Source organism: Cellulomonas sp. NPDC058312 (assembly GCF_042880135.1).
Lineage (GTDB): Bacteria > Actinomycetota > Actinomycetes > Actinomycetales > Cellulomonadaceae > Cellulomonas.
This window is the reverse complement of the sequence record NZ_JBHVZE010000002.1, coordinates 581,904-638,609: the sequence shown is the minus strand read 5'-3', so window position 1 is coordinate 638,609 and position 56,706 is coordinate 581,904. Positions and strand designations below refer to the sequence as shown.

The window sequence follows — 56,706 nt, the reverse complement described above, 5'->3', positions numbered from 1 at the left end:
CGCAGGACGAGGTCGTGCGTCGCGTCGAACACGGCCGGGTCCTCGACGCGGATCGCGGCGAGGGTGCCCACGTCGAAGAACCGGCGGTAGTTGAGCTCCTCGTCCGCGACCCGCCAGTACGCCAGCCGGTAGTGCTGGCGCTCCAGCAGCTCGGCGAGCGGCAGCTGCTCGGTCCCGGGCCGCACGGGGAACGCGTGGTCGTGGTACCGCAGCAAGGCGACGGGCTGGTCGCCCTGGCCGGGGACGACCTCGTGCTCGAGGTGCAGCTGGCCCGAGGCGAGCACCGCCCCGATCCGGTCGCCGAGCACGGGCATGAGCACGTCGCCCTGCCCCGCGGACCAGTCGACGTCGAACCAGCTGGCGTAGGGGGAGTCCGGGCCCTCGGCGAGCACGGACCACAGGGCCTTGTTGTGCCACGCCGGGGTGGGCACGGCCATGTGGTTCGGCACGATGTCGAGCACCAGGCCGAGGCCGGCGGCGTGCGCGCGGTCGGCGAGGCGCCGCAGGGCGGGCTCGCCACCGAGCACCGGCGAGATCTCGTCGTGGTCGACCACGTCGTACCCGTGCGTGGAGCCGGGCGCGGCGGTCAGCACGGGGGACAGGTACACGTGCGTGACGCCGAGGTCGGCGAGGTACGGCACCCGCTCCGCGACGTCGTCGAGGGTCAGGTCGGCGCCGAGCTGCACCCGGTAGGTGGACGTCGGGACGGGCCGGCCGGGCGCCGGGAGCCGCCGCGTGGGGGTGCGGGCCTCGCCGCCGCGGTCGACGCTCACGCGCCGGATCCCGTGCTGCCGGACGCCGTGGCGTCGGGGCGCGGCGGCGCGACCTTGAGGTGCGAGGGCACGTCGGTGGACGCGGTGGACGGCGCGCCGGTCGCGAGCGACGTGGTCGCCGGGGCCTGCGTCACCGGGTCGATCGCCTGCACCGGCGGCCGGGTCAGCACGACCGTGGACCGGTGCTCGATGCTCAGCTCGGCCCGCGCGGCGAGCTCGTCGCCGACCTCGAGCTGGTGGTCGGTGTCGAGCGCGACGGTCCACGTCGCGCCGTACTCCTCGTCGGGCAGCACGAACGTGACGGCCTCGGGCTGGGCGTTGAACAGGATGAGGAACGAGTCGTCGACGATCTCCTCGCCGCGCAGGTCGGGCTCGGCGATCGCGTCGCCGTTGAGGAAGACCATGACGGCGCGGGCGAACTCCTCCTGCCACTGCGCGTCGGACATGTGCTGCCCGGCCGGGGTGAGCCACGCGATGTCGCGCAGGTCGGACTCGCCGCCGCGCTCGGGTGCGCCGGCGAAGAACCGGCGCCGACGGAACACGGGGTGGTCGCGGCGCAGGTGCACGACGCGCCGGGCGAAGTCGAGCAGCGACGTGCGCGGCTCGTCCAGGTCCCAGTCCACCCACGACAGCTTGTCGTCCTGGCAGTACACGTTGTTGTTGCCCTGCTGGGTGCGACCGAGCTCGTCGCCGTGGGCGATCATCGGGACGCCCTGGGACAGCAGCAGCGTGGTGAGGAAGTTGCGCTGCTGCCGACCGCGCAGGTCGTTGATCGCCGGGTCGTCGGTCGGGCCCTCGGCGCCGGAGTTCCAGGACCGGTTGTGGCTCTCGCCGTCGCGGTTGTCCTCGCCGTTGGCCTCGTTGTGCTTCTCGTTGTACGACACGAGGTCCGCGAGCGTGAACCCGTCGTGCGCGGTCACGAAGTTGACGCTGGCGATCGGGCGCCGGCCCGAGTGCTCGTAGAGGTCCGAGGACCCGGACAGCCGGCTCGCGAACTCCGCGAGCGTCGACGGCTCGCCGCGCCAGAAGTCGCGGACGGTGTCCCGGTACTGCCCGTTCCACTCCGACCACAGGGGCGGGAACCCGCCGACCTGGTAGCCCCCGTCGCCGAGGTCCCACGGCTCCGCGATGAGCTTGACCTGGGAGATGATCGGGTCCTGCTGGACGATGTCGAAGAACGCCGACAGCCGGTCCACCTCGTGGAACTGGCGCGCGAGGGTCGCGGCGAGGTCGAACCGGAAGCCGTCGACGTGCATGTCCTGCACCCAGTAGCGCAGCGAGTCCATGATCATCTGCAGCACGTGCGGCGAGCGCATGAGCAGCGAGTTGCCGGTACCGGTCGTGTCGAAGTAGTGCGCCTGGTCCTCGTCCACGAGCCGGTAGTACGACGCGTTGTCGATGCCGCGGAACGACAGCGTCGGGCCCATGTGGTTGCCCTCGGCGGTGTGGTTGTAGACGACGTCGAGGATGACCTCGATGTCGGCGGCGTGCAGGGCCTTGACCATCGCCTTGAACTCCTGCACCTGCTGGCCGGTGCTGCCGAACGCGGCGTAGGCGTTGTGCGGCGCGAAGAAGCCGATGGTGTTGTAGCCCCAGTAGTTCGACAGCCCCTTCTCCTGCAAGGAGGGGTCGTTGACGAACTGGTGCACGGGCATGAGCTCGACCGCCGTCACGCCGAGGTTCGACAGGTGCTCGATCACCGCGGGGTGCGCCAGGGCCGAGTAGGTCCCGCGCATCTCCTCCGGGACGGCCGGGTGCAGCCGGGTCAGGCCGCGCACGTGCGCCTCGTAGATCACCGAGTCGTGGTACTCGTGCTGCGGCGGGCGGTCGTGGCCCCAGTCGAAGTACGGGTTCACGACCACGGACGTCATCGTGTGCGCCGCGGAGTCGTCGGTGTTGCGCTCGTCCTCGGCGCCGAACCGGTACGAGTACAGCGACGGGTCGCCGTCGACCTGCCCGTCGATCGCCTTCGCGTACGGGTCGAGCAGCAGCTTGGACGGGTCGCACCGGTGCCCCTGCTCGGGGTCGTACGGGCCGTGCACCCGGTAGCCGTACCGCTGGCCCGGCTGCAGCGCCGGGAGGTAGCCGTGCCAGACGAACGCGTCGACCTCGGGCAGGTCGACGCGGGTCTCGTTGCCCGCCTCGTCGAACAGGCAGAGCTCGACGCGCTCGGCCACGCCGGAGAACAGCGCGAAGTTCGTGCCGCTCCCGTCGTACGTCGCGCCGAGCGGGTAGGGGCGTCCGGGCCAGATCCTCATGCGGGGCAGTCCTTCGGGGTGTCGCGAGCACGGGGGGTGCGTGAGCACGGGGTGCGTGAGCAGGGGGTGCTCCTGGGCACAGAGTGCCAGGGGTCACCCACACTCCGCAGGACGAACGCCGCCCCCGGGTGACGGCGGGCGGGGGTGGCGCGGCGCTCGCGGTCCCTGTGCCGGCGCCCGTCCTGCGGTCCGGGGGGTCGCGGACGCCTCGCGTTCACCCGTCCCAGGCCCCTCGTTCACTCCGACGGACTATCGCATATCGGGCAAATCGGACGCATAGTTCGGGGTATGGCCGATGAGGACGACGCGCACGTGGTGATCACCAACGCCGACATCGCGGCCGCCAAGCGCGACTGGCAGCTCGCCCGGAGCCGCGGGGACGCCCCGGACCGCGTCGACGCCGCGCTCGACCTCTACCGCCGGCTCATCTCCGCGCAGGCCCAGCAGATCGCCGACACCTACCGCCGGACCGGGGCGCTGCGCTCCGACCAGGGCTGACCGGACGCGGCCGACCCGCCGGTCAGCGAGCCGCGTCGGACGTGGTCAGCACCACGCCGCGACCGGCGAGCCGGGTCAGCGCGTCGATGGTCGTCCGCACGCCCACCCCGGCGGTGAGGTCGGTGAGCACCCGGACCCCGAACCCGGCGTCCAGCGCGTCGAGCGCGGTCGCGGTGACGCAGTGGTCCGTGGCCAGCCCGACGACGTCCACCTCGGCCACCCCGGCTCCGCGCAGCGCGTCGGCGAGCGCGCCCGCGCCGCCGGTCACGACGACACCCTCGAACCCGGAGTAGTCCTGCCGGCCCTGCCCCTTGCGCACGTGCAGGGTGCGCGCGGGCAGCCGAAGCGCGGGGTGGTACGCGGCGCCGTCGGTGTCCCGCACGCAGTGCTCGGGCCACGTCGCGACGTAGTCGGGGTCGGCGCCCACCGCGAAGTGGCCGGCGTTGCTGTCCGGCAGCGGCTCGTGCCAGTCGGCGGTCGCGACGACCACGTCGTACCCGTCGCCGGCGCCGTCGAGGTACGCGGACACGTGCTCGGCCACCGCGGAGCCGCCCGCGACGGCGAGCGCCCCGCCCTCGCAGAAGTCGTTCTGCACGTCCACCACGACCAGTGCCCGGACCACCGCGACCTCCCGACCCGGACCCGCACCGTGCGGGACCGACCCGCCCACTCTACGAACCGGCGCGCCGGGCCACGACGACGGTGCCGTCGCGCTCGTCGTCGTGCACCACGTGGGCCGTGAGCCCGTGCGCCGCGCAGGCCGCGACGGTGGCGGGGGCCTGCCGCCCGCTCGTCTCGATGAGCAGGTGACCGCCGGGGGCCAGCCAGCGCGGGGCCGCGGCGGCGACGCGCCGGTGCAGGTCGACGCCGTCCGCGCCGCCGTCCAGCGCCACGTGCGGCTCGTGCTCCCGCGCCTCGACGGGCATGTGCGCGATCTCGGCGGTCGGCACGTACGGGGCGTTGGCGACGAGGACGTCCACCCGGCCGAGCAGCCGGGTCGGCAGCGGCGCGTCGAGGTCGCCGAGCAGCACCTCGCCGCGGCCGGGCAGGAACGCCGCGACGTTGCGGGCCGCGCACGTGGTGGCCGCGGGGTCGACGTCGGCGGCCCACAGCCGTGCGTCCGGCCGTGCCACCGCGACCGCGACGCCGACCGCCCCGCTGCCGCAGCACAGGTCGACGACCGTCGCGCCGTCCGGCAGCACCCTCAGCGCCTGCTCCACGAGCGTCCCCGTCCGGGCGCGCGGCACGAAGACCCCGGGCGCGACGGCGATCCGCAGCCCCTCGAAGAGCGCCCACCCGACGACCTGCTCCAGCGGCTCTCCGGCGACCCGCCGCACGGTCATCGCCTCGAGCGCCGCCTCGTCGACGGCCTCGGCGACCAGCAGCGCCGCCTCGTCCTCGGCGAACACGCACCCGGCGGCCCGCAGCCGCCCCACGAGCCGCTCGACCCCGACGATCCCCAGCCCGCTCACCACGCCGCGCACTCTACGACCCGCCACCCCCGCAGAGGTCGCCTCGACGCGAGGGCGCACGCCCTCGGTGTTGGTGCCGGTGTGGGTGCCGGGGCCGGTGGCCCGGCACCGCTCAGCTCCGCCAGCGGGTGGTCGATGGGGGCGGGTGCAGGGGAAACCGCTACCCCGCAGGGAGGTCCGCCGTGCCGGAACGGGTCGTGCGTCTGGCCGAGGAGGTCGGCCGCGTCACCGACGAGAAGCTGCAGGGCATCGAGCAGGTCGCGCGCAGCACGAAGATGCTCGCGCTGAACGCCCTGATCGAGTCCGCGCGCGTCGGGGACGCCGGTGCGGGGTTCGCCGTCGTCGCCCGGGAGGTCGGGGAGGTCGCCGACCGCGCCCGCACGCTCTCGGAGGAGCTGTCCGGTGAGCTCCGCCCGCGCCTGGACGAGCTGGTCGAGCTCGGGCACCAGCTCGTGGGCCGGGTCCGCGGCCAGCGGCTGGCCGACCTCGCGCTGAACGTGATCGAGCTGATGGACCGCAACCTCTACGAGCGGTCCTGCGACGTGCGGTGGTGGGCCACCGACGGCGCCCTCGTGGACGCCCTGACGACGCGGGACCCCGCGGCGGCCCGGCACGCGGGCGACCGGCTCGCGACGATCCTGCGCAGCTACACCGTCTACCTGGACCTGTGGCTCGCCGACGCGGACGGCCGGGTCGTGGCCCGCGCCGGGTCGGACCGCGGTGGCGTGGTCGGCAGCGACGTGCGCGACCAGGAGTGGTTCCGCGCGGCGATGGCGACCCGGGACGGCGACGCGTACGCCGCGCTCGACGTGGCGCGGGTCCCCGAGCTCGGGGGCCTCGCGGCGACGTACGCCACGGCGGTGCGCGCGGGCGGCGCCACGACCGGGGCGCCGGTGGGCGCGCTCGGGGTCTTCTTCGACTGGGAGCGGCAGTCCCGGGCGATCGTGGACGGCGTCCGGCTCGCGCCGGGGGAGCGGGACCGTACGCGGGTGCTGCTCCTCGACCGGACGGGCCTGGTGCTCGCCGCGTCCGACGGCGTCGGCGTGCTCACCGAGCGGGTGCCGCTGCGCACGGCGGACGGCGCCAGCGGGTCCTACGTCGACGGCGGCGTGACCGTCGGGTTCGCCGCGACGCCCGGGTACGAGACGTACGAGGGGCTGGGTTGGTACGGGGCGCTGGTCCAGCACGGGTGAGGGTGCGGCGACCAGCACGTCCGCGCCGGTAGCCTGGTCGCGCGCCCCGGTAGCCCAACGGCAGAGGCAATCGGCTCAAACCCGATCCAGTGTGGGTTCGAATCCCACCCGGGGCACGTGCGTGCCGCGCGGACGGTGGCGCTGCCCGACCGGTGTGGGTGGTCGACGGCATGGTGGCCGCATGGACGACGACACCTTCATCCGCGCCCACCTCGCCCGCACCGAGCAGATCATCGAGGAGCGCGGCTGGGCCCAGCAGCACGTCCTCGGCGGCGGGGGCGAACCCGCGTCCACGTACACCGTGGGGCTGCACCGGGCGGGGCTGCCCGAGCTGATCGTGTTCGGCCCGCCCGACGACGTCGCGGCCCCGATGCTCGACTCCGTGGCCCGGCAGCTGCGGCAGGGGCGTGCCTACGTGGACGGCGACGTGGTCGACGGCCGCAAGGGCGACCAGCCGGTCCGCGTCATGGAGGTCCTGGACTCGCGGACGCACCTGCTGCACGCGAACGCGCTGTCGCCGTCGCCGCTGCCGGTCCCGGCGCTGCAGCTGATCTACCCGGACCGGGACGGCCGGTGGCCCTGGCAGCCCGGGTCGCGGATCGCGAGCGTCCCGCTGCTCGGCATCGTGCCCGACCTGGGTCCCGCTTCTCCCGGCCGGCGGTAGCCGGACGGGTCAGGCGACCGCGTCGTCCACCACGGGGAGCTCGTCCCACCACCCGCCCACGGTGACGAGCAGCTCGTTCGCCCCCTCGGGCTTCGTCACCACGGCGACCCGGGCGGGCCGCCCGGTCTGCACCTGCAGGTACAGGTCCTCGCGCACGCTCCCGTCGGGCATGACGACGGGGCCCAGGTGGTCCTGGTCCACGATCCCGCCCGAGTGCCGGCCGCGGGGCCAGGGGAGGGTCCGCTCGGTGTCCTCGGCGGAGAGCCGCACGCCGTACCGGGCCTCCACCCGCGCCCACGTCGCGTCGTAGTCGTAGTGCTCCCGCCACGCGTCCAGGCGCGGCGGGAGGACCACGCCACCGGCGACGACCACGGCGACGAGCACGACCCCGCTGACCACCCCCTGCCGCCAGGACGAGCGCATGAACGCCCCGATCAGGAGCAGCAGGGCGAACACCCCGACGACGAGGAGTCCGACCACCACCGGGGTCAGCCAGGCGAAGGTCTGGACGGCGGCGACACCTGGCTGCATGGTTCCTCCGCGCGCCGCGCCGGGACCCTGCCGGCCCGGACCGGGAACACCCGGCGCGGGGCGACCGTACCGGACCTGAATCACGACCGACCGGTCAGCGTGCCGAGGTTCACAGGTGGACGAGCAGCCGCAACGGCGCTCGTGGTCCTAGAATCACTCCTCGTGAGCACCCAGGACGAGACGCCGAGCACGCCGTCGAGCAGCGAGCCGCAGGCCGGCGACGCCACCCTCGACCTCGACATCCCTCAGGCCCGCGCGGCCGAGGAGACCCCGGAGGTCGCCGCGAAGCCGGCGCGCCGCGCGGTCGTCGCCGAGGACGAGGCGCTGATCCGGATGGACGTCGTCGAGACGCTCCGCGAGGCGGGCTTCGACGTCGTGGGCGAGGCCGGCGACGGCGAGCAGGCGGTGGCCCTGGCCACCGAGCTCAAGCCGGACGTCGTCGTCATGGACGTGAAGATGCCGGTGCTCGACGGCATCTCCGCGGCGGAGCGCATCGCCAAGGCGCACCTCGCCCCGGTCGTGCTGCTCACCGCGTTCTCGCAGACCGAGCTCGTCGAGCGGGCGCGCGACGCCGGCGCGATGGCGTACGTCGTGAAGCCGTTCAGCCCGTCCGACCTGCTGCCGGCGGTGGAGATCGCGATCTCCCGCTACGCGCAGATCACGGCGCTCGAGTCCGAGGTCGCGGACCTCGCCGAGCGGTTCGAGACCCGCAAGCGCGTGGACCGGGCCAAGGGCCTGCTCATGACGAAGATGGGCCTGACGGAGCCGGAGTCGTTCCGCTGGATCCAGAAGACGTCGATGGACCGTCGCCTGACGATGCGCGAGGTCGCCGACGCCGTGATCGACCAGGTCGGCAGCGCGTCCTGACCCCAGCAGCACCCCCGACCGGCCACGAGGCCCGGTCCGCCCGCCCGGGTGGACCGGGCCTCGTGCCGTCTCACGGCGGGCGCGCGACCGTTGCGGGTCCGCGCGTCATCGGCGATAGTCACGATCCGGCAACAAGTGTGTTCTGAGACACAAACGACACATGCTGGACACACAGGACGCATACGGTCTCGGCCAATCGCCGGTGGTCGCGTACGACCCCGGCATCCGGCCGGGGCTCCCGGCCGGCAGTACTCATCGACAGGGGTACCACGCATGATTCGTACGAAGCAGGCCGTCCAGGCGGCCGCCCTCGCGGGTGCCGTCGCGCTCGTCCTCACCGCGTGCTCCAGCGGGGACGACGCGTCGGGAGGCGACGAGACCTCCGGTGGTGGCGACAGCGCCAGCCCGCTGATCATCGGCACGCTGCTCCCGCAGACGGGCACGCTGGCCTACCTCGGCCCGCCCGAGATCGCCGGTGTGGACCTCGCGGTCGAGGAGATCAACGAGGCCGGCGGCGTGCTCGGCTCGGACGTGCAGGTCGTGCACGCGGACTCATCCGACGCCGACCACGCCGAGGTCGCCACCCAGTCGGTGACCGACCTGCTGTCGCAGGACGTCCAGGTGATCGTCGGCGCCGCGTCGTCCTCGGTGACGCTCAACGTCATCGACGACATCACCGGCGCCGAGGTCGTGCAGATCTCCCCGGCGAACACGGCGACGTCGCTGTCCGGCTACTCGGACTTCTACTTCCGCACCGCCCCGCCGGACACGGTCCAGGGTGCGGCGCTCGGCAACCTCATCACGGGTGACGGGCACGCCAACATCGGCATCCTCGTGTTCAACGACGACTACGGCACCTCGCTGCGCGACGTCGTCAAGAGCACGGTCGAGGAGGCCGGCGCCACGGTCGTCTACGGCAACGAGGGCGAGGAGTTCGACCCCGCCGCGTCGTCGTTCGCCACGGACGTCACGGCCCTCCAGGCGACCAGCCCCGACGCGGTCGTGGTGCTGGCGTTCGAGCAGACCAAGCAGATCATCCCCGAGCTCGTCGCGGCGGGCGTCGACCCGTCGACCATCTACATGGTCGACGGCAACACGGCCGACTACTCCGAGGACTTCCAGCCCGGCACGCTGGAGAACGCCCAGGGCACCATCCCGGGCGCGTTCCCCAGCGACGAGTTCCAGGCCCGCCTCAAGGAGGTCAACGACTCGCTGACCGACTACGCGTACGGACCCGAGTCGTACGACGCGACGATCCTCGCCGCCCTCGCGGCGGTCAAGGGTGGCGCGACCGACGGCCCGACGATCCAGGCCAACATGGCGGCGGTCTCGGGCGCGGACGGCGGCGAGGAGTGCACCACGTTCGCCGACTGCGTCGAGCTGCTCGACGCCGGTGAGGACATCCAGTACGTCGGGCAGGCCGGCATCGGCCCGTTCAACGAGGACAACGACCCGTCGTCGGCGTTCATCGGTGTCTACAAGTACGGGGCCGACAACAAGAACGTCTGGGTCAAGGCCGTGGAGGGCGAGGTCGGCTGACCTCGACCCACCGGTCACCCGAGGGACCCCGAGGGCCCGGGACGCGCACCGCGTCCCGGGCCCTCGGGCGTCCGCGCCCCTTCCGGGGTGTCGGACCCGGGGCGTAGCGTCCCGGCATGGACTACCGACTGGAGCTCGTGCAGGTGCCCGTCTCCGACGTGGACCGGGCCAAGGACTTCTACACCCGACGGGCGGGCTTCGTGCTCGACCACGACCAGGAGGTCGGCGGGGGCCTCCGCTTCGTGCAGCTCACGCCGCCCGGGTCGGGCGCGTCGATCGCGATCGGGACCGGGCTGACGACGATGCCGCCCGGTTCGGTCGAGGGGCTGCAGCTCGTCGTCGCGGACATCGAGGCGGCGCACGCCGACCTCACGGGCCGGGGGCTCGACGTCGGCGAGGTGCAGGACTTCCCCTGGGGGCGGTTCCTGTTCTTCGCCGACCCGGACGGGAACCGGTGGGCGGTCCAGCAGCTGGTGCCGAGCGGGGGGACGGACTGATGTGCCGGAACATCACGACGCTGCGGGGCCTCGAGCCCGCGGCCACGGAGGACGAGATCGAGGCGGCAGCGCGCCAGTTCGTGCGCAAGGTCAGCGGCGTGCAGCAGCTCAGCGCGACGACCGAGGAGCCCGTCGAGCGCGCGGTCGCGGAGGTCGCGGCGATCGTCACGCGCCTGCTCGCCGAGCTGCCCGAGCGGCGTCGACCGCCGGCGACGGTCCCGCCGCTGCGCCGCCCCGAGGTGCGGGCGCGGCTCGGTCTCGACGCCGCCGACGGCCCGGGTCACGACCACGAGCACCCCCACGAGCACGACCACCCGCACGAGCACGTCCACGACCACCCGCACGAGCACGTCGCGGCGTCGGCCCGGGGTGCGCGATGAGCCGCGAGGTGCAGGTGACGTTCGACGCCCACGACCCCAGGACCCTGTCGACGTTCTGGCGCGACGTCCTGGGCTACGTGCACCCGGCCCCGCCCGGGGTCGAGCTGCCCGCGGGAGCGGACCCGCTCGCCGCCTGGGACGACTTCCTCGAGCGCGTCGGCGTCCCCGAGGACCAGCGGAACAGCAGCTCCGCGGTCGAGGACCCGGACGGCGACGGTCCCCGGCTGTTCTTCCAGCAGGTCCCGGAGGGCAAGTCCGCGAAGAACCGGGTGCACCTCGACGTGCGGGCCGCTCCCGGCCTCCAGGGCGCCGACCGGATGGCCGCGCTCGAGGCCGAGTGCGACCGCCTGGTGGCGCTGGGCGCGACCCGCCTGCAGCGCCACGAGCCGGCGCCGCCGATGACCAGCGGCCACATCGTCATGGCCGACCCGGAGGGCAACGAGTTCTGCCTCGACTGACCCGCGAAGCCGGGCACCGGACGCGCCCCGGAGCAGCGAGCGCGCCCTCGCCAGGAGGTGCGGTCGCCACGCCTGGGCGCGGTCGCGGTGCGTGCCGGACTCAGGCCGGCGGTGCCGCCGGGTCGGCGTGCTTGCCGTGCGCCGCCTCGACGTCGGTGGCGAGCGTGCCGAGGTAGAGCTCGATCACCTTGGGGTCGTTCATCAGCTCGCGTCCCGGGCCGGAGTACGCGTTGGACCCCTGGTCGAGCACGTACGCCCGGTCGCAGATCTGCAGGCAGCGGCGGGCGTTCTGCTCGACGATGACGATCGAGACCCCGGCCTTGTTGATCTTCCGGGTGCGGATGAACGTCTCGTCCTGCCGGACGGGGGACAGGCCCGCGGACGGCTCGTCGAGCAGCAGCACCGACGGGTCCATCATCAGCGCCCGGGCCATCGCGACCATCTGCCGCTCGCCGCCGGACAGCGACCCGGCGCGCTGCTTGCGCCGCTCACCGAGCACCGGGAACAGGTCGACGATGAAGTCGAACCGCTCGGTGAACCGCTTCGGGGCCTGGAACAGGCCCATCTCGAGGTTCTCCTGGATGGACAGCGACGGGAACACGTTGTTCGTCTGCGGGACGAACCCCACGCCGCGCCGCACGAGCGAGTCGGCGCGGTGGTTCGTGATCTCCTCGCCCTTCAGCACCACGGACCCGGAGCGGATCGTCACCAGCCCGAACAGGGCCTTGAGCAGCGTGGACTTCCCGGCGCCGTTCGGGCCGATGATCCCGACGAGCTCGCCCGGGTGCACGACCAGGTTGCAGTCGTTGAGGATGTTGACGCCCGGCACGTACCCGGCGACCAGGTCGGTCGCGGCGAGCAGCGGCTCGCCCGCGGGTGCGCCCCGGTGGACGGTCGAGGGGTCGGACCCCTGCACGGCGGTGCTGCTCATCGGGTGCCCTCCTTCTTCTCGGCGGCGGCGGCGAGGTTCGCGGCCTCCTCGGCCTCGAGCTGCTGGATGCCGTCCTCGAGCAGCGCGTCGTCGCCCAGGTCGGTGTCGTGGTGCGCCCCGAGGTAGGCGTCGATGACGGCCTGGTCGGCCATCACGTCCTCGGGCGGGCCCTCGGCGACGATCTTCCCCTCGGCCATGACCACGACCCAGTCGGAGATGTGCCGGACCATGTGCATGTCGTGCTCGACGAACAGCACCGTGGTGCCGTCCTCGCGCAGCGCCTGGATGTGGCCGAGCAGCGACTGGGTGAGCGCCGGGTTCACGCCGGCCATCGGCTCGTCGAGCATGACCATCGTGGGCTTGCTCATCAGCGCCCGGGCCATCTCGAGGAGCTTGCGCTGCCCGCCGGACAGGCTGCCGGCGTACTCGTCGCGCTTGGTGTCGAGCTTGAACCGGGCCAGCAGCTCCTCGGCCTGCGCGGTGATCTCCTTCTCCCGCGCCCGCCACAGCGGCGGGACGAGGGCCGTGAGGAGGTTCTCGCCGGACTGCTGGGAGGCGCCGAGCAGCATGTTCTCGATCACCGTCATGCGCGAGAGCGCCTTGGTGAGCTGGAACGTGCGGACCATGCCGGACCGCGCGACCTTCGCCGCGGACACCCCGGACAGCGACCGGCCCTCGAACGACCAGGTCCCGGTGCTGGGCCGGTCGAACCCGGTGAGCAGGTTGAACAGGGTGGTCTTGCCGGCGCCGTTCGGGCCGATCAGCGCGGTGATCGCGCCGCGCTGCACCTCGAGGTGGTCGACGTCGACGGCGGTCATGCCGCCGAAGTGCCGGGTGACCTGGTCGGCGACGACGATCGCGTCGGGCTTCGGCACGCCCGGCGTGCGGGCGACGTGCGCGAGGTCGGCGACGACGCGGTCCCGGCCGCTGGCGGTCGTGGCGTGCGGGACGTGCGGGGGCACGTGGCCCCGGGGGGTCTCAGCGGACATCGATCGCCAGCTCCTTCTTGTCGCCGAGGATGCCTTGAGGTCGGAAGATCACCAGCAGCATCAGCGTGACGCCGACGATGATCCAGCCGAACTGCTCGATCTGCTCGGTGCGCATGACCGACGAGGGGACGCCCACGCGCATCACCGACTTGATCAGCATGAGCGAGACCCAGAAGATGATCGACCCCAGGACGGGTCCGAACACCGTGGCGGCGCCGCCGAGCAGCAGGATCGTCCAGACGAAGAACGTCATGGGGCGGCCCATCGAGTCGGGCTGCACCGCCCGGGGGAGCACGTAGATGATGCCGGCCATCGCGCCGATCACCCCGCCGAGGACGAGCGACTGCATCTTGTACGAGTACACGTTCTTGCCGAGCGAGCGGACGGCGTCCTCGTCCTCCCGGATGCCCTTGAGCACGCGCCCCCAGGGGCTGCGGATCAGGAGCCAGACCAGCAGGCACGCGAGGGCGACCAGCGCCCAGCCGACGATGCGGATCCACCAGGAGTTGGACGCGTTCATCGAGTACTCGAACGGGCCGAGGGCCAGGTTGCCGTCCGCGAACGGCGACGCGCCCTGGAACGTGTCCTTGTAGGAGTTGCCGCGCAGACCGGACGACGCACCGGTCAGGTCGGTCAGGGCGGTCGACCGGCCGATGAGGCGGACGATCTCGGCGGCGGCGATCGTGACGATCGCCAGGTAGTCGCCGCGCAGCTTCAGGGTCGGGATGCCGAGCAGCAGGCCGAACACGGCGGCGCAGGCGAGCGCGACGAGCACGGCCGCCCACAGCGGCCAGCCGGCGATCGTCGAGATCGCGAAGCCGTACGCGCCGAGCAGCATGAAGCCGGCCTGACCCATGTTGAGCAGTCCGGTGAGACCGAAGTGCACGTTGAGGCCGATGGCGGCCAGGGCGTACGCGGCGGTCGTCGGGGCGAAGATCTCGCCCGCCACGTTGACGAGGATGCGGGACCAGTCCATGTCAGCTCCTTAGCCGATCCGCTCGGCGCGACCGAGGATGCCCTGGGGCCGCAGCAGCAGGACGAGGATGAGGATGAGCAGGGCGCCGGCGTAGCGCATGTCGCTCGGGATGACGAGGTTCGACATCTCGACGACCAGGCCGATGACGATCGAGCCGGCCAGGGCGCCGAACGCCTGGCCGAGCCCGCCGAGGGTCACCGCGGCGAACATCAGCAGGAGCAGCGCGCCGCCCATGTTCCACGAGGTGGCGTTGAGGTAGAGGCCCATCAGCACGCCGCCGAGCGCGGCCAGCGCCGCGCCCAGGACCCACACGAGCCGCACGATCCGGTCGACGGAGATGCCGGACGCCGCGGCGAGCGCCGGGTTGTCCGACACGGCGCGGGTGGCGCGGCCGACGCGGGTGCCGAGCAGGAAGTACGCGACGGCGGCGAGCACCGCGACCGCGATCAGCAGCGACCACAGCGAGGTGGTGCTGATCCGGACCGGGCCGAGCGTGACCATCGTCGGGTTGGTCGTGACGATCCGCAGCGCACCGCCGCCGAAGAAGAACTGGTACGTGTACTGCAGCGCCATCGACAGGCCGATCGTGACGATCATCTGCTGGGTCGTGCCCACGCGGCGCTTGCGCAGCGGGTGCCAGATGCCGGCGTCCTGCAGCCAGCCGGACGCGGCGCCGACGACGACGGCGAGCACACCCGCGACGATCAGCGGCAGGTCGAGCGACTGCGCGGCGACGTACGCGACGATCGCGCCGAGCGTGACCTGCTCGCCGTGCGCGAAGTTCGACAGGCCGGTGGTGCCGTAGATGAGCGACAGGCCGACGGCGGCGAGCGCGAGCAGCACGCCGAACACGAGGCCGCTGCTGGCCTGCTGCGCGAGCCGTCCCCAGGAGAACGACCCCGTGTCGGAGCTGCCGACCGGCGCGCCCACCTCGGCGTCGCCCGCGGGTGCGGTGCCCGCGTCGTCGGGGTCGGTGGTCGCCGAGCCCCCGGACCCGCCCGAGCCGCCGGCGGGCTCGCCGAGCGGGAACAGGGCGCCGGCCGACGACCCGAGGGCCACGGACACGGTGCGCGGGTTCCCCGCGGGGTCGCGGAGCGTCTCCCCGGCGGGCAGCGTGGTGGTGTCCAGCGTGACCGTGTACTCACCGGCCTCGGTGACCGGGGCCGTCCAACGGCCCTCGGCGTCGGTGGTCGCCTGCGTGGCGCCACCGGGGCCGTCGACGTCGAGGACGACACCGACGGCGGGTTGCTGGTCGGCGGTGCGGATCGTCCCGTTGATGCAGCCGGTGGCGGCGTCGGCGACGCACCCGGCGGCTGCGGCCGCCCGGGCGGTGCCCGGGACGGCGAGGGTCAGCAGGAGCGAGAGGAGGAGCACGCCGAGCGCGAGAGGCGCTGCGGCGGTGGAACGGTCCCTGGTAGCGGCTCGGCGCACCTGGTCCTCCGTCCGGTCGTGGTCGGCAGTTGACGGCAGCACGGCTCGCGGCGGTTCTGCCACCGGCGAGTGGGCGAGACAGTAGGGGCGGCGTGTTTCCGGCTCATGACGAGCGTGTTCGAGGCATTCGCGTCGTTGCGGGCGGCCTGTCCTGCGCCATGGGGGAGGGTCGCACGGGTCGGCGCCCCGCGCCCCCCGGACGGAGCAACGTTCACCCGGAGGGGTGACGCCCGCCACGCCACGGGCCCCTGACCTCGGCCGCCGTGGCCCGGATCGCCGCCGCCACTAGGCAGGAGCACCGCCCGTAGGTCATGATCGGGCGATGCCGCGGGGGGCGCAGCAGGCAGGTGACGACGCCGGCGTCGTCGCTCTCGTCCGAGATCGTCTGGAGGTCGTCGAACCGTGCGCTCGCCCGTCGCCGTCCGTCCCGCCCGTCCGGAGGACCTCGACGTCCTCGTCTCGCTCAGCCTCGCCGCCCGCGCGGAGTCGCTGGTGGGGTCGCAGCTCTGCACGGACGACGCCGACCGTCTCCGGCACCAGATCGGCGCGCTCGTGGCGGAGCCCGGCGCCCTCGGGCTCGTGGGCCTGCTCGACGACGAGCTGTGCGGCCTGGTCCTCGCGCGGATCGTCGGCCCCAGCCTGTTCACGGACGAGGTGACCGTCTCCATCGAGGCCGTCTACGTCGCGGACGGCGCCCGCCGCCGCGGGGTCGGCCACGCCCTCCTCGGCGGTGTGGTCGAGGAGGCGAAGCGGGTGGGTGCCTCCGACGTGCTGGCCGTCCCGCTGCCGGGGGCCCGGGGGATGCTGCGGTTCCTCGCGCGCCTGGGCTTCGCGCCGGCCGCGGCGCACCGCGTGGTGAGCACGGAGGCGCTGCAGCGCAAGCTCGTCGCGGACGCCCCGGGCCAGGGGTCCGGCGGCCGCCGTCCGGCGCGCGCCGGGCTCGACGACCTGATCGCCCGCCGCCGGCGCGCCCGCGCGGGGCGCACCGCGGCGGCGGCGTCCACCGTCGAGGCGGCTCAGCCCTCGCGGGCCTCGATCAGCATGCAGGTCAATCGCGCCGAGCAGATCCGGCGACCGCGCGGGTCCTCGACCACCACGTCGTAGGTCGCGACCCGGCCGCCGAGGTGCACGGCCGTCGCGGTCCCGGTGACCAGGCCCGCGGTCGCGGAGCGGTGGTGCGTGCAGCTCAGCTCGATGCCGACCGCCTGGCGGCCCGGCCCGGCGTGCAGGTTCGCGGCGTAGGAGCCGAGCGTCTCGGCGAGTACCGCGGAGGCGCCGCCGTGCAGCAGCCCGTACGGCTGCACGTTGCCCTCGACGGGCATGGTGCCCACGGCGCGGTCGGCGGACACCTCCTGGAGCGTGATGCCCATGCGTGCCATCAGCGTGCCGGGGGCGGGGGTCAGCGCGAGCGCGTCGGTGTCGGTCATGCCCGATAGGTTGGCACCCGTGACTGACGTGACGCGACACCTGCCTGCCGACGCACCCGCCGAGGGGGCTCTCGCCGCACCGGCCGCAGCGCCGGAGACCGCACAGCAGCCCGCGCCGGTCGCGGGCGGGCGGCTCCTCCTGGTCGACGGCCACTCGATGGCCTACCGGGCGTTCTTCGCCCTCCCGGTCGACAAGTTCGCCACCTCGACGGGTCAGCCCACCAACGCGGTGTTCGGCTTCGTGTCGATGCTCGCGAACCTGCTGCGGGACGAGACGCCCACGCACGTCGCCGTCGCGTTCGACGCCGGCCGCACCACGTTCCGCACCGAGCAGTACACGGAGTACAAGGCGAACCGCGAGGCCTCGCCCGAGCCGTTCCGCGGGCAGGTCGACGTGATCAAGCGGGTGCTGGCGACCATGCACCTGCCGGTGCTCGACAAGCCGCACTACGAGGCCGACGACATCCTCGCGACGCTGGCGCGCCAGGGCGCGGCGGCGGGGATGGACGTCCTGGTCTGCTCCGGCGACCGCGACTCCCTGCAGCTGGTGAACGAGCGCGTCACCGTGCTCTACCCGGTCAAGGGCGTCTCCGAGCTCGCGCGGATGACCCCCGAGGCGGTCCAGGCCAAGTACGGCGTGCCGCCGGCCCGCTACCCCGACATCGCGGCCCTGGTCGGGGAGAGCTCCGACAACCTGCCCGGCGTGCCCGGCGTCGGCCCGAAGACGGCCGCCAAGTGGGTCAACGCCTACGACGGCCTCGAGGGCGTCGTCGCCGCGGTCGACCAGATCCCGGGCAAGGCGGGGGAGTCGCTGCGCGCGCACCTCGACCAGGTGCTGCTGAACCGGCAGCTCAACCGGCTGCTGGACGACCTCGAGCTGCCGCTCGGCCCGGCGGACCTGGCCGCGCGCCCGTGGGACCGCGAGGCGCTGCACACCATCCTCGACGAGCTGGAGTTCCGCACCCTGCGCGACCGGCTGTTCGCGATGCTGCCCGACGAGGACGGCGGCGCGGGCGACGTGGCCGAGGCGGCCGAGGGCCCCGTGGTCGTGACGCCGGTCGACGGCGGCCTGGCGGACTGGCTGGGCCGGCACGCGGGCGTCCGCACCGGCGTCGACGTCCAGGGCTCCGCCGCACCGGGTACCGGTGACGCCTGGGGGATCGCGCTGGTCGCCGCGGGCGAGGCCGTCGCGTACGACCTCGCGCAGATCCACCCGGCCGACGAGGCCGCGCTCGCGGCCTGGCTCGCCGACCCCGCCCAGCCGAAGGTGCTGCACGCCGCGAAGGAGGCCTGGCACGCCCTCACCGGACGCGGCCTGGAGCTCGCCGGCGTGGAGTTCGACACCGAGCTCGGGGCGTACCTGCTCCAGCCCGACCGGCGCGGCTACGACCTGGCCGACCTGGCGATCGGGTACCTGCGGCGCGAGCTCGGCGCCGTCGAGGACACCAGCGGGCAGGGCGCGCTCGACCTCGACCTCGAGGGCTCCGGCGAGGGCACCCGCGCCGCCGTGCGCGCCGCGGCCGTCGTCGACCTGGTGGACGTGCTCGAGGGGCAGCTCGTCGAGCGCGGCGCCGACCACCTGCTGCGCGACGTCGAGCTGCCGCTCGAGGGCGTCCTGGAGCGGGTCGAGCACACCGGCATCGCCGCCGACGTCGAGTACCTCGCGGCGCTCGAGAAGGAGTACGACACCGCGGTGCAGCAGGCGGCCGCGCAGGCGTACGAGGTGATCGGGCGGGAGGTGAACCTCGGCTCGCCGAAGCAGCTCCAGGAGGTGCTGTTCGACCAGCTCGAGATGCCGAAGACCAAGAAGATCAAGACCGGGTACACGACCGACGCCAACGCGCTGGCGGACCTGTTCGCCCGCACCGGGCACCCGTTCCTCGAGCACCTGCTCGCCCACCGCGACGCGATCCGGCTCCGGCAGACCGTCGAGGGCCTGCTGCGCTCGGTCGGGGCCGACGGCCGGATCCACACGACGTTCCAGCAGACCATCGCCGCGACGGGCCGGCTGTCGTCCACCGACCCGAACCTGCAGAACATCCCGATCCGCACCGAGGCCGGGCGGCAGATCCGCCGGGCGTTCGTGGTCGGCCCGGGCTTCGAGACGCTGCTCACGGCCGACTACTCGCAGATCGAGATGCGGATCATGGCCCACCTGTCGGGCGACGCCGGTCTGATCGAGGCGTTCACGGCCGGGGAGGACCTGCACTCGTACGTCGGGTCGCGCGTGTTCGGCGTCGCGACCGACGAGGTCACCAGCGCGCAGCGGTCCAAGATCAAGGCGATGAGCTACGGCCTGGCGTACGGGCTGTCCTCGTACGGCCTGTCGCAGCAGCTGAAGATCGCCGTGGGCGAGGCCGACACCCTGATGCGCGACTACTTCTCGCGGTTCGGCGGCGTGCGGGACTACCTGACGGGCGTGGCCGACGAGGCTCGCGCGACCGGGTACACCGCCACGATCCTCGGTCGTCGGCGCTACCTGCCGGACCTCACCAGCGACAACCGGATCCGCCGGGAGGCGGCCGAGCGGATGGCCCTGAACGCCCCGATCCAGGGCAGCGCGGCGGACATCATCAAGCTCGCCATGCTCGGCGTGCAGCGCGAGCTCGACGCCCAGGGGCTGGACTCGCGGCTGCTGCTCCAGGTGCACGACGAGCTCGTGCTCGAGGTCGCCCCGGGCGAGCGGGACGCGGTCGAGGCGCTGGTGCGGGACCAGATGGGCAGCGCGTACGAGCTGTCGGTGCCGCTGGACGTCTCGGTCGGTGTCGGCGAGAGCTGGCACGCCGCCGGCCACTGACCCGCCCCGGCGCTCCGCCGACCCCGCGGGCCCCGGGCTACGCGGGCCGGTGGGCGACGAAGATCGCCGTCCCCGGGATGTGCCGTCCTCGCAGGGGGCTCCAACCGCCCCAGGTGCGGTCGTGGTCGTCGGGCCAGGCGGGCTCGACGACCGCGTCGAGGACGAGCCCGGCCCCGACGACGTCCGCGACGTGGTCGCCCAGGGTGCGGTGGTACTCCGCGTACAGCACCTGACCGTGCTCGTCGGTCTCGACGTACGGGCGCCGGTCGAAGTAGGACCGGTCGGCGGTCAGCCCGCGCTCGCCGGGGTCGTCGGGGAACGCCCAGCGCACCGGGTGGGTGACGGAGCAGACCCACCGGCCGCCGGGCCGCAGCACCCGTGCGGCCTCGGCGTGGACCCGCCGGGCGTCGGGCACGAACGGGATCGCCCCGTACGCCGTGAACGCGAGGTCGAACGACGCGTCGGGGAACGGCAGCGCCCGCGCGTCGGCCTGGACGAGCGGGACGGGAGCGCGGCGGCCGGCGACGGGTCCGCCGTCGGGCGCCCGCCGGTCCACGGCCGCGGCGGCGTCGAGCATGCCGGCCGACACGTCGGTCGCGACGGCCAGCGCACCCTGCGCGGCGAGCCAGCGCGAGCACTGCGCGGCGCCCGACCCGACCTCCAGCACCCGGCGGCCCGCGACGTCGCCGAGCAGGTGCGCGTCCGACTCGCGCAGCCCCTCCGGGCACCAGAGGAAGTCGTCGTCCCCGAGGAACGCGCCGTGCTCGTCCAGGTACTCGGCGGCGTTGGCGTCCCACCAGCGCCGCCCGGCGCCGTCGGTGGCGGCGGCGGGGACGTCGAGGTAGCCGGCCGCGGCCAGGCGCGCGCTGTCGTCGGAGGTCACGGTCACGACGGTATCCGGCGACCGCCGCAGGTCCCGCCTGACCGCCGGGACGAATCGCCCGGGACCTCGGGCTCACCGACCCGGCGCCACGCACGGATAGCCTGGTCGCACGCCACGCGGTGCCGCGGGCGGACCCCCTGATGCGAAGGAGACCCCAGCGTGCGAGTCGGACTGCTGACCGGTGGAGGCGACGTCCCCGGTCTGAACGCGGCGATCCGGGCCGTGGTCAAGCGCGGTGAGGGGGAGTACGGGCACTCGATCATCGGGTTCCGCAACGGCTGGCGGGGCGTGGTGGACGGCGACATCGTCCCGCTGAGCCGCAGCCACATCCGCAACGTGCTGCCGGTCGGCGGCACGCTGCTCGGCACCGCCCGCTTCCACCCGCACGCGGCCGACGGCGGCCTGGACGCGGTGCTGGCGACCCTGGAGGCGGAGCGCATCGAGGCGCTGATCTGCATCGGCGGCGACGGCACGCTGCACGCTGCGTCGAAGGTCGCCGAGGCGGGCGTCAAGATCGTCGCGATCCCGAAGACGATCGACAACGACGTGTGGGGCACGGACCGCTCGATCGGCTTCGACACCGCGGTGGAGATCGCGACCGAGGCCCTGGACCGCGTGCACACCACCGCCGAGTCGCACAACCGCGTCATGATCGTCGAGGTCATGGGGCGGCACGCCGGCTGGATCGCGGTCACCGCGGGCATCGCCGGCGGCGCCGAGGTCGTCCTGGCCCCCGAGGAGCCGTTCGACATCGACAAGGTCATCAAGTTCCTCAAGCACCGCCACCGCGCGCACGCGAACTTCTCGATCGTCGTGGTCGCCGAGGGCGCGGTCCCGGCCGAGGGCACGTCGATGTCCTACGAGGCCCCGGTCGGGCAGTTCGGCGAGATCGTCGCCGGTGCGATCGGCGAGCGGGTCAAGGCGGAGATCGAGAAGCGCACCGGGTTCGACACCCGCGTGACCGTGCTGGGCCACGTCCAGCGCGGCGGCAGCCCGGTGCCGGCCGACCGGATCCTCGGCAGCCGGTTCGGCGTGGCGGCGATCGACGCGATCAGCCGCGGCGAGACCGACGTCATGACCGCGCTGCGCGGCGAGGAGGTCGTCCTGGTGCCGCTGCCGGAGATCGCCGGCAAGGTCAAGAAGGTCCCGGCGGACCTCCTGGGCGTCGCCCGCGCCCTCGCGTGACCCCGCGCGCCGTCTGAACCGCCGCGGCACCGCCTGATGCCTTTGACCGGCTGTCGTCACGGCCGGTAAGGTATTCGGCGGTGCCGTCATGCCCGTGCGCGCACGGGCCGACCCGCACCACCATCCTGTCCTTACGACGTTCTGTCCGCATCGGAGCCCATCCCTACATGAGCATCTCCACCCCCGCCAAGCCCGGCACCCCGCAGGTCGCGATCAACGACATCGGCTCGGCCGAGGACTTCCTCGCCGCCGTCGACGCCACGATCAAGTACTTCAACGACGGCGACATCGTCGAGGGCACCATCGTCAAGGTCGACCGCGACGAGGTCCTGCTCGACATCGGCTACAAGACCGAGGGCGTCATCCCGTCCCGCGAGCTGTCCATCAAGCACGACGTGGACCCGGGCGAGGTCGTCAAGGTCGGTGACGAGGTCGAGGCCCTCGTCCTCCAGAAGGAGGACAAGGAAGGCCGGCTGATCCTGTCGAAGAAGCGCGCCCAGTACGAGCGCGCCTGGGGCACGATCGAGAAGATCAAGGAGGAGGACGGCGTCGTCACCGGCACCGTCATCGAGGTGGTCAAGGGTGGCCTCATCCTCGACATCGGCCTCCGCGGGTTCCTCCCGGCCTCCCTCGTGGAGATGCGTCGTGTCCGCGACCTCCAGCCGTACGTCGGCAAGGAGATCGAGGCGAAGATCATCGAGCTCGACAAGAACCGCAACAACGTGGTCCTGTCGCGCCGTGCCTGGCTCGAGCAGACGCAGTCCGAGGTCCGCTCGACCTTCCTGCAGACGCTGCAGAAGGGCCAGGTCCGCCCCGGTGTCGTGTCCTCGATCGTCAACTTCGGTGCGTTCGTCGACCTGGGCGGCGTGGACGGCCTCGTGCACGTCTCCGAGCTGTCCTGGAAGCACATCGACCACCCGTCCGAGGTCGTCGAGGTCGGCCAGGAGGTCACCGTCGAGGTCCTCGACGTCGACTTCGACCGCGAGCGCGTCTCCCTGTCGCTGAAGGCGACGCAGGAGGACCCGTGGCAGGCCTTCGCCCGGACGCACGCCATCGGCCAGGTCGTCCCCGGCAAGGTCACCAAGCTCGTCCCGTTCGGTGCGTTCGTGCGCGTCGAGGACGGCATCGAGGGTCTGGTGCACATCTCGGAGCTGGCCGTGCGCCACGTCGAGATCCCGGAGCAGGTCGTCCAGGTCGGCGACGACGTCTTCGTCAAGGTCATCGACATCGACCTCGAGCGTCGCCGCATCTCGCTGTCGCTGAAGCAGGCGAACGAGGGCTTCGACCCGACCTCCGAGGACTTCGACCCCGCGCTGTACGGCATGGCGGCCGAGTACGACGAGGAGGGGAACTACAAGTACCCCGAGGGCTTCGACCCGGCCACCAACGAGTGGCTCGAGGGCTTCGAGGCGCAGCGTGAGGTCTGGGAGGGCCAGTACGCCAAGGCGCACGAGCGCTGGGAGGCGCACCGCAAGCAGGTCCTGGACGCGGTCCAGGCCGACGCGGAGGCCGCGAACGGCGAGGGCGCCTCGTCGTCCAGCTCGTCGTCGTCCTCCTCGGCTGCGTCGTCCAGCTCCTCGTACTCCTCGGCCCCGGCCCAGGAGGCGACCGGCACGCTCGCGTCGGACGAGGCCCTGGCCGCGCTCCGCGAGAAGCTCACCGGCAACTGAGCCGACCGGGCCGGGCGCACGCCCGGTCCGCGGTCCGACGGGCCGGTCACCTGCGGGTGGCCGGCCCGTCGGCGTTCCCGCCCGGCTCGTGTCGGAGGTGCGTGAGAGGATCGACGGCGTCCCCACCCCTCCTCACGAGAGGCAGCGCCGTGCCCGCGCGCTCCACCACGCCCCGTCCGGCGATGCTCACCGGATCGGTGCCGCGACGGTCGGTGCAGCTGATCGTCCGGGGCATCGCGTCCCAGCCGCGGACGTACGTGCTGGCCATCAGCACCTCCGCGGTGTTCGGCGCCCTCACCGTCGCGGTCAGCCGCGTCCTGGGCTGGGCGACCGACTCGGTCGTCGTCCCCGCGATCGGCGGGGACCCCGACGCACGCGGCCGGATCTGGGTCGCGGGGGCCGTGCTGGCGCTCGTGGCGCTGTCGCTCGCCGCGTCCGTCGCGGGCCGGCGCATCTTCGCCGGCATGGGCGTCGCGGACCAGCAGGCGATGCACCGCCGCACGGTCACCCGGCAGTACCTGCGGCTGCCGATGACCTGGCACCGCCGGCACCCCACGGGTCAGCTGCTGTCGAACGCGTCCTCCGACGTCGAGGCGGCGACCGGGGTGTTCAACCCCCTGCCGTTCGCGCTCGGCGTCGTCGTCATGATCGGGGTGGCGGCCGTCGCGCTGCTGGCCACGGACGTGTGGCTGGCGCTCGCCGCGCTCGTGGTGCTGCCCGTCGCCGTGGTCGCGAACCTGGTGTTCCAGCGCCGGATGTCCCCGGCGGCGACGCGGGCGCAGCAACTGCGCGCGGAGGTCGCCGACATCGCCCACGAGAGCTTCGAGGCGGCGCTGCTGGTCAAGTCGCTCGGCACCGAGGCGCGCGAGGAGCGGCGGTTCGCCGAGCGCACCGCGCAGCTCCGGGACGCGAACGTGCGGGTCGGCGTCGTGCGCGCGTACTTCGACCCGGTGATCGACATGCTGCCGAGCATCGGCACGCTGCTGGTGCTGCTCGTGGGCGTGCTGCGCGTCCGGGCGGGTGCCGTCGGCACCGGCGACATCGTGGCCGCCGCGTACCTGCTCACGCTGATGGCCGTGCCCGTGCGGGCGTTCGGCTGGGTGCTCGGGGAGCTCCCGCGCGGGCTGGTCGGCCACGAGCGGGTCGCCCGGGTCGTCGACGCCGAGGGCGAGCTGGTCCCGGGCCGTACGCCGCTGGCCCGCCGACCGGGTGGTGCCGCGCTGCGGCTGTCCGGCGTGGGCGTCCGGGTCCCCGGTCCGGAGGGCCCCGTCGACCTGCTGCGCGACGTCGACCTGGACGTGGCCCCGGGCCGCGTGGTGGCGGTGGTGGGCCCCACCGGTGCGGGCAAGACCACGCTGGTCTCGCTCGTGCCGCGCCTGACCGACCCGACCAGCGGCACCGTCGCGGTCGACGGCACCGACGTCCGCGCGCTGGACCCGGACGACCTGACCGACCAGGTGGTGCTCGTCGGGCAGCAGACCTTCGTCTTCGAGGACACCGTGCGCGGCAACGTCACCCTCGCCGACGCGGACGACCCCGCCGCGCCCGACGACGACGCGGTCTGGGCGGCCCTGCGCCTGGCCCGGGTCGACGGCGTGGTCCGGGACCTGCCCGGCGGGCTCGACTCGCCGCTGGGCGAGCGCGGCTCCAACCTGTCGGGCGGGCAGCGGCAGCGGCTCGCGATCGCCCGCGCGCTGGTCCGCCGGCCGCGGCTGCTCGTCCTGGACGACGCCACGTCCGCCGTGGACCCGCGTGTCGAGCAGGGCATCCTCACCGGGCTCCGCGAGCACGCGGGCGTCGGCGGGACCGGGCCGACTGTGCTGCTGGTCGCGTACCGCATGTCGTCGGTGCTGCTCGCGGACGAGGTCGTGCACGTCGAGGGCGGCCGCGTCGTCGACCACGGCACGCACGCCGAGCTGCTGACCCGCGACCCGGGCTACCGCGCGCTCGCGACGGCGTACGAGCAGGAGTCCGAGCGGCGCGCGGCGGTGCGTGCCGACGCCGCGGCCGAGGAGCAGGCGGCGGCGGACCTCGCCGACGCCGACGAGCTGGATGCCGAGGGAGCCCGATGAGCGCGCAGGACCGGACCGGCCTCGGCGGGGGCGGGGAGCCGCTGGGCGTCCTGGCGACCCTGCGCCGCGGCGTGCAGGTGTCGCCGCAGCTCGTGCAGGGCCTGTGGGTCACGCTGCTGCTCGCCGTGCTGGCGGCCGCGGGCAAGGTCGTGGTGCCGATCGCGGTGCAGCAGGTCATGGACACCGGCGTGCTCGCCGGCGGCGGCCCCGACGTGCAGCGGGTCGTGACGCTGGTGGTCGCGGCGGCCCTGGCCCTGGTCGCGGGCGGCCTGTGCTCGGCGCTGGTGAACGTCCGGCTGTTCCGGGCGAGCGAGGCGGGGCTCGCCCAGCTGCGCGTCCGGGCGTTCCGGCACGTGCACGACCTGTCGGTGCTGACGCAGAACACCGAGCGCCGCGGGTCCCTCGTCTCGCGGGTCACGTCCGACGTCGACACCATCTCCCTGTTCGTCCAGTGGGGCGGCATCATGCTGCTCGTCTCGACGCTCCAGGTGCTGGTCGCGACGGTGCTGATGGCCGTCTACTCCTGGCAGCTGACCCTGCTCGTCTGGTTGTGCTTCGGGCCGCTGGTCCTCGCGCTGCGCCCGCTGCAGCGCCGGGTCAACGTCGCCTACACCCGGGTGCGGGAGCGGGTCGGCGCGATGCTCGGCGCGGTGTCCGAGGCCGTGGTCGGCGCCGAGACCATCCGGGCGTACGGCGTGCAGCGCCGCGTGCAGCGCACGATCGACGACCGGGTCGGCGCGACCCGCGACGCGATGGTGCACGCCCAGAACACCGTCGCCCTGGTGTTCTCGTCGGGGGTCCTGGTCGCGAACCTGGTGCTCGCCGTCGTCGTCGTGGCGGGCAGCGCGCTCGGCGTCGCCGGGGACCTGTCGGTCGGGAAGCTGCTCGCGTTCCTGTTCCTCGTCCAGCTGTTCACCGGCCCGGTCCAGCAGGCGACCGAGGTGCTGAACGAGCTGCAGAACGCCGTCGCCGGCTGGCGCCGCGTGCTCGGCATCATCGACACCCCGGTCCAGGTCGCCGACCCGGGGGAGCGCGGCGTCCCGTCGCAGCGCGGGCCCGCGGCCGTCGAGCTGCGCGGCGTCGGGTTCGCGTACCCGGGCGGCCCGCCCGTGCTGCACGAGGTCGACCTGCGGCTGCCCGCCGGCCGCTCGGTCGCCGTGGTCGGGGCGACCGGGTCCGGCAAGACGACGATCGCCAAGCTCGTCACCCGCCTGATGGACCCCACCCGCGGCGCCGTGCTGCTCGACGGGACGGACCTGCGCACGGTCCGCACCGAGGACCTGCGGCGGCGCGTGGTCATGGTGCCGCAGGAGGGCTTCCTGTTCGACGCGACGCTCGCGGAGAACCTCGTCTACGGGCTGCGCACCGCCGACGGGGTCACCCCCTCGGTCTCGGAGGCGGAGCCGCAGCTGCGGGCGGCGGTCGACGCCCTGGGCCTGTCCGACTGGCTCGCGGAGCTGCCGTCCGGCCTCGCCACCCCCGTCGGCCAGCGCGGCGAGGCGCTGTCCGCAGGGGAGCGGCAGCTGGTCGCGCTGACCCGCGCCTACCTCGCGGACGCCGACCTGCTGGTCCTCGACGAGGCGACGTCCGCCGTCGACCCGGCCACGGAGGTGCGGATCGCGCGGGCGCTGGACTCGCTCACCGACGGCCGCAGCACCATCACCATCGCGCACCGGCTCTCCACCGCCGAGGCCGCGGACCTGGTCGTGGTGGTCGACGCCGGGCACGTCGTCGAGCTCGGCCCGCACGACGAGCTGGTCGGCGCCGGCGGCGTCTACGCGTCGATGCACGACGCGTGGGTGTCCCAGACCCGGTGACCCGAGCACGGGTCGTGGGAGGATCGGGCACGTGAGCGAGCAGCAGAGCCCCGGCCCCAGCGGCACCACCAGCGGCCTCGACCCGGCGGTCGCGGCGCGACTGAGCCGCGACCCCGCGGGTCTGGTCGCGGCGATCGTGCAGCAGCACGACACCGGCGAGGTCCTCATGCTCGGCTGGATGGACGACGAGGCCCTGCACCGCACCCTCACGGGCGGCCGGGTGACGTTCTGGAGCCGGTCCCGCCAGGAGTACTGGCGCAAGGGCGACACCTCCGGGCACGCGCAGTACGTGAAGTCCGTCGAGCTCGACTGCGACGGCGACGCGCTGCTCGTCCGCGTGGACCAGGTCGGCGCGGCCTGCCACACCGGCGCGCGCACCTGCTTCGAGACCGGCGGCTCGCTGCGCGCCGTCGTCGGCGAGCGTCCCGCCGACGCGCCCGTCGCGGGCAGCACCGGGCCGACCGCGTGACCGCCGCATCGCCCGTGGACGCCACGGCGCCGGCGGACGCCACGCCGGTCGACGTGCCCTGGGGCACGACCTGGCCCGCCCTGCCGGAGTTCCGCGCGCTCGCCGCCGACCGTCGGGTGATCCCCGTGGTGCGCCGCCTGCTGGCCGACGACACGACGCCGGTCGGCCTCTACCGCACCCTCGCCGCGGGCCGGCCGGGCACGTTCGTCCTGGAGTCCGCGGAGCAGGACGGCCGGTGGTCGCGGTGGTCGTTCGTCGGGGTGCGCTCGCGCGCGACGCTGACGGTGCGGGACGGCCACGCGGTCTGGACCGGCGACGTGCCCGCGGGCGTGCCGACCGAGGGTGACCCGCTGGCGGTGCTGGGGGAGACCCTCGAGGTGCTGCGCACGCCCGCCGTGCCGGGTCTGCCGCCCCTGACCGGGGGACTGGTCGGCGCCCTCGGCTGGGACGTGGTCCGGCACTGGGAGCCGACCCTGCCCGCCGCAGCGCCCGAGGAGCTGGGCGTCCCCGAGATGACGCTGTGCCTGGCGAGCGACCTCGCGGTGACCGACCACCACGACGGCTCCGTGTGGCTGGTCGCGAACGCGATCAACTTCGACGGCTCCGACGAGCGCGTCGACGAGGCGCACGCCGACGCGGTCGCGCGGCTCGACGCGATGCAGGACGCCCTCCTGCGGCCGGCCGCCCCCGCCGCGGCGCGCCTGGTCGACGCCCCGGTGCCCGAGCTCGAGTTCCGGTCGACCGCCGCCGAGTACGAGCAGGCCGTCGCCACCGGCAAGGAGGCGATCCGGGACGGCGAGGTGTTCCAGGTCGTCCTGTCGCAGCGGCTCGACCTCGACTGCCCGGCCGACCCGCTGGACGTCTACCGGGTGCTGCGGACCATCAACCCCAGCCCGTACATGTACTACCTGCAGCTCCAGGACGCCGACGGGCACGACTTCGCCGTCGTGGGGTCGAGCCCCGAGACGCTGGTCAAGGTCACGGCGGGGCACGTCACGACGTTCCCGATCGCCGGCTCCCGGCCGCGCGGCGCCACCCCGGAGCGGGACCGTGAGCTGCACGACGAGCTGATCGCCGACCCCAAGGAGCGGGCCGAGCACCTCATGCTGGTGGACCTGGCCCGCAACGACCTGGTCAAGGTGTGCGAGCCCGCGACGGTCGAGGTCGTCGAGTTCATGGCGGTCCGGCGGTTCAGCCACATCATGCACATCTGCTCGACCGTCGTCGGACGGCTCCGCGCCGGGGCGACCGCGCTGGCGGCCCTCACCGCGACGTTCCCGGCGGGCACCCTCTCCGGTGCGCCGAAGCCGCGCGCGATCGCCCTGATCGACGAGATCGAGCCGGCGCGGCGCGGGATCTACGGCGGCACGGTCGGGTACTTCGACCTCGCCGGGGACATGGACATGGCGATCGCGATCCGCACGGCGCTGATCCGCGACGGGCGCGCGAGCGTCCAGGCGGGTGCGGGCATCGTCGCGGACTCGGTGCCCGCGACCGAGTACCAGGAGTCCCGGGACAAGGCGGCCGCGGCGGTGCGGGCCGTGCAGATCGCCGCGCGGCTGCGACCGGCGGGGTCCGCGTGACCGCGCCGTCCGACGTCCGTCGCGGCGCGGGGCGCGGCCGCTGGGTGCTGGCGCTGCTGCTGCTGTCGGGGGTCGTCGCGCTGACCGCGCTGCCGGTGTGGGTGTCCGCGACGGGGTCGAACGCCCTGGGCGAGGAGTTCGCCGTCACCGTCCGCGGGACCGCCGCCGCCCCGGGGGTGGTCGCGGCGGCGCTGGTGCTGCTCGCCGCCGCTGCCGCGCTCGGGCTCGTCGGGCGGGTCGGTCGGTGGGTCGTCGGCGCGGTCGTGGCCGCCGCCGGGGTCCTGGTCACGGCGTCCGCCCTCGCCGCCCGGTCCGCCGCGACGGTCACGGCCGAGCGCGCGGCCGCGGACGTGACCGGGGTGCCGCGGGTCGCCGACCCCGTCACGGTCGCGGTGTGGCCGCTGGTCACGGCGGCGCTGGGCGTCCTGGTGGTCCTCCAGGCGGTGGCGCTGGTCCGCGCGTCCCGGGCGTGGGCGGCACCCTCCGACCGGCACGAGCGCGTGGACCGGACCACCGGCCCGACGTCGGGCCGACCGGTCGGCGGGACCTCCGCCGCGGGTGCCGGGACCGCGGGAGCAGCCGACGACCTGCCCGTCGACGAGCGCGGCGCGTGGGACGCGCTGACCCGCGGGGACGACCCGACCTGAGTCGTCGGCTAGGGTGACGACACCCCGTCATGAAAGGTGTTCCACGATGGTCGAGCAGTCGCTCCGTCCCCAGGGCGCTCAGCAGTCCCCACGCTCGGAGACGCTGCGCCTGCCTCCGCAGGCGCCGCCGACGAACCACGGCCACACCAGCGCCGCCTGGGCGACCACGATCATCGTGCTCATCGGCTCCACGGCCGCCGCGCTCGGCCTGGTCTTCGGGGTCATGGCGGTGTTCTGGGCCGGCCTCGCGGTCGCCCTGCTCGGCGTCGTCGTCGGCAAGGTCATGCAGGTGCTCGGCTACGGCCAGGGCGGCGCGCACACGATCGCCAAGGCGAAGGCGCGCGGCGGTCACTGACCGGCGCCCCGGCGGACGTCGGGTGGACGTCGGGCCCCGGCTCCGGTAGACCTAGGGCCCGCAGCCTCCCGACCAGGGTGGACGCCGCAACCGACGCACACGAACCACGAGGAGCCGCCATGTCGACCCCGAACCAGCCGCAGGACCCCTACTCCAGCCCCGAGGGCTCGGGCGACCAGTCCGGCTCGGGCGACCAGAGCGGTATCCCGCAGTACGGCCAGTACACCGGCGGCCAGCCGGCCGGCGGCTACGGCCAGCCCGCGGGCGGCGACTACGGCCAGGCCCCGGCCTACGGTCAGGCCCCGGCCTACGGCCAGCCGTACGGCGGCGGCTACGGCTCGCCCGCGAAGAACAACCTCGGCGTCTGGTCGCTGGTGCTCGGCCTCGTCGGGTTCTTCGTCTGCTCGATCTTCACCAGCATCCCCGGCATCATCGTCGGCTCGAAGGCCAAGCAGGCCGTCGCCCGCGGCGAGGCCAACAACGGCTCGCTGGCCAACGCCGGCTACATCGTGTCCTGGGTCGTGACCGGCCTCCAGGTCCTCGCCATCATCCTCGTCATCATCCTGGCGGCGACCGGCGCGCTGGCCACGTCGTTCGACACCACGTACTGACAGGTGCGCACGGCCGCTCCACCCGACGCCCCGTCGACCCGCGCCCGGCTCCGTGCCGCGCGCGGGCCGCTGGTGGTCGCGGGCGGGGCGGCCGTCGTCGCGCTCGGGCTCGTGCTGCGCGACCCGCACGGACAGGGCAGCTGGGGCGTCTGCCCGCTGTACGCGCTGACCGGCGCGTACTGCGCGGGCTGCGGGGGCCTGCGGGCCACGCACGACCTGCTGGTCGGTGACCTCGCCGGCGCCTGGTCGATGAACCCGCTGTGGGTGCTGGTCGTCCCGGTCCTCGCGGCGCTCTGGGCGCGGTGGCTGGTCCGGGCGCTCCGGACCGGGCGACCGGCTCGGGCGCCGTCGGCGCGGGTCGCGATCGTCGCGACGGCGGTCGTCCTCCTCTACAGCGTCGCCCGGAACGTCCCGGCCTGGGCGGGCCTGCTCGCGCCCTGAGGCCGCGGCGGCGCGCCCGGGAGCCCGCGCGGACGGGTGAACGCCGGGCGTTCGCCCACGACGCCACCACGGGACTCCCTACGCTGCCGTCGGCGCGCGCCGCGCCGGCCGCAGCCGCAAGGGGGAGCCGTGACCACGCCCGACCAGCCGGACCACCCGCACCCGACCGCGTCGGCGGCGTCGTCCTGGGAGCCCGCGCCGCTGCCGGCCGGGCCCGCGGGGCCGGTGACGTCGGCGCTGCCGCCGTACACCGGGCCGGCGGCGAGCGCGTGGTCCGGGTACCCCGCCCCGTCACCCGTCGCCTCGCCGGTCGCCCACCCCACCGGACCGCAGCCGTGGTCGCCGGGCCACCCTGCGCAGGGGTACGGGACCTGGCCCGTGCACACCGGGGTCAAGAACAGCCTCGGCGTGTGGTCGCTGGTGCTCGGCGTGGTCGCGCTGGTGCTGTGCGGGTACGGACTGCTGTTCGGGGCCGGGGCGATCGTCACGGGGGTGCAGTCCCGGCGGGCCGCGCAGCGCGGTGAGGCGACCAACGGCGGGCTCGGCACCGCGGGCCTCACGCTGGGGATCGTGGGGTGCGTCGTCAGCGTGGTGCTGGGGGTGCTCGCGGTGATCGGGTACCTCGTCGACCCGCAGCAGCCCGTCTGAGTGGTCCTGGACGTAGGTGGCCCGGCCGCTCCGGTCGCGTCCCTAGGATGCGATCGGCGCACCGTGCGTCGACGCGTCCCGCAGGAGGCCACCGCATGAGCACGCCCGACCAGCCCTCGGACGCGTCCCACCCCGCGCAGGATCCGACCCCGACGTCGCCGTACGGCCAGCAGCAGCCCGGGTACGGCCGGCCGACGCCCTCCGAGCAGCCGTCGCCGTACGGCCAGCCCGCGCCCTACGGCCAGCAGCAGCCCGGGTACGGGCAGCCGTCGCCGTACGGCCAGCCCGCGCCGTACGACCAGTACGGCCAGGACGGCCAGCCGTCGGGCTACCCGCAGCCGTCGCCGTACGGCCCGCCGTCCGCCTACCCGCAGCAGCCCGGCGGCTACGCCGGCGCGCCCTACGCCGCCGGCCCCCCGGCGCCGGGCTACCCGGCCTGGGGCGCGCAGCCGTACGCCCCCGTCCTCGGCTACCCGAAGAACGGGCTCGCCGTGTGGTCGCTCGTCCTGGGCCTCGTCGGGCTGTTCGTGTGCGGGCTCGCCACGGGGATCCCGGCGATCATCCTCGGAGTGCTGGCCCGCAGGGCGGCGGCCCGGGGCGAGGCCGACAACCGCGGGCTCGCGGTCGCGGGCATCGTGCTGGGGGCCGTCGCGACCGCGGTGACCACGCTGGGCCTGCTCGCCGCGTTCGGCTCCGCCTTCGTGCCCGCGTTCGTCGACGGCTACACGGGCACCTCCTACGGCTACTGACCGACGCGGGGCCGGCCGTCCCACCGGGTGACCTGGTGGTCGGCCGGGCCCGCGGGTCCCCGTACGATGGCGGAGGCGGTCGCGGGTCCGACCTCATCCGGAGCAGGGTGGGTCGGCCGTCGCCGAGGAGCCTGCCGGCTCCCGCGCCACCAGGCGTGCCGCTGCCGAGCTCGGGGGAGATGAGGCGCCGATGGGCACAGTGCTGGACGGAATCGTCGCGGGAGTGCGCGAGGACCTCGCCGTGCGCGAGGCCGCGACCCCGCTCGCGGTCGTCAAGGAGCGTGCGGCCCGCGTGCCCGGCGCCCAGGACTGCATCCGCCGGCTCCGCGTCGAGGACGCGGTGACGGTCATCGCCGAGGTCAAGCGGTCCAGCCCCAGCAAGGGCGCGCTGGCCACGATCACGGACCCCGCCGCGCTCGCCGCGGAGTACGAGAAGGGCGGCGCGACCGTCATCTCGGTGCTCACCGAGGAGCGCCGGTTCAAGGGCAGCCTCGCCGACCTGGACAGCGTGCGCGCGGCCGTGGACATCCCGGTGCTGCGCAAGGACTTCGTCGTCACGCCGTACCAGGTGTGGGAGGCGCGGGCGCACGGCGCGGACCTGGTCCTGCTCATCGTCGCGGCCCTGGAGCAGACGGTGCTGACCTCCCTGGTGGAGCGGGTGCACTCCCTGGGCATGACGGCCCTGGTCGAGGTGCACGACTCCGAGGAGGTCATGCGGGCGGTCGACGCGGGCGCCCGCGTGATCGGCGTGAACGCCCGCGACCTCAAGACCCTCGAGGTGGACCGCGGCACGTTCGCGCGCGTCGCCCCCTCGATCCCGGCGGACGTCGTGAAGATCGCCGAGTCCGGCGTGCGCGGCCCGCACGACGTCATGGACTACGCCCGCGCGGGCGCCGACGCGGTGCTGGTGGGCGAGGCCCTCGTCACCGACGACGCGCCGCGCCAGTCGGTGGCGGACCTGGTGGCGGCGGGCTCGCACCCGTCGCTGCGCGCGGTCCGGCAGTGACGGCCGGGAGCACCCACCCGGCGGGACCGGTCGCGCGCGACGCGCGCTGACCGAGCAGCGAGCAGCGAGGAGCAGCAGGTGACGACCGGTCGACAGGGTCCGCAGGTGCCGTCCGTGACGGCGCCCCCCGGGGGGCCGCTCGCGGCGCACGCCGGGCCGTACTTCGGCGACTTCGGCGGGCGGTTCGTGCCGGAGGCGCTGATCGCCGCGCTGGACCAGCTCGACACGGAGTTCCACAAGGCCCTCGCGGACCCCGCGTTCGGCGCGGAGCTCGCCCGGCTGCACCGCACGTACACCGGCCGCCCCAGCCCGCTGACCGAGGTGCCGCGGTTCGCGGCGCACGTCGGTGAGGGCGTCCGGGTGTTCCTCAAGCGCGAGGACCTCAACCACACCGGCTCGCACAAGATCAACAACGTGCTCGGCCAGGCCCTGCTGGTGAAGCGGATGGGCAAGACGCGCGTCATCGCGGAGACCGGCGCCGGCCAGCACGGCGTGGCGACGGCGACGGCCGCGGCCCTGCTCGACCTCGAGTGCGTCGTGTACATGGGCGAGGAGGACACGCAGCGCCAGGCGCTCAACGTCGCGCGCATGCGGCTCCTCGGCGCGACGGTCGTCCCGGTGTCCATCGGCTCGCGCACCCTCAAGGACGCGATCAACGAGGCGCTGCGCGACTGGGTCGCGAACGTCGACACCACGCACTACCTGCTCGGCACGGTGACGGGCCCCCACCCGTTCCCCGAGATGGTCCGCGACTTCCACAAGCTCATCGGCGAGGAGGCCAAGGCCCAGCTCGCCGAGGAGATCGGCCGCCTGCCGGACGCGGTCGCGGCGTGCGTCGGCGGCGGGTCGAACGCGATGGGGATCTTCAACGCGTTCCTCGACGACCCGGGCGTCCGGCTGTTCGGCTTCGAGGCCGGTGGCGAGGGCGTCGACTCCGGGCGGCACGCCTCCCGGTTCAGCGGCGGCACGCCCGGCGTGCTCCAGGGCACGAAGTCGTACCTGCTGCAGGACGAGGACGGCCAGACGCTGCCCAGCCACTCGGTGTCGGCGGGCCTGGACTACCCGAGCGTCGGGCCCGAGCACGCGTGGCTGCACGACATCGGCCGCGCCCAGTACCGACCGGTCACGGACGCCGAGGCGATGGACGCGTTCCAGGTGCTGTGCCGCACCGAGGGCATCATCCCGGCGATCGAGTCGGCGCACGCGCTGGCGGGTGCGATCCAGCTCGGCCGCGAGGCCGCGACCTGGGAGACGGCGGACGGCGGTGAGCCGGTGATCCTGGTGAACCTGTCGGGGCGCGGGGACAAGGACGTCGCCACGGCGGCGGCGTGGTTCGACCTGATCGAGGACAAGCCGGTCGTGCAGGCCGACGAGGGGGAGCAGCTGTGAGCGACGTGCAGGTGGGCTCGCGGACCGCGGCGACCCTGGACCGGCTCCGCGCCGGGTCGGACGGGCAGCCCGGTCGCGCGGCGCTGGTCGGCTACCTCCCGCTGGGCTTCCCCGACCTCGCCGGGTCCGTGCGCGCGGCCCGGACGATGGTCGAGGCGGGCGTGGACGTCGTCGAGCTCGGGCTGCCGTACTCCGACCCCGTGATGGACGGCCCGGTCATCCAGCACGCGGTCGACCAGGCGCTCGCCGGCGGCACCCGCGTGCGGGACGTGTTCGGCGCGGTCGAGCAGATCGCCGAGACCGGCGCCCCGGTCCTGGTCATGACGTACTGGAACCCGGTGCTGCGCTACGGCGTCGACGCGTTCGCGCGGGACCTGGCCGGCGCGGGCGGCGCGGGGCTCATCACCCCGGACCTCGTGCCCGACGAGGGCGCGGACTGGATCGCCGCCTCCGAGGCGCACGACCTGGACCGGGTGTTCCTGGTCGCGCCGTCCTCCACCCCCGAGCGGCTGGCGTCCACCGCCGCGGCGTCCCGCGGGTTCGTGTACGCGGCGTCGACGATGGGCGTCACGGGGGAGCGGACCACCGTCGGCGCGCGCGCCGAGCAGCTGGTCGCGGACACCCGCGCCGCCGGTGCCACGCACGTCTGCGTCGGCCTGGGCGTGTCCCGGCCCGAGCAGGCGCAGGACATCGGCCGGTACGCGGACGGCGTGATCGTGGGCTCGGCCTTCGTGCGCGCGCTGTCGGCGGTCGAGGGCGAGTCCGCGGGCCTGGCCGCGCTGGCGTCGGTGACCGCGGGCCTCGCCGAGGGCCTGCGCCGCTCCCGCTGACCCCCGGCTCCCACGCCGTCCGCGCGGCGGGCCGGGGGACCGCGGTCGCGTCCGGCTCGCATAGGCTGCCCGGGTGATGATCCCCGCCGCGATCCCCAGCCCGTCCCAGGCCGTGTGGTACCTCGGGCCCCTGCCGGTCCGCGCCTACGCGCTGGCGATCCTCGCCGGCATCGTCGTGGCCGTCGTCCTGACGCAGCGCCGGTGGAAGGAGCGCGGGGGCGACCCCGAGCAGGTCCTGGACATCGCGTTCTGGGCCGTGCCGTTCGGCATCGTCGGGGGCCGGCTCTACCACGTCATCAGCTCCCCGGACGCGTACTTCGGGGCCGGCGGGAACCCGGTCAAGGCGCTCTACATCTGGGAGGGCGGGCTCGGGATCTGGGGCGCCGTCGCGCTCGGCGCCGTCGGCGCGTACATCGGCTGCCGGCGGGCGGGCGTGCGCTTCCCGGTGTTCGCGGACGCGCTCGCCCCCGGGCTGCTCGTCGCGCAGGCGATCGGCCGGCTCGGCAACTGGTTCAACCAGGAGCTGTTCGGCGGCCCGACGACGCTGCCGTGGGGCCTGCGGATCGACGACGCGCACCTGCCCGCCGGGTTCGAGCCCGGCACGCTGTTCCACCCGACGTTCCTGTACGAGCTGCTCTGGAACCTCGCTGGCGCGGCGCTGCTGATCTGGCTCGACCGCCGGTTCCGGCTCGGGCACGGCCGGGTGTTCTGGCTGTACGTGGTCGTCTACACGACCGGCCGCCTGTGGATCGAGCTGCTGCGGATCGACCCGGCCGAGATGATCGGCCCGTTCCGGCTCAACGTGTGGACGTCGATCATCGTCGGTCTCGGGGCGCTGGTAGCGTTCATCGTCGTCGGACGTCGTCATCCTGGACGCGAGACCACACCTCTCCTGAGCGGATCTGCAGCCCAGGACGACGAGGTGGCCGAGCACGGCACAGCCCGCTGACCGCGGGGACGCGCGTGTGACCCACCTCACTTCTCGCGATGTGAGTGCCTGTGTTTCCGGCAGGTATCGTCGCCACACCTTGTAGCCCGGGCCGATGACGTCCCAGCCTCCCCCCATTGCTCTACCTGGCCCGCCTCGGCGGTGTCTGTGAGGACGGTGCTGATGCCTGCGTCGCCCCTGCGTCTCGGTTCCCCCGAGTCCGTGCAGCGGCAGCCTGGTCTGTACGACCCGGCGGCCGAGCACGACGCGTGCGGTTTCGCGTTCGTCGCGACGCTGCGCGGCACGCCCGGCCGAGACATCGTCGACGCCGGTCTGACCGCGCTGCTGAACCTCGACCACCGCGGCGCGGTCGGCGCGGAGGAGAACAGCGGCGACGGCGCCGGCATCCTCACGCAGATCCCCGACGCGTTCCTGCGCGACGTCGTCGACGCCGAGCTGCCCCCGGCCGGCCGGTACGCGATCGGCATGGCCTACCTGCCGCAGGACGAGCAGGAGCGCACCGTCGTGGTCCGCGCGGTCGAGGCGGTCGCCGCGGAGGAGAAGCTCGACGTGCTCGCGTGGCGCGACGTGCAGGTGACCGCCGACCTCGTCGGTCCGACCGCGCGCGCCTCCATGCCCGTGTTCCGCCAGCTCGTCGTGGCCGACCCGTCCCGCGAGCTCGCGGGCGTCGACCTGGACCGCCGCGCCTTCCGGCTGCGCAAGCGCGCCGAGCGGGAGCTGGGCGTCTACTTCGCGTCGCTGTCCGCCCGGACGCTCACCTACAAGGGCATGCTCACCACGGGCCAGCTCGAGCCGTTCTTCGCGGACCTCTCGGACCCGCGGTACGCCTCGGAGCTCGCGCTCGTGCACTCCCGGTTCTCGACCAACACGTTCCCGTCGTGGCCGCTGGCGCAGCCGTTCCGGATGATCGCCCACAACGGCGAGATCAACACGGTGCGCGGCAACCGGAACTGGGTCGCCGCGCGCGAGGGCACGCTGCGCTCGGACCTGCTCGGGGACCTGACCCCGCTGCTGCCGGTGTGCACGCCGGGCGGCTCCGACTCGGGCTCGTTCGACGAGGTGCTCGAGCTGCTGCACCTGGGCGGCCGGTCGCTGCCGCACGCGATCATGATGATGATCCCGGAGGCGTGGGAGAACCACGCGCAGATGGACCCGGACCGCCGGGCGTTCTACGAGTACCACGCGAGCCTGATGGAGCCCTGGGACGGGCCCGCCGCGATGACGTTCACGGACGGCACCCTGATCGGCTCCGTGCAGGACCGCAACGGCCTGCGCCCCGGCCGGTTCTGGGTGACCGAGGACGGCCTGGTCGTGATGGGCTCCGAGGCGGGCGTGCTCGACCTCGACCCCGCCACGGTCGTCCGCAAGGGCCGCCTCGAGCCGGGTCGGATGTTCCTCGTCGACACCGGCCAGGGCCGGATCATCGAGGACGACGAGATCAAGGCCCAGCTCGCCGCCCAGCGTCCCTACGCCGAGTGGGTGCGGGACAACTCCGTCTACCTCGAGCAGCTGCCCGAGCGCGAGCACATCGCGCACTCCTCGGCGTCCGTGCGGCGCCGGCAGCGGACCTTCGGGTACACCGAGGAGGAGCTGAAGATCCTGCTCACCCCGATGGGTGCGGCGGGCGCGGAGCCGCTCGGCGCGATGGGCTCGGACACCCCGGTGGCCGTGCTGTCCCAGCGGCCGCGGATGCTGTTCGACTACTTCACGCAGATGTTCGCGCAGGTGACCAACCCGCCGCTGGACGCGATCCGCGAGGAGCTGGTCACCTCGATCGGCGGGGCGATCGGCCCGGAGCCGAACCTGCTCGAGGACACCCCGCTGCACGCGCGCAAGCTCGTGCTGCCGTTCCCGGTGCTCGACAACGACGGCCTCGCCAAGATCGTCAAGATCGACAAGGACCCCGCGATGGCGGGCATCTTCCGGTCGACCATCGTGCGCGGCCTGTACAAGGTCGACGGCGGCGGCGCGGCCCTGGAGGAGCGCCTGGAGGAGATCTTCGCCGAGTGCGACCAGGCCGTGGCCGACGGCGTGAGCTTCCTCGTGCTGTCCGACCGCGACTCCGACGCCGACCGCGCGCCGATCCCGTCGCTGCTGCTGCTGTCCGCCGTGCACCACCACCTGCTGCGCCGGCACACCCGCACCCAGGTGTCGCTGGTCGTCGAGGCCGGTGACGTCCGCGAGGTGCACCACGTCGCGCTGCTGATCGGCTACGGCGCGGCCGCGGTCAACCCGTACCTGGCGATGGAGACCGTCGAGGACCTGGCGACCCACGGCTACCTGCCGGGCGTCGCGCCCGAGACGGCCGTGAAGAACCTCATCAAGGCGCTCGGCAAGGGCGTCCTGAAGGTCATGTCCAAGATGGGCATCTCCACGATCGCGTCGTACCGCGGCGCGCAGGTGTTCGAGGCCATCGGCCTGTCGCAGCCGCTCGTCGACCGGTACTTCACCGGCACGACCAGCCGGCTCGGCGGCATCGGCCTGGACGTCGTGGCGGCGGAGGTCGCCGCGCGGCACGCCGACGCGTACCCGTCCAACGGCAACCGGCTGGCGCACCGCCGCCTGGCCACCGGCGGCGAGTACCAGTGGCGCCGGGACGGCGAGGAGCACCTGTTCGACCCGGAGACGGTGTTCAAGCTCCAGCACGCCACCCGCACGCGGCAGATGGACGTGTTCCGCGAGTACACCGGCCGGGTCGACGGGCAGGCGAAGCGCCTGATGACGCTGCGCGGGCTCCTGGAGTTCAAGTCCGGGGAGCGCACCCCCGTCCCGATCGACGAGGTCGAGCCGGTCAGCGAGATCGTCAAGCGGTTCAGCACCGGGGCGATGTCCTACGGGTCGATCTCCGCGGAGGCGCACGAGACCCTCGCGGTCGCGATGAACCGCCTCGGCGCGAAGTCGAACACCGGCGAGGGCGGCGAGGACCCCGAGCGCCTGCACGACCCCGAGCGCCGCTCGGCGATCAAGCAGATCGCGTCCGGCCGGTTCGGCGTCACCAGCGAGTACCTGACGTTCGCGGACGACATCCAGATCAAGCTTGCCCAGGGCGCCAAGCCCGGCGAGGGCGGTCAGCTGCCCGGCCCGAAGGTGTACCCGTGGGTCGCGCGGACCCGGCACTCGACGCCCGGCGTCGGCCTGATCTCGCCGCCGCCGCACCACGACATCTACTCCATCGAGGACCTGGCGCAGCTCATCCACGACGCCAAGAACGCGAACCCGCGTGCCCGGATCCACACCAAGCTCGTCAGCGAGTTCGGCGTGGGCACGGTCGCCGCGGGTGTCGCCAAGGCGCACTCCGACGTCGTGCTGATCTCCGGCCACGACGGCGGCACCGGCGCCTCGCCGCTCACCAGCCTCAAGCACGCGGGCACGCCCTGGGAGATCGGCCTGGCCGAGACCCAGCAGACCCTCGTGCTCAACGACCTGCGCGACCGCGTCGTGGTGCAGGTCGACGGCCAGCTCAAGACCGGCCGGGACGTCGTGATCGGCGCGCTGCTCGGCGCCGAGGAGTTCGGGTTCGCGACGGCGCCGCTGGTCGTGTCCGGCTGCATCATGATGCGCGTCTGCCACCTGGACACCTGCCCCGTGGGCGTCGCCACGCAGAACCCCGAGCTGCGTGCCCGGTTCAGCGGCCGCCCCGAGTTCGTGGTGGCGTTCTTCGAGTTCATCGCCCAGGAGGTCCGGGAGATCCTCGCGGAGCTCGGGTTCCGCAGCATCGTCGAGGCCGTCGGCCACGTCGAGCTGCTGGACACCCGCGCGGCGGTCGACCACTGGAAGGCCGAGGGCCTCGACCTGACGCCGGTGCTCGCGCTGCCCGAGCCGCTGCCCGGGTCGTCGCTGCACCACACCCAGGACCAGGACCACGGCCTCGACCGCGCGCTCGACAACCAGTTCATCGCGCTGGCCGCCGACGCGCTGGAGGACGCGCGCCCGGTGCAGATCGACCTGCCCGTCCGCAACGTCAACCGCACCGTCGGCACGATGCTCGGTCACGAGATCACCCGGCGCTACGGCGGGCAGGGCCTGCCCGACGACACGATCCAGGTGCGGCTCACCGGCTCGGCCGGGCAGTCGTTCGGCGCGTTCGTCCCGCGCGGCCTGACGCTGCGCCTCGAGGGCGACGCCAACGACTACGTCGGCAAGGGCCTGTCGGGCGGCCGCATCGTCGTGCGCCCGGACCGCAACGCGGTCCTCAGCGGGGAGCACAACGTCATCGCCGGCAACGTGATCGGCTACGGCGCGACGTCCGGCGAGATGTTCCTGCGCGGCGTCGTCGGCGAGCGGTTCGCGGTCCGCAACTCCGGGGCGACCCTGGTCGTCGAGGGCGTGGGGGACCACGGCTGCGAGTACATGACCGGCGGCACCGTGCTGGTGCTCGGCCGCACGGGCCGGAACTTCGCGGCCGGTATGTCCGGCGGCACGGCCTACGTGCTCGACCTGAAGACCGAGCGCGTGAACGTGCAGGCCGTCGCGGCCGGCGAGCTCGGGCTCGACCCGCTCGACGACGCCGAGGCGGAGCTCGTGCAGGACCTGCTGCGGCGGCACGTCGAGGAGACCGGCTCGCGCGTCGCGACCGAGCTCCTCGCGGACCCCGCGGCGACGCGGGCCCGGTTCACCCGGGTCCAGCCGACGGAGTACTCACGCGTGCGCGCCGCGCTGGCGAAGGCCGAGGCGGACGGGCTCGACCCGAGCGCGCCCGGCGTCTGGGAGGGCATCTTGGAGGTGGCTCGTGGCTGACCCCCGCGGCTTCATGAAGGTGCGGGAGCGCGAGCTGCCCGCGAACCGGCCGGTGGCCCTGCGCCTGATGGACTGGCGCGAGGTGCACGAGCACCGCAGCGCCCAGGACGACCCGCAGGCTGCTGCGCTGCTGACCCGCCAGGCCGGCCGCTGCATGGACTGCGGCGTCCCGTTCTGCCACAACGGCTGCCCGCTCGGGAACCTCATCCCCGAGTGGAACGACCTGGTGTGGCGCGGGCAGTGGGGCGACGCGGCCGAGCGGCTGCACGCCACGAACAACTTCCCGGAGTTCACGGGCCGGATCTGCCCGGCGCCGTGCGAGTCCGCGTGCGTGCTCGGCATCAACCAGCCGCCGGTGACGATCAAGAACGTCGAGGTCTCGATCATCGACGAGGCGTTCGACCGCGGCCTCGTGCACCCGCAGGTGCCGCAGCGGCTGACGGGCCACACGGTCGCCGTCGTCGGCTCCGGCCCCGCCGGGCTGGCCGCCGCGCAGCAGCTGACCCGCGCCGGCCACACGGTCGCCGTGTACGAGCGCGACGACGCCATCGGCGGCCTGCTGCGCTACGGCGTGCCGGACTTCAAGCTCGAGAAGCGGCACATCGACCGCCGCCTGGCGCAGATGGAGGCCGAGGGCACCCGGTTCCGGCCGAACGTCGCGATCGGCACCGACATCACCTGGGCCCAGCTGCGGTCCCGGTACGACGCGGTCGTGGTCGCCACCGGCGCGACGGTCCCGCGCGACCTGCCGCTGCCCGGGCGCGAGCTCGACGGCATCCACCCGGCGATGGAGTACCTGCACCAGTCGAACGCGCTGGTCGCGGGCAAGGTCGTCGCGGAGCCGATCGACGCCGCGGGCAAGCACGTCGTCGTGATCGGCGGCGGCGACACCGGCTCGGACTGCGTGGGCACCGCCCTGCGCCAGGGCGCCGCGTCGGTGACGACCCTGGCGATCGGCAAGCAGCCGCCGGTCGAGCGCCCCGCGCACCAGCCGTGGCCCACCGACCCGGTGCTGTTCGAGGTGTCGTCCTCGCACGAGGAGGGCGGCGAGCGCGCGTTCCTCGCGTCGACCGTGGCGTTCGTCGGCGGCGAGGACGGCCAGGTCACGCACCTGCGCCTCGCCACCACCGAGTACCAGGCCGACGGTCGCCGCGTCCCCGCACCCGGCACCGAGCGGGACATCCCCGCGGACCTGGTGCTGATCGCGATGGGCTTCACCGGTCCCGAGACCGAGGACCTCGTCGCGCAGGCCGGTGTCGACCTCACCCCGCGCGGCACCGTCGCCCGGGCCGAGGACTTCGCCACGTCGGTGCCCGGCGTGTTCGTCGCCGGCGACGCCGGCCGCGGGCAGTCGCTCATCGTGTGGGCGATCGCCGAGGGCCGGGCCGCCGCGGCGGCGGTCGACACCTACCTGGGCGGCAGCACCGAGCTGCCCGCCCCGGTCACGGCGGCCACGGCGGCGCTGCGGGCCTGACCGGCGCACGAGCACGTGACGGGCGGTCGGACGCCCGGTGGACGTCTGGGACCTGGGTCCCGGGCGCACCGGCCCGGCCGCCCGTCGTCGTCGGTCCGGACGGGTGGACCTGGCGCGCGGGGGAGCGCCGAGGCTGTCTCCCGCGTGAGACGGCCGTAGACTCGTGCCCGTCTGGCAGCAACGCGCTGCCCGCCTGCTGCCCACCGCGGTCGAGACCGACCCGGACCGGACCGGCGGACGTGGTCGCGTGCGCCGTCGACCATCAACCGCGTGCGTCCTCGCCGTCACCCGGGCAGGCCCGGGCCGACCAGGACGTTCGGTCCGCACCGTCAGTCACGAAAGGCCTAGGCTTTCCCCCATGCGTAGAGCGAAGATCGTCTGCACCATCGGCCCCGCCACGGAGTCCGCCGAGCAGATCCAGGCCCTTGTCGACGCCGGTATGGACGTGGCGCGGCTGAACCGCAGCCACGGCGACACCGAGGTGCACGAGCGCGTGTACAACAACGTGCGCGCCGCCGCGAAGGCCTCCGGCCGCTCGGTCGCCGTGCTGGTCGACCTGCAGGGCCCGAAGATCCGCCTCGGCCGGTTCTCCGACACCGACACCAAGCACTACCTCAACGAGGGTGACGTCTTCACGATCACCACCGAGGACGTCCCCGGCACCAAGGAGCTCGTCTCCACCACGCACAAGGGCCTCGCGGACGACGCCCGCGTCGGCGACCCGCTGCTGATCGACGACGGCCGCGTGCTGGTCCGCGTCACCGCCGTCGAGGGCCCGCGCGTCATCACGCGCGTCGAGGTCGCCGGCCCGGTCTCCAACAACAAGGGCATCAACCTGCCCGGCGTGGCCGTCTCGGTCCCCGCGATGAGCGAGAAGGACGAGGAGGACCTGCGCTGGGCCCTGCGCGTCGGCGCCGACATCATCGCCCTGTCCTTCGTCCGCAACGCCGCCGACTACGACGACGTCCGCCGGATCATGGAGGAGGAGGGCCGCGTCCTCCCCGTCATCGCCAAGGTCGAGAAGCCGCAGGCCGTCGAGAACCTCGCCGAGATCGTCGACGCGTTCGACGGCATCATGGTCGCCCGTGGTGACCTCGGCGTCGAGCTCCCGCTGGAGCAGGTGCCGCTCGTCCAGAAGCGTGCCGTCGAGATGGCCCGTCGCATGGCCAAGCCGGTCATCGTCGCCACCCAGGTGCTCGAGTCCATGACCAACTCCCCGCGCCCGACGCGCGCCGAGACCTCGGACTGCGCCAACGCGGTGCTCGACGGTGCCGACGCGGTCATGCTGTCCGGCGAGACCTCGGTCGGCGAGTACCCGATCGAGACCGTCCGCACGATGGCCCGGATCATCGAGGCCACGGAGGAGATGGGTCGCGAGCGCATCGCCCCCCTCGGCTCCACGCCGCACACCCGCGGTGGCGCGATCACCCGTGCCGCCGCCGAGATCGGCGAGACCCTGGGCGTCAAGTACCTGGTGACGTTCACGCAGTCGGGCGACTCGGCCCGCCGCATGTCGCGCCTGCGCTCGTCGATCCCGCTGCTGGCCTTCACGCCCAACACGGCGGTCCGCAACACGCTGTCGCTGAGCTGGGGCACTCAGACGTACGAGGTGCCGCAGGTCGAGCACACCGACGCGATGGTCCAGCAGGTCGAGTCCACCCTGCGCGCGCAGGGCCTCGCCGAGGTCGGCGACTACGTGGTCGTCGTCGCGGGCACGCCGGTCGGCGTCGTCGGCTCGACGAACTCGATCATCGTGCACAAGATCGGTGACGACGCCTCGGGTCGCGTCGCCTGATCCACCCGCACCCCACGAGGGGCCCCGCAGCCAGGTGCTGCGGGGCCCCTCGTGCGTCGGGGCCGGGTCGGGTCGGGTCGGGGGACCGTGGTCCCGGGGCCGGGCGCGCGGCGGGTGGTTGGCTCGGGGGATGACGCGTGCGGGACGGGTGCTGGTCGGGGCGGGGCTGCTGGCCGCCGGGTGCGGGGTGCTGCGGCACGCAGGGCTCCGGTGGGGCGCGTCGGAGGTCGAGCTCGCGGCCGTGCTGCCCGGCGACGACGTGCTGCCCGCCCCCGACCTGGTCGCGACCCGCGCGATCACGGTCCGCGCCGACCCGGGCGCGGTCTGGCCGTGGCTCGCGCAGATCGGCTGGGGCCGCGGTGGCTTCTACTCCTACGACGCCCTCGAGAACCTGGTCGGCCTGCGGATCCACTCGGCCGACGAGGTCGTCGAGGCGTGGCAGGACGTGCGGGTCGGGGACGTCGTGCACCTGGCCGAGCCGGTCGCGCTGGACGTCGTGGTCGCCGACCCCGGGCGGGCGCTGGTCCTCGCGGGCGTGACGCCGGCCGGCGAGCCCGCACCGGCCCCCTACGACTACACCTGGGCGTTCGTGCTGCGCGCCGGGAACGAGGCCGGCACGACGCGGCTGGTGGTGCGCGAGCGCTACGTCGCCCGGTCGGCGGCCGGTCGGGTCGCGGTCGAGGCGGTCGCCGCCCTGAGCGCCGTGATGACCGAGCGGATGCTGCGCGGCGTCCGGGACCGGGTCGAGCGCGCGTCGTAGCCCCGGCGCGCGCGTGTCGGACCCCCGGCCTACGGTCGACGACGACGGTGGTCGCCCGCCCGGGGCGGCCGGTGAGGAGCGGGTGTGGACGGCGTGGCGGTGCTGCGGGACGGGTTCGGCCGGATCGGCGACCTGGTGCACGGGGTGCTGGACGGCCTGGGGGAGCGGGAGCTGACCGCGCGCCTCGGGCCCGAGGCGAACACGATCGGCTGGCTGGTCTGGCACCTCGTGCGGGTCGAGGACGCGCAGGTCGCGGACCTCGCCGGCACGCAGGAGGTGTGGACGGCCCAGGGCTTCGCGGAGCGGTTCGACCTGCCGTTCGGGCGGGACGCCACCGGGTACGGGCAGACGCCGGACGAGGTCGCCCGGGTCCGGGTGGGCGCGGACCTGCTGGGTGCGTACCTGGACGCGACCCGCGCCGCCACGGACGCGTACCTGGCCGGGCTCACGGACGCCGACCTGGACCGCGTCGTCGACGAAGGCTGGGACCCGCCGGTGACCGCCGGGGTGCGGCTCGTGAGCGTCCTCGGGGACGTGCTGGAGCACGCGGGGCAGGCGGCGTACGTCAGGGGCGTCGTCCGGGGCTGACGCGACGGCGGTCCAGCGGGAGCACCAGCGGGGCGCCGGTGACCGGGTCCGCGATCACCCGGCACGGCAGCCCGAACACCTGCTCGACCAGCGGCTCGGTGACCACCTCGGCGGGGGTTCCCTGCGCGACCACCCGCCCGTCGCGCATCGCGATCAGGTGGGTGGCGTAGCGGGCCGCGTGGTTGAGGTCGTGCAGCACCGCCACGAGGGTGCGCCCCTGCCCCTCGTTCAGGTCGCGGCACAGGTCCAGGACCTCGATCTGGTGGGCGATGTCGAGGAACGTCGTGGGCTCGTCGAGCAGGAGCAGGCCGGTGTCCTGGGCGAGCACCATCGCGAGCCAGACGCGCTGCCGCTGGCCTCCGGACAGCTCGCCGGCGGGCCGGTCCGCGAGGTCGGTCACGCCGGTCGCGGCCATCGCGCGCGTCACCGCCGCCTCGTCCTGGGGCGACCACTGCCGCAGCAGGCGCTGGTGCGGGAACCGGCCGCGCGCGACCAGGTCGACGACGGTGATCCCGTCCGGGGCGGTGGGGTGCTGCGGGAGCAGGGCGAGGCGCCGGGACGTCTCCTTCGGCGGGCGCGAGCCGATCGGGGCGCCGTCGAGCAGCACCGCGCCCGCGGCCGGGCGCAGCAGCCGGGCGAGCGCCCGCAGCAGCGTCGACTTGCCGCAGGCGTTCGGGCCGACGACGACCGTGAACGAGCCGTCGGGGACGTCGACGTCCAGGTCCCGGGAGACGACCCGCTGGTCGTACGCGAGCGTGAGCCCGCGGGCGTGCAGGCGCGGTGGGGTGCCGGGGGTCGCGGTCATCAGGTGGTGCCGTCCTTCCGGGTGAGCAGCCAGAGCAGGTAGAGGCCGCCGAGCAGGCCGGTCGCGAGCCCGACGGGCACCGACCAGGCGAACGGCAGCCGCTGGGCCAGCAGGTCGGCCGCGACGAGCAGCGTCCCGCCGAGGAACGCCGACGGGACCAGGTGCGCGCCGGTCGCGCCGGTGAGGCGCCGGACCAGCTGCGGGGCGGCGAGGGCGACGAACGCGATCGGACCCGCGGCGGCGGTCGCCACGGCGGTGAGCGCGACGCCGAGCACGACCGCGGCGAGGCGCGACCGCTCCGCGCGGACGCCGAGCTGGGCGGCGGTGTCGTCGCCCATCTCCAGCACGTCGAGCCGGCGGCTGCTCGCCGCGGCGAGCGGCAGCGCGACCGCCAGCACCAGCAGCACCGGCAGCGCCTGCTCCCAGCGACGCCCGTTCAGGCTGCCCTGCAACCAGATCTCGGCGGCGAGGGCCTGGTCGAGGTCGGCGCGGGTGAGCAGCAGCGAGTTGAGGGCCTGCAGCAGCGCGCCCACGCCGATGCCGACGAGCACCAGCCGGTACCCGCCGCCCCCGCGCCGGCTCATCGACAGCAGGTAGACGACCGCCGCCGTGACCGCGCCGCCGCCCACGGCCCACACCCCGGCCTCCAGGGCGCCGCCGTCGAGCAGCACGATCTGGAGCACGGCCCCGGTCGCAGCGCCGGTGGTGAAGCCGATCAGGTCGGGCGAGCCCAGGGCGTTGCGCGAGACGGACTGGAACAGGGCGCCCGCGGTGCCGAGCGCGGCGCCGACCCCGAGGCCGGTGACCAGGCGCGGGAGCCGGATGCCGCGCACGACGCGCTCGGTCGTGGGGGAGTCGGCGTCGCCGAGCAGGGCGGCCACGACCTGCGCGGGGCTGAGCGCGATGGTGCCGCGGCCCATCGCGACCACGGCCAGCGCGGCGGCGACGGCGAGCAGCACCCCGCACACGACGACGGTGCGCGGGTGCCAGCGCCAGGACAGCCCGCCCGCGCGCAGCACCCGGCCGGGCAGGTGCCGGGTGGGCCCGTCGGGCGCGGTGCCGGGCGCGGTGCCGGTGGCGGAGGCGGGCCGGGTCACAGCGCGGCGATCCGACGTCGGCGGACCAGCCCGACGAACACCGGGGCGCCCACGACCGCCGCGACGATCCCGGTCTGCACCTCGGACGGCACCGCGACCACCCGGCCGAGCACGTCGGCCGCGAGCAGCACGTCGGCGCCGATCAGCATCGACGCGGGCAGCGCCCAGCGCAGGTCGGGTCCGGTGAGCGAGCGCGCGACGTGCGGGGCGGCGAGCCCGACGAACGCGATCGGCCCCGCCGCGGCGGTGGCGGACCCGGCGAGCAGCACGATCGCCAGGGCGGCGAGCAGCCAGGTGCGGCGGACGGCGACGCCGAGCGCCGACCCGGCGTCCGCGCCGAGGGCCAGCGCGTTCAGCGACCCGGTCAGGCCCTGGGCGAGCAGCAGCCCGGCGACGACGAGCGGGGCGGTGGCGAGCAGCACGTCGGTGCCGCGCCCCTGGAGCGCCCCGACCACCCAGAACCGGAACGAGTCGAACACGTCGGGGTAGTTGATCGTCACCGTGGAGGTGAACGCGCCGAGCACCACGGACACCGCGGCGCCGGCGAGCACGAGCCGCACCGGGCTGCCGCCGCGGAGGCCGCCGCCGAGCAGCAGCACGGCGGCAGCGGCGACCGCGCTGCCCAGCAGCGCGAACGGCAGGTACGCGCCGGGGTCGGTCAGCCCGAACGCGGCGATCGCGACCACGACCGCCGAGGCCGCGCCCGCGTTCACCCCGAGCAGGCCCGGATCGGCCAGCGGGTTGCGGGTGAGCGCCTGCATCAGGCTGCCCGCGGTGGCGAGGGCGGCGCCCGCGAGGACCGCGAGCAGCGTGCGGGGCACCCGCAGCGTGCGGACGATCAGCTGGCCGTCGTCGGCGGGGTCGAACGCGGTCAGCGCGTGCCACGCGGTGTCCAGGGGGACGGGGCGGGAGCCGACGGCGAGGCTGAGCAGCGCCAGGACGAGCAGCAGCGCCACGCCCAGCAGCAGCCCGGTGCCGCGGCGGCGGCGCGCCGCGGCCCGCACCCGGGTGCTGCCGGGTGCGGGCTGCGTCGCCGGCCGGTCGGCCGTGGTGGTGCCGGCCATGATCAGGAGAACAGGCCCTCGACGGTGTCGACGATCTGCGAGGCCGAGTAGTAGTCGACCCGGAACGAGTCGTCGCCCAGCGGGTGGACCTGGCCGGACCGCACGGCGGGGGCGTTGGCGAGGACGGGCTCGGCGAGCAGCGCGTCGGCGGTGTCCTGGTCGCCGCTGATGATGAACACGGTGTCGCCGGTCAGGGCCGTCACGGTGTTCTCGAGCGAGACGAACGCGAAGTCGGTGCGTGCCTGCTCGGAGGTGTCGAGCGCCTCGTCGGCGCCGACCACGTCGAAGCCGAGGGCGGTGAGCAGGGTGCCGTGCGAGCCCGCGGGCTTCGCGAACGCGGTGTCCTGGGCGCCACCGTTGAACACCACGGCGTTCACGGTGCCCTCGGGGACGGTGATCGCGTCGGCGACCTCGGCGACCCGGGCGTCGAAGGCCGCCACGGTCTCGGCGGCGGCGTCCTCCAGACCGGTCGCGGCGCCGAGCTCGACCGCGACGTCCTGCCAGGTCGCGGCGGAGTAGTCGAGGGCGATCGTCGGCGCGATGGCGCTGAGCGCGTCGTAGTGCTCGGCGGTGGCGTCGGCGCCGGTGGTGGACATGACGATCAGGTCCGGCTCGGCCGCGATGACGGCCTCCTCGTCGAACTCGAGGTTCTGGTACACGACCTCGACACCGCGGTCCACGGCGACGTCCGCCCACCAGTCGAAGAACCCGGTGTCCTGGTTGGACGCCGCCGGCGTGGTGGCGGCCGAGCCGGTCACGGGGGCGTCGATGGACAGCAGGATGCCGGTGAGGGTGACGGACGTCGAGACGATCCGGACCGGCTCGGCGGGGATCTCGGTCTCGCCGAGCTCGTGGGTGACGGTGCGCGGCCAGGCCCCCTCCTCGGCGGCGGCCGGGGTGCCGGCGTCCTGCGCGGCGGCGTCGCCGGACGCGCACCCGGCGGCGAGCAGAGCGACCAGGGCGGTGACGGCGGCCGCTGCGGAGCGGTGTGTGCGGGAGAGCATGGGCATCCTTCGATCGGCTGACCTGCGGTGCAGGGCTGGATGGAAGGTGAGGCTAACCTATCTTCGTGCGCCGATCCGACGGACCGAGGTCCCAGCTGCTGTCCCTGCCACCCCGTACCGGGCGGCGGCCCGCCGCCGAGGTGCGCGACCTCGCGCACGTCGTCCCGGGCGTCCCGACCGGCTCGGCCGCGTGGTGGGCCGAGGTCGCCAGCGCCCGCACACCGCTGTGGTTCCCGGACGGACTGCCCGCCGCGGACGACCCGCCCGCCGCCGGCGAGGGCGCGCGCAGCGGCGTGCCGACGCTGCTGTTCCTGCACCGCCACGACCCGGGCGCCCCGGGTGCCCCGGGTGCCCCGGGTGCCCCGGGTGCCCCGGGCGTCTACCTCGACCTCGCCGGCCTCACCGACCGCGCCGACCTGACCGCCGGGGCGATGACGCACGTACCCGGCACCGACGTGCACGTCGCGGCGTTCGGCGTGCCCGACGGGTACGTGGGCTCCTACGCGTTCGTGCCGCACGACGGCGGGCTGCGGTCGCCGGCGGCGCGGAACACCCCGCAGGCCCGCGCGTGGTGGCTCGGCGTGCTCGCCGGGTCCCGCCCCGACGCGCTCGCGCGCGCCGACGGCCTGGTCGACTCCCGCGGCAGCGCCCGCTCCGTGGCCGTCGCACCGCCGGACGCCGACCCGGGCACCGCACCGCACGCGTCCGCACCGCACGCGTCCGCACCGGCCGGCCGCACGACCGCGCGCACCTGGCACCGCCCCGACGGCGTCGACCAGCCCGTGTGGGTCCGCACGCCCGCGCGGGCGCCCGGCGGGGAGGTCGGGCTGCTCGTGCTGTTCGACGGCGCGATGTGGGCGGACCGGGTCCCGATCGGCCCCGTCCTCGACGACCTGCACGCCCGGGGGCTGGTCCCGCCCACCGCCGCGGTGCTCGTCGACGCGCTCAGCACCGACCGCCGCGCGGCCGACCTCGCGGGCACGGACGCCTACCTCGACCTGGTCGCCGACGACCTGCTGCCCCGCGTCGTCGAGCCCGTCCTGGCGGGGCTCGGGCTGCGGTCGCACCCGGACCCCGCCCGGCACGTCGTCGCCGGGCAGTCCTACGGCGGGCTGGCGGCGTTCCGGCTCGCTGCCCGGCGGCCGGAGCGGTTCGGCGCGTGCGTCAGCCAGTCCGGGTCGTTCTGGTGGCCGGCGATGGACGACCCGGCGCAGCGCGCGGTGGCGGCGCACCTGCGCACCGCGCCCGCCCGGTCGACCCGCACCGTCCTGCAGGTCGGCCGGCTCGAGGGCGAGCTCACCGACGCGAACCGCGAGGTCGCCGCGCTGCTCCGGCGCCGGGGCGAGCACCTCGACTACACCGAGGTCACCGGCGGGCACGACTGGGCGTGGTGGTCGCGGCACCTCGGCGTGGGCCTGGTCGCGGCGCTGGGCTGACCGACCCGGCACCCCGCCCACCCGGCGGGCAGACTGTCCCGGTGCGTGTCGAGCCCGTGTCCCCGCAGGTGCTGGTCGACCGCCTCGTCGACCGGGTGCTCGCCGACCTCGCCGCGGCGGACGACGCGGACCGGCGGTGGCGGGTGCTGGTCGACGGCGCCCCACCCACAGCGCCGGGGGCGCTCGCGGACGCGCTCGTCGAGCCGCTGCGCGCGCGGGGGCACGCCGCGCACCGGGTGTCGGCGGCCGACTTCCTCCGACCGGCGGGGGTGCGGTTCGAGCACGGCCGGCACGACCCCGACGCCCTGCTCGACGACGCCCTGGACACCGGCGCGCTGATCCGCGAGGTGCTGGACCCGCTCGGTCCCGGTGGCGACGGCACCTACCTGCCGGCGCTGTGGGACGCCGCGCGGGAGCGGTCCGCGCGGCGCGCGCCGGTCGCGGCGCCGCCCGGGAGCGTCCTGCTGCTCGACGGCGGTCTGCTCCTGGGCCGCTGGCTGCCGGTCGACCTGGCCGTGCACCTCGCGGTCCGCCCGGACACGCTGGCCCGGCGCACCGCCCCCGAGGACGCGTGGCGGCTGCCCGCCGAGGACCGGTACCGCGCGGAGGTCGACCCCGAGGCGGTCGCCGACGTCGTGGTCCGCGTGGACGACCCGCGGCGCCCGGGGTGGGTCCTGGACCGCTGAGGACCTCCGTGCCTGGTGACGCGGGCCTGGCGGGGGCATCCTGGACCCGACGACCAGGGAGGCGCGCCATGAGGAGCTCGACGACGGGCAGCAGACCGGCCGGGGCCGACGGCGGACCCGAACGCCGGACCCCGGAGTTCGACGCGTTCGGCCCCTGGGTCGACCGGGTCCGGACCCCCGAGGACGTGCCGCCCCTGTACCGGGAGCACCCCGTCGACCTCGCCGCGGCGCACCTGGTGCTCAAGGTGCCGCGGGACATCGCGCGGCGCGACGCCCACCCGGACATGGACCTCTACGACCACCTGCTGGTCCTCGGCGCCGACCGGCTCACGGTGCTCAGCCGGCGCACCGGTGCAGCGGACGCGCGGGGCTACGACGTCCGCGAGCTCCCCTACGACCACGTCGCCGCGGTCGGCACCAGCGTGGACCTGCTCGACGGCCGGCTCGTCGTGCACGCGCTCGTCGGGGCCCCCGTGGCGGTCCGGTACAACGGCTCCGCCGCCGAGGCGGTCGACGAGCTCGTGGAGCTGGTCCGCAGCCTCGCCTGGCCGGTGCCCGCGTCCGGACCGGCGGCGCCGCCGCGCGACGTCGGCCCCGCGATCGGGCGGCTGTCCCGGCGCGCGCTGGGGGAGAAGGAGATCGGGCTGGTCGCGGCGTACCGGGAGGTCGCCGACCGGGAGCCCGGGCTGCAGGCGGTCGCCGCGCACCCGCGGCAGGTCGTGCGCCCGGCCGGCGGCGGGATCGCGCGCCTCGTGCACGCGCTGCACCCCATGACGGTGCAGGCCGCCGTGCTCGCCTCCACCGGGCGGGAGCTGCAGGTGTTCGGCCGGCGCGACCCGCTGGTCCGTGGTCGGACGCCGGTGCACTCCGAGTCCCGCCTGGTGCTGCCCCTCGACCGGCTGACCGGCGTCGCGTCGCGCCCGCACCCCCGCTACCCGGAGGTCACGCTGGTCGTGCTGCGCGCCGGCGACGCCTCGGTCGAGCTGCCGGTGCCGGCGGGCTCGGCCGCGGAGCGGGTGCTCGGCGGCCTGCTCGGCGGGGTGTGACGCCGGTCAGGCCTCGAACCCCGTCATCCGGACCAGCCGCGCCGGGACCCCGGCGACGACCGCGTTCGCGGGCACGTCGCGGGTGACCACCGCGCCCGCGCCGACCACCGCGCCGTCGCCGATGGTCACGCCGGGCACGACCGTGACGCCCGCGCCGAGCCAGACCTTCCGGCCGATCACGACCGGGGCGGGCACCATGTCCGCGCGCCGGGCCGGGTCGACCGCGTGGTTCAGCGTCGTGAGGGTGCAGCCGTGCCCGATCAGCGTGCCGTCGCCGATGGTCAGCCCGCCCGCGTCCTGGAACCGGCAGCCCATGTTGATGAACACGCCCGCGCCGAGCGTCAGGTTCCTGCCGAACTCGCACAGGAACGGCGGGAACAGCGTGACCGACGCGTCCACGGGTCGCCCCGTCAGCCGCTCGAGCAGCGCGCGCACCTCCTCGGGCGTGCGGTAGCCGCCGTTCAGCTCCGCGAGGACCTGCATCGCCTCCTGCGCGGCCTCGTGCAGGACGCGGTGCTGCGCCGACCCGCCCTCGATGACGTCCCCGCGCGCGACGTGCGCGAGCAGGTCCTCCAGGCCGGTCACCGGTCCGCCCGCCCGGCCGGTGCGGTGCCGGTGGTCGCGGTGCCGGTCGTCGCAGGGTCGGTCGCCCACGACGCGAGCAGCCGCAGGCGGTCGGCGGACGCCGACCCCGGCTCGGCCGTGTAGACCATCAGCACCTGGCCGGGCTCGGCGGTGATCGCGAGCTCCTCGTAGGCGAGGGTCAGCTCCCCGACGACCGGGTGGTGGAACCGCTTGGTGCCGGCGCCGTGCGTGCGGACGTCGTGCGCGCCCCACAGGCGGCGGAAGACGTCGCTGCGGGTGGACAGCTCGCCGACGAGGTCCTGCAGCCCCTTGTCGTGCGGGTCGCGGCCGGCCTCGGTCCGCATGATCGCGACGCACATCTCCGCGAACAGGTCCCAGTCCGGGTAGAAGTCGCGCGCCGCCGGGTCCAGGAACTGGAACCGGGCGAGGTTCGGCACGCGGCCGCCGTCACCGAGGACGGGGGAGTAGAACGCCCGACCCAGCGCGTTCGTCGCGAGCAGGTCCTGGCGCTGGTCGCGGACGAACGCCACCCCGTCGGTGATCGCCGCCAGCGCCCACTGCAGGCTCGGCCGGGCCACGGACGACCGGGTCGCGCGCCGACGGGCGCGGCCCGAGGACGGCACGCCGTCGGCCGCGCGGGCCAGGTCGAGCAGGTGCGCGCGCTCGGTGTCGTCGAGCCGCAGCGCCCGCGCGACGGCGTCCAGGACCGACGCGGACGCCCCGCCGATCGCGCCCCGCTCGAGCTTCGCGTAGTACTCCACGCTCACCCCGGCCAGCGCGGCGACCTCGCTGCGGCGCAGCCCCGGGACGCGCCGGTTCGTGCCGCCGACTACCCCTGCGTCCTGCGGCGTGACCTTGGCCCGCCGCGACATGAGGAACTCGCGCACATCCGCTCGGTTGTCCATGCCCCGACGGTAGGCCCGGCGCGCGCGCCGAGACAGGCCCCGCCGTGGGGCGCCCTGCCGGTACACCCCTCGGCAGGGACTCCCCGGGCGGCGGCGCGGGGAGTTGGCTGGGGACCGCACCCACCGTGAGAGAGAGGCAGCACCATGCGAGCCGTCATCATGTACGCCCCCGGCGACGTCCGCGTCGACGACACCGAGCGGCCGACCCTCGTCGAGCCGACCGACGCGGTCATTCGGCTCGCCGCGACCTGCGTCTGCGGCTCCGACCTGTGGCCCTACCGCGGCACGGACGCCGTCGACCACCAGCCGATGGGGCACGAGTACGTGGGCGTCGTCGAGGAGGTCGGCGCGGACGTCCGCGAGATCCGGGTCGGCGACTTCGTCGTCGGGTCGTTCTTCTCCTCGGACAACACCTGCGAGATCTGCCGCGCCGGCTACCAGTCGCACTGCGTGCACCGCGGCCCCGGCGCCGCCCCGGGCGCGCAGGCCGAGTACGCCCGGATCCCGCACGCCGACGGCACCCTCGTCGCGACCCCCGGGACCCCGGACCCGGACCTGATCCCGTCGCTGCTGGCCGCGTCCGACGTGCTCGGGACCGGCTGGTTCGCGGCGGTCGCCGCCGAGGTCGGGCCGGGCAAGACCGTCGCGGTCGTCGGTGACGGGGCCGTGGGCCTGCTCGGCGTGCTCGCCGCACGCCGGCTGGGCGCCGAGCGGGTGATCGCGATGTCCCGGCACGCCGACCGGCAGGCGCTCGCGCGCCGGTTCGGCGCCACGGACGTCGTCGAGGAGCGCGGCGACGCGGGCGTGGCCCGGATCAAGGAGCTCACCGGGGGCCTCGGGGCGCACAGCACCATCGAGGCGGTCGGGACCCAGGAGTCGATGATGCAGGCGGTCCGCGCGACCCGCCCCGGCGGGCACGTCGGGTACGTCGGGGTCTCGCACGACGTCGCGCTCCCCGGCGAGGAGCTGTTCTTCTCGGGCGTGCACCTGCACGGCGGCCCGGCCCCCGTGCGCCGGTTCCTGCCCGAGCTGATCCGGCTGATCTGGGACCGCGAGATCGACCCGGGCCAGGTCTTCGACCTGACGCTGCCGATCGAGCAGGCCGCCGAGGCGTACCGGGCGATGGACGAGCGCCGCGCCACGAAGGTGCTCCTGACGTTCTGACCGCCCGCGGACGCCGAGGAGCAGGTCCATGAGCAACCGCACCACCCGGGCGTGGACCGTCGTCGCCACCGCGGTCGCCCTGCTGGCCCTGGCCGGCTGCGACGCCCCGCGACCTGCGACCACAAGCCCGACCCCGACCGAGAGGAGCACCACCATGACGCCCCCACCCGGCGCCACGCCGGACCCGACCGCCGCAGCCGAGCCCGCCTCGGACGGCACCCCGGTCCTGCTCACCGTCGACGGCACCACCGTCCCGGGAGTGCTCTGGGACAACCCCGGAGCCCGGGCGCTGGCGGCGCGCCTGCCGGTGACGCTGGCGCTCCGCGACCACGGCGGGCTCGAGAAGACCGGCCGGCTGGACCCGCCGCTGGACATGGCGGGCATGCCGGCGGGCGACGACCCCGGACCCGGCGAGATCGGCTGGTACGCGCCCTCGTCGGACCTGGTCCTCTACTACGGCGACGTCGGCTACTGGACGGGAATCTCCCGCCTGGGCACGTTCGACACGACCGCGATCGACCTGCTCGCCGACGGGCCCGACCAGGTCACCGTGACCCTCGCACCCGCCGACAGCT

The 56,706-nt window shown here is 74.6% G+C and carries 53 protein-coding genes and 1 tRNA gene (2 of these 54 running past the window's edge); 37 read left to right on the top strand and 17 right to left on the bottom strand.

Translation table 11 applies throughout. From position 1 onward, the window contains the following. Together treY and glgX are read right to left on the bottom strand one after the other, a co-directional pair. Positions 1-773 carry the 5' end (the start) of a malto-oligosyltrehalose synthase gene (treY, locus tag ACFVXN_RS07455; RefSeq protein WP_389229640.1) on the bottom strand. The gene continues 1,759 nt to the left of window position 1, outside the view, so only the first 773 of its 2,532 coding nucleotides appear in the window; its start codon is at positions 771-773; its stop codon lies beyond the left edge, outside the window. After that, a complete protein-coding gene (gene glgX, locus ACFVXN_RS07450) occupies positions 770-3,031 on the bottom strand; it encodes a glycogen debranching protein GlgX (protein ID WP_389229637.1) in 2,262 nt (753 codons plus the stop codon). Before glgX ends, treY begins: the two co-directional genes overlap by 4 nt. 288 nt (positions 3,032-3,319) lie before the next feature. Between glgX and ACFVXN_RS07445 the strand changes: the two genes are divergently transcribed. Then, positions 3,320-3,529: a hypothetical protein gene (locus ACFVXN_RS07445; protein WP_389229634.1), complete on the top strand. Its 210-nt coding sequence runs from the start codon at positions 3,320-3,322 to the stop codon at positions 3,527-3,529. 22 nt (positions 3,530-3,551) lie between these two features. Here the strand turns inward: ACFVXN_RS07445 and ACFVXN_RS07440 are convergent, their stop codons facing one another. Both ACFVXN_RS07440 and ACFVXN_RS07435 read right to left on the bottom strand, forming a co-directional pair. Then, the gene (locus ACFVXN_RS07440) at positions 3,552-4,151 is read right to left on the bottom strand and encodes an isochorismatase family protein (RefSeq protein ID WP_389229632.1); all 600 of its coding nucleotides are present in this window, start codon (positions 4,149-4,151) and stop codon (positions 3,552-3,554) included. Between the two features lie 49 nt (positions 4,152-4,200). Next, complete coding sequence (locus tag ACFVXN_RS07435; protein ID WP_389229630.1) at positions 4,201-5,004, bottom strand: putative protein N(5)-glutamine methyltransferase; 804 nt, start codon at positions 5,002-5,004, stop codon at positions 4,201-4,203. A 179-nt stretch (positions 5,005-5,183) separates the two neighbouring features. Here ACFVXN_RS07435 and ACFVXN_RS07430 point away from each other — a divergent pair, with 179 nt between their 5' ends. The 3 genes from ACFVXN_RS07430 (at position 5,184) to ACFVXN_RS07420 (ending at position 6,858) form a co-directional block, all read left to right on the top strand. Continuing rightward, positions 5,184-6,194, top strand: a complete 1,011-nt coding sequence (locus ACFVXN_RS07430; RefSeq protein ID WP_389229627.1) for a methyl-accepting chemotaxis protein — start codon at positions 5,184-5,186, stop codon at positions 6,192-6,194. A gap of 43 nt (positions 6,195-6,237) precedes the next feature. Continuing rightward, positions 6,238-6,310 (top strand) — tRNA-Leu (locus ACFVXN_RS07425). A 65-nt stretch (positions 6,311-6,375) separates the two neighbouring features. Continuing rightward, positions 6,376-6,858 carry a DUF4262 domain-containing protein gene (locus tag ACFVXN_RS07420; protein WP_389229624.1) on the top strand — a complete coding sequence of 161 codons (483 nt, stop codon included), beginning with the start codon at positions 6,376-6,378 and terminating at the stop codon, positions 6,856-6,858. Positions 6,859-6,867: 9 nt separating this feature from the next. Here ACFVXN_RS07420 and ACFVXN_RS07415 read toward each other — a convergent pair whose 3' ends face one another. Beyond that, a complete protein-coding gene (locus ACFVXN_RS07415; RefSeq protein WP_389229620.1) occupies positions 6,868-7,389 on the bottom strand; it encodes a hypothetical protein in 522 nt (173 codons plus the stop codon). Positions 7,390-7,551: 162 nt separating this feature from the next. Here ACFVXN_RS07415 and ACFVXN_RS07410 point away from each other — a divergent pair, with 162 nt between their 5' ends. From ACFVXN_RS07410 to ACFVXN_RS07390, 5 genes are all read left to right on the top strand, one after another. Beyond that, positions 7,552-8,256, top strand: a complete 705-nt coding sequence (locus tag ACFVXN_RS07410; protein ID WP_389229617.1) for an ANTAR domain-containing response regulator — start codon at positions 7,552-7,554, stop codon at positions 8,254-8,256. A 273-nt stretch (positions 8,257-8,529) separates the two neighbouring features. Next, positions 8,530-9,795 (top strand): ABC transporter substrate-binding protein, encoded by a 1,266-nt coding sequence (locus ACFVXN_RS07405; RefSeq protein ID WP_389229614.1) that lies wholly within the window; start codon positions 8,530-8,532, stop codon positions 9,793-9,795. A 116-nt stretch (positions 9,796-9,911) separates the two neighbouring features. After that, the gene (locus tag ACFVXN_RS07400; protein WP_389229611.1) at positions 9,912-10,292 is read left to right on the top strand and encodes a VOC family protein; all 381 of its coding nucleotides are present in this window, start codon (positions 9,912-9,914) and stop codon (positions 10,290-10,292) included. Further along, a complete protein-coding gene (locus ACFVXN_RS07395) occupies positions 10,292-10,672 on the top strand; it encodes a DUF2277 domain-containing protein (protein WP_389229608.1) in 381 nt (126 codons plus the stop codon). Before ACFVXN_RS07400 ends, ACFVXN_RS07395 begins: the two co-directional genes overlap by 1 nt. After that, positions 10,669-11,130 carry a VOC family protein gene (locus ACFVXN_RS07390; protein ID WP_389229605.1) on the top strand — a complete coding sequence of 154 codons (462 nt, stop codon included), beginning with the start codon at positions 10,669-10,671 and terminating at the stop codon, positions 11,128-11,130. Before ACFVXN_RS07395 ends, ACFVXN_RS07390 begins: the two co-directional genes overlap by 4 nt. A 100-nt stretch (positions 11,131-11,230) precedes the next feature. On the opposite strand, the gene ACFVXN_RS07385 is transcribed toward ACFVXN_RS07390, so the two are convergent. Genes ACFVXN_RS07385 through ACFVXN_RS07370 form a run of 4 tightly spaced genes read right to left on the bottom strand, consistent with a single transcriptional unit; the run spans position 11,231 to position 15,400 of the window. After that, positions 11,231-12,061 carry an ABC transporter ATP-binding protein gene (locus ACFVXN_RS07385; RefSeq protein WP_389229602.1) on the bottom strand — a complete coding sequence of 277 codons (831 nt, stop codon included), beginning with the start codon at positions 12,059-12,061 and terminating at the stop codon, positions 11,231-11,233. After that, the gene (locus ACFVXN_RS07380; RefSeq protein ID WP_389229599.1) at positions 12,058-13,050 is read right to left on the bottom strand and encodes an ABC transporter ATP-binding protein; all 993 of its coding nucleotides are present in this window, start codon (positions 13,048-13,050) and stop codon (positions 12,058-12,060) included. The genes ACFVXN_RS07385 and ACFVXN_RS07380 overlap by 4 nt, the downstream gene beginning before the upstream one ends. After that, positions 13,040-14,026, bottom strand: a complete 987-nt coding sequence (locus ACFVXN_RS07375) for a branched-chain amino acid ABC transporter permease (protein ID WP_389229596.1) — start codon at positions 14,024-14,026, stop codon at positions 13,040-13,042. The genes ACFVXN_RS07380 and ACFVXN_RS07375 overlap by 11 nt, the downstream gene beginning before the upstream one ends. A 9-nt stretch (positions 14,027-14,035) precedes the next feature. Then, on the bottom strand, positions 14,036-15,400 hold the full coding sequence (locus tag ACFVXN_RS07370) for a branched-chain amino acid ABC transporter permease (protein WP_389229593.1): 1,365 nt from the start codon (positions 15,398-15,400) through the stop codon (positions 14,036-14,038). Positions 15,401-15,859: 459 nt separating this feature from the next. Here ACFVXN_RS07370 and ACFVXN_RS07365 point away from each other — a divergent pair, with 459 nt between their 5' ends. Then, positions 15,860-16,561, top strand: a complete 702-nt coding sequence (locus ACFVXN_RS07365) for a GNAT family N-acetyltransferase (protein WP_389229590.1) — start codon at positions 15,860-15,862, stop codon at positions 16,559-16,561. Here the strand turns inward: ACFVXN_RS07365 and ACFVXN_RS07360 are convergent. Next, on the bottom strand, positions 16,474-16,884 hold the full coding sequence (locus tag ACFVXN_RS07360) for a PaaI family thioesterase (RefSeq protein WP_389229587.1): 411 nt from the start codon (positions 16,882-16,884) through the stop codon (positions 16,474-16,476). The genes ACFVXN_RS07365 and ACFVXN_RS07360 overlap by 88 nt on opposite strands. Positions 16,885-17,041: 157 nt before the next feature. Between ACFVXN_RS07360 and polA the strand changes: the two genes are divergently transcribed. Then, positions 17,042-19,681, top strand: coding sequence for a DNA polymerase I (polA, locus tag ACFVXN_RS07355; protein WP_389230524.1), 2,640 nt, complete (start codon positions 17,042-17,044; stop codon positions 19,679-19,681). A 37-nt stretch (positions 19,682-19,718) separates the two neighbouring features. Here polA and ACFVXN_RS07350 read toward each other — a convergent pair whose 3' ends face one another. Next, entirely contained in the window at positions 19,719-20,564 is an 846-nt protein-coding gene (locus ACFVXN_RS07350) for a class I SAM-dependent methyltransferase (RefSeq protein ID WP_389229584.1), read from the bottom strand. A gap of 159 nt (positions 20,565-20,723) precedes the next feature. On the opposite strand from ACFVXN_RS07350, the gene ACFVXN_RS07345 reads away from it, so the two are divergent. From ACFVXN_RS07345 to ACFVXN_RS07245, 21 genes are all read left to right on the top strand, one after another. After that, a complete protein-coding gene (locus tag ACFVXN_RS07345; protein WP_389229581.1) occupies positions 20,724-21,749 on the top strand; it encodes a 6-phosphofructokinase in 1,026 nt (341 codons plus the stop codon). 167 nt (positions 21,750-21,916) lie between these two features. Next, positions 21,917-23,419 (top strand): 30S ribosomal protein S1, encoded by a 1,503-nt coding sequence (rpsA, locus tag ACFVXN_RS07340; RefSeq protein ID WP_389229578.1) that lies wholly within the window; start codon positions 21,917-21,919, stop codon positions 23,417-23,419. A 182-nt stretch (positions 23,420-23,601) separates the two neighbouring features. Next, positions 23,602-25,491, top strand: a complete 1,890-nt coding sequence (locus ACFVXN_RS07335; protein WP_389230521.1) for an ABC transporter ATP-binding protein — start codon at positions 23,602-23,604, stop codon at positions 25,489-25,491. Continuing rightward, complete coding sequence (locus tag ACFVXN_RS07330; protein ID WP_389229575.1) at positions 25,488-27,308, top strand: ABC transporter ATP-binding protein; 1,821 nt, start codon at positions 25,488-25,490, stop codon at positions 27,306-27,308. The genes ACFVXN_RS07335 and ACFVXN_RS07330 overlap by 4 nt, the downstream gene beginning before the upstream one ends. Positions 27,309-27,339: 31 nt before the next feature. Further along, positions 27,340-27,777: a phosphoribosyl-AMP cyclohydrolase gene (hisI, locus tag ACFVXN_RS07325; protein WP_389229572.1), complete on the top strand. Its 438-nt coding sequence runs from the start codon at positions 27,340-27,342 to the stop codon at positions 27,775-27,777. Next, complete coding sequence (locus ACFVXN_RS07320) at positions 27,774-29,360, top strand: anthranilate synthase component I (protein ID WP_389229569.1); 1,587 nt, start codon at positions 27,774-27,776, stop codon at positions 29,358-29,360. The genes hisI and ACFVXN_RS07320 overlap by 4 nt, the downstream gene beginning before the upstream one ends. Continuing rightward, the gene (locus ACFVXN_RS07315; RefSeq protein ID WP_389229566.1) at positions 29,357-30,007 is read left to right on the top strand and encodes a Trp biosynthesis-associated membrane protein; all 651 of its coding nucleotides are present in this window, start codon (positions 29,357-29,359) and stop codon (positions 30,005-30,007) included. Before ACFVXN_RS07320 ends, ACFVXN_RS07315 begins: the two co-directional genes overlap by 4 nt. Positions 30,008-30,053: 46 nt before the next feature. After that, a complete protein-coding gene (locus ACFVXN_RS07310) occupies positions 30,054-30,362 on the top strand; it encodes an HGxxPAAW family protein (protein ID WP_389229563.1) in 309 nt (102 codons plus the stop codon). A gap of 119 nt (positions 30,363-30,481) precedes the next feature. Further along, entirely contained in the window at positions 30,482-30,973 is a 492-nt protein-coding gene (locus tag ACFVXN_RS07305; protein ID WP_389229560.1) for a DUF4190 domain-containing protein, read from the top strand. A gap of 3 nt (positions 30,974-30,976) precedes the next feature. Next, on the top strand, positions 30,977-31,414 hold the full coding sequence (locus tag ACFVXN_RS07300) for a DUF2752 domain-containing protein (protein WP_389229557.1): 438 nt from the start codon (positions 30,977-30,979) through the stop codon (positions 31,412-31,414). 129 nt (positions 31,415-31,543) lie between these two features. Then, the gene (locus tag ACFVXN_RS07295) at positions 31,544-32,062 is read left to right on the top strand and encodes a hypothetical protein (protein WP_389229554.1); all 519 of its coding nucleotides are present in this window, start codon (positions 31,544-31,546) and stop codon (positions 32,060-32,062) included. Between the two features lie 95 nt (positions 32,063-32,157). Next, positions 32,158-32,811 (top strand): DUF4190 domain-containing protein, encoded by a 654-nt coding sequence (locus ACFVXN_RS07290; protein WP_389229551.1) that lies wholly within the window; start codon positions 32,158-32,160, stop codon positions 32,809-32,811. A 190-nt stretch (positions 32,812-33,001) separates the two neighbouring features. After that, positions 33,002-33,817 (top strand): indole-3-glycerol phosphate synthase TrpC, encoded by an 816-nt coding sequence (gene trpC / locus ACFVXN_RS07285; RefSeq protein WP_389229548.1) that lies wholly within the window; start codon positions 33,002-33,004, stop codon positions 33,815-33,817. 114 nt (positions 33,818-33,931) lie between these two features. After that, positions 33,932-35,206 carry a tryptophan synthase subunit beta gene (gene trpB, locus ACFVXN_RS07280; protein WP_389230518.1) on the top strand — a complete coding sequence of 425 codons (1,275 nt, stop codon included), beginning with the start codon at positions 33,932-33,934 and terminating at the stop codon, positions 35,204-35,206. Beyond that, positions 35,203-36,036 (top strand): tryptophan synthase subunit alpha, encoded by an 834-nt coding sequence (trpA, locus tag ACFVXN_RS07275; RefSeq protein ID WP_389229545.1) that lies wholly within the window; start codon positions 35,203-35,205, stop codon positions 36,034-36,036. The genes trpB and trpA overlap by 4 nt, the downstream gene beginning before the upstream one ends. Before the next feature lie 76 nt (positions 36,037-36,112). Beyond that, positions 36,113-36,985 carry a prolipoprotein diacylglyceryl transferase gene (gene lgt, locus ACFVXN_RS07270; RefSeq protein WP_389230515.1) on the top strand — a complete coding sequence of 291 codons (873 nt, stop codon included), beginning with the start codon at positions 36,113-36,115 and terminating at the stop codon, positions 36,983-36,985. Positions 36,986-37,147: 162 nt separating this feature from the next. Then, positions 37,148-41,722 carry a glutamate synthase large subunit gene (gltB, locus tag ACFVXN_RS07265; RefSeq protein ID WP_389229542.1) on the top strand — a complete coding sequence of 1,525 codons (4,575 nt, stop codon included), beginning with the start codon at positions 37,148-37,150 and terminating at the stop codon, positions 41,720-41,722. After that, positions 41,715-43,196, top strand: coding sequence for a glutamate synthase subunit beta (locus ACFVXN_RS07260; RefSeq protein ID WP_389229539.1), 1,482 nt, complete (start codon positions 41,715-41,717; stop codon positions 43,194-43,196). Before gltB ends, ACFVXN_RS07260 begins: the two co-directional genes overlap by 8 nt. 358 nt (positions 43,197-43,554) lie before the next feature. Continuing rightward, positions 43,555-44,991, top strand: coding sequence for a pyruvate kinase (gene pyk, locus ACFVXN_RS07255; RefSeq protein WP_389229536.1), 1,437 nt, complete (start codon positions 43,555-43,557; stop codon positions 44,989-44,991). A gap of 130 nt (positions 44,992-45,121) precedes the next feature. Further along, positions 45,122-45,751: an SRPBCC family protein gene (locus tag ACFVXN_RS07250; RefSeq protein ID WP_389229532.1), complete on the top strand. Its 630-nt coding sequence runs from the start codon at positions 45,122-45,124 to the stop codon at positions 45,749-45,751. 84 nt (positions 45,752-45,835) lie between these two features. After that, positions 45,836-46,339, top strand: a complete 504-nt coding sequence (locus tag ACFVXN_RS07245; RefSeq protein ID WP_389229529.1) for a DUF664 domain-containing protein — start codon at positions 45,836-45,838, stop codon at positions 46,337-46,339. On the opposite strand, the gene ACFVXN_RS07240 is transcribed toward ACFVXN_RS07245, so the two are convergent. The 4 genes from ACFVXN_RS07240 to fepB are packed head-to-tail and all read right to left on the bottom strand — an operon-like array spanning position 46,317 to position 50,309. Then, complete coding sequence (locus tag ACFVXN_RS07240) at positions 46,317-47,144, bottom strand: ABC transporter ATP-binding protein (protein WP_389229526.1); 828 nt, start codon at positions 47,142-47,144, stop codon at positions 46,317-46,319. The two genes, ACFVXN_RS07245 and ACFVXN_RS07240, sit on opposite strands and share 23 nt — an antisense overlap. After that, positions 47,144-48,241, bottom strand: a complete 1,098-nt coding sequence (locus ACFVXN_RS07235) for a FecCD family ABC transporter permease (protein WP_389229523.1) — start codon at positions 48,239-48,241, stop codon at positions 47,144-47,146. Before ACFVXN_RS07235 ends, ACFVXN_RS07240 begins: the two co-directional genes overlap by 1 nt. After that, positions 48,238-49,305 (bottom strand): FecCD family ABC transporter permease, encoded by a 1,068-nt coding sequence (locus ACFVXN_RS07230; protein WP_389229521.1) that lies wholly within the window; start codon positions 49,303-49,305, stop codon positions 48,238-48,240. Before ACFVXN_RS07230 ends, ACFVXN_RS07235 begins: the two co-directional genes overlap by 4 nt. Positions 49,306-49,307: 2 nt before the next feature. Further along, complete coding sequence (gene fepB / locus ACFVXN_RS07225) at positions 49,308-50,309, bottom strand: Fe2+-enterobactin ABC transporter substrate-binding protein (protein WP_389229518.1); 1,002 nt, start codon at positions 50,307-50,309, stop codon at positions 49,308-49,310. Between the two features lie 65 nt (positions 50,310-50,374). On the opposite strand from fepB, the gene ACFVXN_RS07220 reads away from it, so the two are divergent. The 3 genes from ACFVXN_RS07220 (at position 50,375) to ACFVXN_RS07210 (ending at position 53,477) form a co-directional block, all read left to right on the top strand. Then, the gene (locus ACFVXN_RS07220) at positions 50,375-51,745 is read left to right on the top strand and encodes an alpha/beta hydrolase-fold protein (protein ID WP_389229516.1); all 1,371 of its coding nucleotides are present in this window, start codon (positions 50,375-50,377) and stop codon (positions 51,743-51,745) included. A 41-nt stretch (positions 51,746-51,786) separates the two neighbouring features. Further along, on the top strand, positions 51,787-52,431 hold the full coding sequence (locus ACFVXN_RS07215; RefSeq protein ID WP_389229514.1) for a uridine kinase: 645 nt from the start codon (positions 51,787-51,789) through the stop codon (positions 52,429-52,431). Between the two features lie 68 nt (positions 52,432-52,499). Beyond that, positions 52,500-53,477, top strand: coding sequence for a hypothetical protein (locus ACFVXN_RS07210; protein WP_389229512.1), 978 nt, complete (start codon positions 52,500-52,502; stop codon positions 53,475-53,477). Positions 53,478-53,483: 6 nt separating this feature from the next. Here ACFVXN_RS07210 and ACFVXN_RS07205 read toward each other — a convergent pair whose 3' ends face one another. Next, positions 53,484-54,062 (bottom strand): DapH/DapD/GlmU-related protein, encoded by a 579-nt coding sequence (locus ACFVXN_RS07205; protein WP_389229509.1) that lies wholly within the window; start codon positions 54,060-54,062, stop codon positions 53,484-53,486. Further along, positions 54,059-54,967, bottom strand: a complete 909-nt coding sequence (locus ACFVXN_RS07200; protein WP_389229506.1) for a helix-turn-helix transcriptional regulator — start codon at positions 54,965-54,967, stop codon at positions 54,059-54,061. Before ACFVXN_RS07200 ends, ACFVXN_RS07205 begins: the two co-directional genes overlap by 4 nt. 144 nt (positions 54,968-55,111) lie before the next feature. On the opposite strand from ACFVXN_RS07200, the gene ACFVXN_RS07195 reads away from it, so the two are divergent. Continuing rightward, on the top strand, positions 55,112-56,131 hold the full coding sequence (locus ACFVXN_RS07195; protein WP_389229503.1) for a zinc-dependent alcohol dehydrogenase family protein: 1,020 nt from the start codon (positions 55,112-55,114) through the stop codon (positions 56,129-56,131). Positions 56,132-56,159: 28 nt separating this feature from the next. Next, a protein-coding gene (locus ACFVXN_RS07190; protein ID WP_389229500.1) for a cyclophilin-like fold protein crosses the window boundary here: on the top strand, positions 56,160-56,706 show its 5' portion. 2 nt of this gene lie beyond the right edge of the window; only the first 547 of its 549 coding nucleotides appear in the window; it begins with the start codon at positions 56,160-56,162; the stop codon is cut by the window's right edge — 1 of its three bases falls inside, at position 56,706.

Coding starts and splice junctions, on each gene's coding strand:
- ACFVXN_RS07210 (WP_389229512.1), top strand. CDS start 52,500: ATGAGGAGCTCGACGACGGGCAGCAGACCGGCCGGGGCCGACGGCGGA.
- pyk (WP_389229536.1), top strand. CDS start 43,555: ATGCGTAGAGCGAAGATCGTCTGCACCATCGGCCCCGCCACGGAGTCC.
- ACFVXN_RS07385 (WP_389229602.1), bottom strand. CDS start 12,061: ATGAGCAGCACCGCCGTGCAGGGGTCCGACCCCTCGACCGTCCACCGG.
- ACFVXN_RS07230 (WP_389229521.1), bottom strand. CDS start 49,305: ATGGCCGGCACCACCACGGCCGACCGGCCGGCGACGCAGCCCGCACCC.
- ACFVXN_RS07335 (WP_389230521.1), top strand. CDS start 23,602: ATGCTCACCGGATCGGTGCCGCGACGGTCGGTGCAGCTGATCGTCCGG.
- ACFVXN_RS07310 (WP_389229563.1), top strand. CDS start 30,054: ATGGTCGAGCAGTCGCTCCGTCCCCAGGGCGCTCAGCAGTCCCCACGC.
- ACFVXN_RS07305 (WP_389229560.1), top strand. CDS start 30,482: ATGTCGACCCCGAACCAGCCGCAGGACCCCTACTCCAGCCCCGAGGGC.
- ACFVXN_RS07405 (WP_389229614.1), top strand. CDS start 8,530: ATGATTCGTACGAAGCAGGCCGTCCAGGCGGCCGCCCTCGCGGGTGCC.
- ACFVXN_RS07395 (WP_389229608.1), top strand. CDS start 10,292: ATGTGCCGGAACATCACGACGCTGCGGGGCCTCGAGCCCGCGGCCACG.
- ACFVXN_RS07200 (WP_389229506.1), bottom strand. CDS start 54,967: ATGGACAACCGAGCGGATGTGCGCGAGTTCCTCATGTCGCGGCGGGCC.
- polA (WP_389230524.1), top strand. CDS start 17,042: ATGGCCTACCGGGCGTTCTTCGCCCTCCCGGTCGACAAGTTCGCCACC.
- ACFVXN_RS07375 (WP_389229596.1), bottom strand. CDS start 14,026: ATGGACTGGTCCCGCATCCTCGTCAACGTGGCGGGCGAGATCTTCGCC.
- gltB (WP_389229542.1), top strand. CDS start 37,148: ATGCCTGCGTCGCCCCTGCGTCTCGGTTCCCCCGAGTCCGTGCAGCGG.
- rpsA (WP_389229578.1), top strand. CDS start 21,917: ATGAGCATCTCCACCCCCGCCAAGCCCGGCACCCCGCAGGTCGCGATC.
- ACFVXN_RS07360 (WP_389229587.1), bottom strand. CDS start 16,884: ATGACCGACACCGACGCGCTCGCGCTGACCCCCGCCCCCGGCACGCTG.
- ACFVXN_RS07240 (WP_389229526.1), bottom strand. CDS start 47,144: ATGACCGCGACCCCCGGCACCCCACCGCGCCTGCACGCCCGCGGGCTC.
- ACFVXN_RS07380 (WP_389229599.1), bottom strand. CDS start 13,050: ATGTCCGCTGAGACCCCCCGGGGCCACGTGCCCCCGCACGTCCCGCAC.
- trpC (WP_389229548.1), top strand. CDS start 33,002: ATGGGCACAGTGCTGGACGGAATCGTCGCGGGAGTGCGCGAGGACCTC.
- ACFVXN_RS07290 (WP_389229551.1), top strand. CDS start 32,158: ATGAGCACGCCCGACCAGCCCTCGGACGCGTCCCACCCCGCGCAGGAT.
- ACFVXN_RS07330 (WP_389229575.1), top strand. CDS start 25,488: ATGAGCGCGCAGGACCGGACCGGCCTCGGCGGGGGCGGGGAGCCGCTG.
- lgt (WP_389230515.1), top strand. CDS start 36,113: ATGATCCCCGCCGCGATCCCCAGCCCGTCCCAGGCCGTGTGGTACCTC.
- ACFVXN_RS07415 (WP_389229620.1), bottom strand. CDS start 7,389: ATGCAGCCAGGTGTCGCCGCCGTCCAGACCTTCGCCTGGCTGACCCCG.
- ACFVXN_RS07400 (WP_389229611.1), top strand. CDS start 9,912: ATGGACTACCGACTGGAGCTCGTGCAGGTGCCCGTCTCCGACGTGGAC.
- ACFVXN_RS07420 (WP_389229624.1), top strand. CDS start 6,376: ATGGACGACGACACCTTCATCCGCGCCCACCTCGCCCGCACCGAGCAG.
- ACFVXN_RS07250 (WP_389229532.1), top strand. CDS start 45,122: ATGACGCGTGCGGGACGGGTGCTGGTCGGGGCGGGGCTGCTGGCCGCC.
- glgX (WP_389229637.1), bottom strand. CDS start 3,031: ATGAGGATCTGGCCCGGACGCCCCTACCCGCTCGGCGCGACGTACGAC.
- ACFVXN_RS07195 (WP_389229503.1), top strand. CDS start 55,112: ATGCGAGCCGTCATCATGTACGCCCCCGGCGACGTCCGCGTCGACGAC.
- fepB (WP_389229518.1), bottom strand. CDS start 50,309: ATGCTCTCCCGCACACACCGCTCCGCAGCGGCCGCCGTCACCGCCCTG.
- ACFVXN_RS07390 (WP_389229605.1), top strand. CDS start 10,669: ATGAGCCGCGAGGTGCAGGTGACGTTCGACGCCCACGACCCCAGGACC.
- ACFVXN_RS07445 (WP_389229634.1), top strand. CDS start 3,320: ATGGCCGATGAGGACGACGCGCACGTGGTGATCACCAACGCCGACATC.